Source organism: Mesorhizobium sp. M1217, assembly GCF_040318275.1.
GTDB lineage: Bacteria > Pseudomonadota > Alphaproteobacteria > Rhizobiales > Rhizobiaceae > Mesorhizobium.
This window is the reverse complement of record NZ_JAMYMA010000015.1, coordinates 57672-113077: the sequence shown is the minus strand read 5'-3', so window position 1 is coordinate 113077 and position 55406 is coordinate 57672. Positions and strand designations below refer to the sequence as shown.

Here is a 55406-nt window from a genome sequence, read left to right as displayed (position 1 = left end):
CCGCGATCACCGCGAGGACGAGTCCGTGGAATGCCGCCGTCCAGGCGCCAGCCTGAACATAGCCCATGCCCAATTTGGCGAGGACGAGGAAGCCGGCAACCAGCGACAGTTTGGCAAGCAGAACCAACGCTATCACCCTCTTGCGCGAATGCGGTCCGTTATTGGCGTGATGATCAGATGAATGCATGTCTGGCGACCTTCTGCTTCCTTGCGGCGTGCCCAAACCCGATTTGAGCTCCTGGACTTGGCGTATCATAATGGACACAATGTCTGGAAATGGTGTTGTCAGACACCGGACCGCCGAATGTCCGAAACCGGGCGCTGCAGAGGGCCATGGCCATGAAAATCGAACGTGCGGGCGAGCGGAACACGATCGATCGACGCGTCGCGCGGACGCGCGGCCTGCTGCAGGACGCGCTCATCGCCCTGATCCCGGAGCAGGGATATGCTGCCATCACCGTCGACGACATTTGCCGGAGGGCCAATATCGGCAGGTCGACCTTCTATACCCACTATGCCGACAAGGATGCTCTGCGCAGCGCGACCATCGAGGCGCATCTGCGGTCTATCGGCCGCAGGCGCGAGGCGGCAAGTCAAGAAACAGGTAGCCGCCTGTTCGAGTTCAGCCTGCCCATGTTCGAGCACGCCCATGCATTCCGACCGCTTCACCACGCATTGCTTGCAAGCAGCGGCGATACGATCCACGACGAACTGCGTGAGCGTATCCGGCGAGCCGTCCGGGAAGAACTCGTCGAGAAACGGATCGGCGATCGCGGCATGCCTGCCGAATTCGCCGTTCAGTTCATAGCCGGCGCATTTCTTGCGGTCCTCGCCTGGTGGGTCGCCACCGAAATGAACATTTCACCGGCACAGACAGATGACCTGTTCCAGAGGATGGCGGGAAAAGGCACCGGCGCCTGGGGTATGCCACGCTCCGATTCATGAAAGGTGATGGTCCTAGGGCAGCGAGCATGATCAGCTAGATGCCCGGCGCCAGGTAGATCGTTCGCTGGAATTCGACGAGGGTTCGGAACATGGCGATCAGATCGACTCCGTGTCAGCCACACGTCAATTCAAGACGTGTAGCGAAAATCTTGCCGAGATCGGTCCCCGTCGGGTCACTGAAGAAAGCGTCCGTCAGGCTTTTCTGGTTTTGCGCTATGGCCGTGTCCGGATCGGGACGCACGACCGCACGTGAGCAGCCTTGCGGCAGACCCGCCACCGCAATCTTGTCGTCATCGGTAAAGTCGAGTGCCGTGTAGAAGGTCGGATCGTAGACGCCGATGCTGACTTTTCCAGCAAGGGCCAACGGGTCCTTCGGCTGCGTTTCGAACTGGACGACGAGTTGATCGTTTTCATAGCTGACGCTGAATTTCGGCGGTGGCGCCATCGTCACGTCCTTGCCGTTCAAGGTCACCATTTGAAAGTAGTTATACTCGGCCAGCGATGCATGGACGGTAAGAGCGACTTCATCGAGTTCCTTTGCATCAAGGACAAGATCGGAATTCTTGTCGAATTCCATCAGCACTGTGCTGGAAAAGAGATCGTCGAAACGCCAGAGATGTCGAAGGGACTTGACCGTCTTGTCTGGGCTGACGGTCAGATCCAGCTTCGCTTCGGCAAAGACATGCGGATGGGCGTTCACCATCACGGTGGAAGCTTGCAACAGTGCCGCGCCTGATACCATGCCTGCCAGTCGCATTTTCACTCGCACTTCATCGTTTCCGGGTCAGGCAAGACGTCTGCCATTGCAAGCAGGCCGAAATGGGACGGCCTCTCTGCGTGCCAACCATGCAGCGTGACTTATACCGGAGCAGCTACCCAAAGTCGCCCTTCAGCCAGTGGTTGAGCATGATCACCGCGATGCCGGCAAGGATTGCCAGCGCTATCATCCAGATGATCTTTGCTTATCGCTCAACTTCCTTCTCCGGATCGATGCCGAGGAATGGTTCCTACCGCGAGTTCCTTGCAAACGCAAAAAAGACCGCGTCTCGGTAGTGTCTCAGTTTGAAATATGCGGAAACGCCTATCTTGTTTGCCCCCATAGGCGAAAGCGCCTATATGCTTAGCGGAAAGCATGGGGAGAAGCGCATGGCCAAGTTCTGCATTTTCGGCGAAACCAACGGCACAGAGGTTTATGTAAATCCTGAACAGGTCGTGCTGGTGAGGCCCTTCGATGAAGGCGCACAGATTATCCTTGCCGATGGCACAAGCATTGGTGTCGAGCAAGCCGCCGACCAAGTCATAACGTTGTTGCAGCATGCCAGTCGGACCTAAAGGCCAGAAGCGCCCCGCCGACGTGATCGGCAATGCCGTCCGCGTCATGCGCATTGCGACTGGCGAGGAAGCCGATGACGTCATTGACGATGGCAAAGACCCTGCCGCAAAGGCGCTTGGCGCAAAGGGTGGAAAGAAGCGCGCCGAGAACATGACGCCAGAACGGCGCGCCGAGATCGCCAAGAAGGCCGCCGCGAAGCGGTGGGCGAAGTAGGCCTAGTCGAAGGCGTTTCGCTTCGGCTCGGTTCCCTCTTCGTCTTCTTCCATTATCTCCCCGAACTGCGGCCGCGCGATCTTGGCCCGCCGTTCCATTTTGCGAAGGAACAAGTTCAGATGGTCGCGCAGGTCGGCATAGCTTTCTGCCGTAAGGTTGCTGGGAAACGTGATGACGACTTCCCCCTCGTCTAGCGTGACGACCTCTTTGCGCATCCCGACCGGCGTGCTTTGGTGGCCGCCCTCATAGGGGACTAGCCAATCTGATGAGCTATTCCGGCTCGCGCGGGTGTGTTCTGCTTGTGGCTGCATTACCGTCAACTCCTGCGAAATAGGAGCTGAATCATAGGACGATTGCATGTCGCCGACAAACGAAATTGTCGCGAGATATGTATGCGTCGCTTTTCCTGCCGCCTCTGGCGTAAATCCCAATTTGATCAGCGCGTACCGCAAAGACCCTTCACTGGGTATCGTTTCGTACTGTGAATGAAGTTGGCGGAAAAGGGTGGGGCGCAAGGCGCAGCGCTGCAACGCTTCTTTGCGGTCGGGGGAGTCATCTGGCGCATTCAAAAGGGTAACGGTGTCGTCGCCTACGCGCACCTCGTCACCCGTTCCCTCAAGAAGACCATATGCGCGCAAGGCACCGATAATGCCCAGTGCTCGCCCATTAAGGCCATTGTAACCGAGGTGCGTTGCAAGCACTTCGCGGGGCATCTTGTTGCGCTTTTCCTTCCGGTAGACAGGCTCGACCAGTTCGATGGCGTTTGCCAGGTCGATGGCAGGGTAATTAGGGCTTCGAGTCCGTGACATGGCACACCTCCATTGTGTTGAAGATGTATGCCGCGATTGATCGGCAGCGTCAACAGAAAAAATTTATCAGCAATCCAATCGCTGGGCCTTGTACGAATCGGCCAGCCGTGTTTCTTTAGCGTCGAAGGAGTTTGAACATGACGACGAGAAGAGTAACTGGCCCCGGCGTGAAGCCGACCGATGGTCGGGGCCAGTCCAAATAGAAAAGCCGCTACCCGGCCCAGCAAGGAAAGGTAGCGGCTTTAGGTCGGCAACATCGGCGGGCGGCTTTCGGGCCGTCCGCTTCGCGCTCGTAGCTCAGTCGGATAGAGCAGGTGCACGGTAAGCCCTAGGTCGCAGGTTCGAGTCCTGTCGAACGCTCCACCAAATCACTACGGCTGCCGCTATTTAACATAGTGGCAGCCGAAAGTGAATCAATGATTGACGTGAAAAATCATGCTTGATACTAAGCATAAAAGTTCACATATTAGGGGCATGAACAAGCTGCCCCTCAAAACCCGTGTCCAGATCCTTACGATGCTTTGCGAGGGGTCGAGCATGCGTTCGATCTCTCGCGTTGCCGACGTGTCGATCAACACCGTTTCGAAGCTGCTTGTCGATGCCGGTAAGTTCTGCGCCGATCTGCACGACCGCGAAGTCCGCAACGTGAAGGCCAAGCGCGTTCAATGTGATGAAATCTGGAGTTTCACCGGCGCGAAGCAAAAGAACGTCGCGGCTATGAAGAACCACGTTGACGGAGCTGGCGACACTTGGACCTGGACCGCTCTCGACAGCGACAGCAAGATTATCATTTCCTGGCTGGTCGGCGGTCGCGACGGCGAATATGCGCTGGCCTTTATGGATGACGTGAAGGAACGCCTCGCCAATCGCGTCCAGCTTACCACGGACGGCCACAAGGCCTATCTGAACGCCGTCGAGGAAGCCTTTGGCGCTGACATCGACTACGCCATGCTGGTCAAGATGTATGGCGAGCCGGAAGGCAAAGCGGTGCCACAGGAACGCCGCTACAGCCCCGCCGTGTGCACTGGCGCAAAGAAGACACGCATTGAAGGCTCTCCCGATCTGGCGCATGTCAGCACGTCGCACGTTGAACGGCAGAACCTAACCATGCGCATGCAGATGCGCCGCTTCACGCGCCTCACCAATGCTTTCTCAAAGAAGTTCGAAAACCACGTCCACATGGTTGCGCTGTACACGGTCTGGTACAACTTCATCCGCATTCACAAGACGCTGAAAATGTCACCCGCAATGGCCGCCGGCCTTTCGCAGACGCTTTGGTCAATGGATGATTTTTGTCAGATGATGGACGCGGTTTCGCCTAAGCCTGGGCCGCGTGGCCCGTATAAGAAGGCCCGCGTTCCTTCGACGGATTGACTTCAACGGCAGCGGCTACCTTTTGCGCAGCCGCCCGCAATGTGTCCGCGTCGACAGTTTGATTGAAGTTCTTGGCCAAAACGTTCGACACGAACGCTTCGAACTTATCCAGCGGCTTGTTCGTCTTCTTCATCTAATCGCTCCCATGTCCGGTCGATGATTAAATCGACGAAAAATCGAATCCAGAATTTGCCGCGAAGCTTATCGGCACTCAGTTGGTCTCTCAGAAGTTCATTGACCTCGACCAGAGGGTAAAGTGCCTTCGCGACATCATCACGTCTAATCAGCGACCCCGGCGGGAAGTTCCCCGCAACGAACGCCTTTGTTTGCTTCGCAGTACCGAGCCAAGCTGGCTCGTTAGCTTCAAAAAACTCGATTAGGCCGGCGTCGGCTAACCGCTGCTCGGCTTCCAATGTGAGCGCCATCTACTTTATCTCTCTTACGTCGGAGAGAGCGACGAACAGCACCCAAATCAGTGCAACGAACAATAGCACGAGCGACGCGATTGCAGCACATTCAATTGTGAGCCATTTTGCCACGAGAGCCATAAACGCAGATGCCAAAGCCAAGGTGAAGCCGACAAAGGCGAACCACACTCGGCGCTGATAGCGGGTCAGAACACTCGCCCGCTCCGGCTTTGCATACGAATCAAAGCTGGTCGAAATGGCACCTAGAAAAACAAGGATAAGACCGGCAAGGGCCGTGGCAGAGCCGGCAACCTCGCCCATTACAGGTAGCGCGCTCGGCATTTCCCCCTCCCAAGCTGGGACCAGAGAGTCCAACATTGGAGAGACAATGGCAACGGCTAAATTTCAAACTGAGACACTACCCGCGTCTCTTGCGAGAGACGGGCCATCGAGGATTGAGGACTAGAATTCACACACCCTTGCTGCATATCGTCCGCATGGTCGAACGACGCGGAATACTGGCATTTGTGGTTGGCGCTGTCGTCGGTTCGCTTGGCGGACTAATTGGCCTTGGCGGGGCAGAGTTCCGCCTTCCCTTCCTCATCGGGCTGTTCCGGTTTGCCGCTCTTGAAGCGGTAATTCTGAACAAGGCCACCAGTTTGGTGGTGGTTGCGTCTGCCCTTCCCTTCCGGGCCGCTACAGTGCCTCTAAGCGCCGTCGCGGCTCATTGGCCGGTCATTCTCAATCTGCTGGCGGGTAGCCTAGCCGGTGCCTGGTTCGGTGCGGGATGGGCAACAGGGCTCAAATCCGAAACGCTCTATAAGGTAATTGCCGCGCTACTGTTGCTTATCGCCCTCGTGTTGGTCTTTGGCCACGATCAGAGCTTAACAAGCCTGCCGCCTTTCAGCGGGCCGGCCTTGATCATTGCCGGGATCATCATCGGGTTCGCCATCGGCGTCGTGGCGTCGTTGCTTGGTGTAGCCGGTGGGGAACTGCTTGTCCCCACGCTCGTCCTGCTTTTCGGGATCGACATCAAGCTTGCCGGGAGCATGTCGCTTGCGGTGAGCCTTCCGACGATGATGGTCGGTTTCACCCGCTATTCGCAGGACCAAAGCTTTGGCGTAATTGCGAGGAACAAATGGTTCGTGGTCCTGATTGCTGCGGGGTCGATTGTCGGGACATGGATCGGCGGCATGTTGTTGGGCATCGTGCCAGAGAAAGTGCTGCTGCCTCTGTTGGCTGCTATCCTCGTCATCTCGGCCTACAAGGTGTGGCGCCACGAGTAGCACCGTTGGAATCACTACCCTTGGTCGCCATCGGCCGCCTGTTCACCCCGATTAATCATCGGCTATCGAGCTTGCAATGATCATGCTCGACTTGATCCGGGACCTTGGCGACGTCAAATGGACAAGCTGCTTGCGATTGCCGGCAATCAATATGTAGAGTTTGGAGACTTGCGTTCCCTTTCTATCTTCGCCGATTTTTTCCGCATCAGTCCGGGCGAAGAAACGCTCCTCGAAAGCCGCACGGTCGACATCGAACAGCCTGATTGAGCAGGTTTGCACGGCCTTGCCGTTCAAGGTGGCTTTTGTCACCGCGATCATGGTTCTGGCAGGCAGGTCGTCGCCAGTCGCCTCCCAGCCCTGGAAAGCATCTACGTCATCGACCGGAGCAAGCGCTGCGTCGCCGGACAGCGGTGTCCATCCGCGTCTCCCGGCTACAGCGGCGGTTCCCTCGAAGTCAGGCCCGTGGGCAAGACAAATCCCGTGAAAAGCTTCCAACGCCAGATCGACATTATCGGCATGCGCCAGCGGCGATGTCAGCCACATAGCTGCAAATGCCAGGACAAAACATGCCTTCGACATTCAGCGCGCCTCAGTCAGGAGAACGGGACAATCCACACGATCAAGATGGACCCTCTGGCAGCGTGGTCAAGAGGGGCTGCAACGACCATCCTTCAGATCACCGGGCGGTGGGCGCTATCTGCGAGGTGACAGGCGGCAACGCCGCCGTGGGGCACCATCCGCAAAATTGGTTCCTCGACCCGACAGATATCGATCGCCACGGGACAACGCGTGTTGAACCGGCACCCGGGAGGCGGCGCGCTTGGGCTCGGTGGATCGCCGGCGAGGATGATCCGGCGGCGCCCGGCTTCGATGCGGGGATCGGGAGAAGGAACAGCCGACAGCAGCGCCTGGCTGTAGGGGTGGGCCGGCTCGCGAAACAGCGGCCGGGTCACGCCGGCTTCCGAGATACGGCCGAGATACATCACCGTCACGTCGGAGCAGACCTCGCGCACGATCGCCAGGTCATGCGCGACAATGACGATGGTCAGACCAAGCTGCTTTTGCAACGACGTAAACAGGTTGACGATCTGCGCCCTGATCGAAACATCGAGCGCGCTGAGCGGTTCGTCGCAGACCAATATGGATGGTTTGAGGGCGAGTGCGCGCGCAATCGAAACGCGCTGGCGCTGGCCGCCGGAAAGCGACCTTGGCAAACGGTCGAGCACGGTCCCAGGCAGCGCAACCAGATCCAGAAGCTCGGCGATACGGCGGTGGCGCTCTGCCGACGAGCCGAGGCGATGGATCTGCAGCGGCTCCTCCAGCGTCTGATAGACGCTCTGGCGGCGGCTCATCGACCCCAACGGGTCCTGGAAGACGAACTGGACTTCACGGCTGAACGACTTCCTGTCCGATTTCAGCCATTCGGCGCGATCTCTCCCCCCAATCAGGACGGTGCCCTCGCTCTCCTTCTGCAAACCGACGATGGTGCGCGCCAGCGTGGTCTTGCCGCAACCGGACTCGCCGACGATGCCGTGGAACGCTCCGCGCGCGACCGACAGGTCTATGCCATCGACCGCCCGCACCGCGCCCGCGCCCGAGCGGTTGGCGAAATGGACTTTCAGCCCCTTGACTTCGATCGCTGCGAAATCAGACATGAACGGCAATCCCTTCTCGCCGAAGCACGACCGGGCAGGCCACGCGATGCGGATTTGCCGAGATCGATATCGTCTGAAGCGGAGGTCGGTGTTTTCGGCAACCGGCTTCGACCAATTCGCAGCGGTCGGCGAAACGGCAACCCGGCTCCAGCCTGATCTGGCTTGGCGGCAGGCCCGGTATCTCGCGCGTAGCCACATTGTCGTCAGCACGAAAATCCGGCACCGATGCGAGCAGCCCACGCGTATAGGGATGGACCGGCTGGGTCAGCACATCCATCGCCGTCCCCTCCTCCGCCACCTGTCCGGCGTAAAGCACGATGACGCGGTCCGCGACGGAAGCAACCACGCCGATGTCGTGCGTGATCAGCACGACCGCGATGCCGTCCTCGCGCTGGATCTGGCGGATGAGCTCCAGGATTTGCGCCTGGACGGTGGCGTCCAGCGCCGTTGTCGGCTCGTCGGCAATCAGTACGCGCGGCCGGGCCGCGAGCGCCAGCGCGATCATCGCGCGTTGCAGCATGCCGCCCGACATTTCGTGCGGATAGCGATTGTAGCGATCCTCGGGGTCCGGAATGCCGGAGCGTGCCAGAAGCGAAACCGCTTCCCTGCGCGCGGCCTCATGCGACAGGCCGGCGAAGCGACGCGCCTGGCGTGCCAGCTGCGGCCCGATCTTAAGCATCGGGTTGAGCGCGCTCATCGGATCCTGGAAGATCACGCCGAAATAGCGCCCGCGCAGGTCCGACAATTGCCGGGAACCGATGCTGAGCAGTTCGCTTCCGTCGGCTCGCGCTGACCCTTTCATGTCCACGGTCACGCCCTCGGGCAGCAGGCCGAGCGGACCGAGCGTCATGACGGTCTTTCCCGAACCGCTTTCGCCGACGACCGCGACCGTTTCTCCAGGGCGGACGTTGAACGACACCCCGTCCACCGCCCGCACCGAAACGGTGGTGGCGTAAAGATCGATGACCAAATTTTCGATCGCATAGAGCGGCTGATTGTCACTCATGCTGAAGTCGTCCCGGTTTCGACGGCGTTGCGTTCCGTCTCTTCACGGGCGCGCGCCAGTTTTCTTTTACGCAGCGTTCTGCCGCGAACCGGCCGTGGCACCTTTTGCAGCGCGAAGGCTTCGCCAAGCAGATTGAAGCTGACGACGACAAGTGTCAGTGCGAGCCCTGGCAGCACGACAAGGCGTGGAACCTCCTCGATGTAGCTCATGCCGTCGACGAGCATCTGGCCCCATTCCGGCGTTGGCGGCGCGACGCCAAGTCCAAGAAAGCTGAGTGTGGCGATGGCCAGCACAAGCGCGCCGGCGTCGGCGCTTGCATAGACGACGACCAGGGCAAGCACATGCGGCAGGATATGGCGGACAAAGATCCAGAGATGGCCGGCGCCCATGACGCGGGCCGCCTCGATATAGGGCTGCTGCAGCTCGGCGGTGACGACGGCGCGGCTCATGCGGGCATAGTTCGCCCACCACGCCAAGGTGAGCGCCGTGATCATCGACCAATAGCCCGTGCCCAAAATGCCGATCAGCGCCAGCGCGATCACCAGGCTCGGAAGCGCCAGTGCAATATCGATGAGGCTGATCAGGACAAGCTCGACACGGCCGCCGACATAGCCAGCAAAGGAGCCGATCGTCACGCCGATCGCCAGGGCGGCGACGAGCACGATGACCATGGCCACCAGGGAAATGCGGGCGCCACCGACGATGCGGCTCAAGACGTCACGGCCGAGATAGTCGGTGCCCAGCCAATGGCTCCAGCTCACGCCCTCCAGTGTCGCCGAATAGTCCTGCGCGCTTGGATCGTAAGGCATGATTACCGGAGCGAAGATGCCGACCAGCACAAAGCCGATGACGGGGAGCAGCACCAGCCACGGCCAGTCCTTGACGTCCCTGATTGCGGAAATGTTCATCGTCTCATGCTCCCCTCGCCCGGCGCATTCGCGGATCCGCCACGATGCAGATCATGTCGACGATGAAATTGACCATGACGAAGAAGACGACGAAGAGCAGCAGCACCGACTGCATGCCGATGAAGTCGCGGAAGCGTATCGCCTCGATGAAGAAAGCGCCGACGCCACGCAACGCAAACACCGTCTCGACGACGATCGATCCGATGATCATCAGCGTGAATTGTGCTCCGAACGTCGTCAGGAACGGTATGGCGATGTTGGGGAGCGCCTCGCGCAGCAGCACCTGCGTTCTGGTGTAGCCCTTGGCGAAGCCCGTTGTCGCAAACGGCCGCGACATCGCTTCCTGGAGGTTGACTCGAACGACGCGGCTGAGCACCGACGCCGGGAACAGCGCGATCGTCACCCATGGCAGAAGCCATGAGGTGAAGCCGCTCGTGCCGAAGGTGGGTACCCAGCCAAGCATCACCGAAAACACGATGACCAGCAGCGCCGCCACGAAGAAGTTGGGGGTCGACGCGCCGATCAACGAAAATGCGTGCAGGAATCTGTCCATCACGCCGCCATTGCTGACGGCGCCGGCGATGCCAAGCGTGATCGACAGGATGAAGGCGAGAACGCCGCCGCCGGCAAGCAGAGCCGCCGTCATCGGAATGCGGGCGGCAAACTCCCGAGAAATCGGCTTTCCCGTTCGCAGCGATATGCCGAAATCGCCAGCCAGCGCGCTGGCCAGCCAGCGTCCATAGCGGATCGGCAGCGGGTCGTGAAGGCCAAGCTCGTTGCCGATCTTGGCGATCATTTCGGCGTCCGCGCCGGGGCCCGCCGCACGCTCGGCAATCAGCGCCGCAACATTGCCCGGCGCCGCCGCAACCAGGGCGAATGTCAGCGCGGATGCCGCCAGGATCAAAAGGCAGGCAAGCAGCATCCGTCGCAGGATCGTGCGTTTCATCGTCAGGCCTCGCTTGGGCTCGAAGTCTTCAGGCCTTCAGCGTGATCGCCTTGAACGGCAGATCATAGTCGGTCGCCGGGAGCGAGAAATTCTCCGCGCGCGGATTGTGGGCCCACAGTCTCTGGCTGACGACGAGAGGACAGATGGCGGTGTTGTCGTGGAGCCAGTCGTAGAGGGCCTGCATCTTCAGGTCGCGTTCGGCGCCGCTCGCCTCGAGCGCAGCCTTGACGACGCCGTCGAGCGCGTCGGAGACGTAGATCTTGCCGTCAGGGCCGCTGTCGGCGGTCGAGACGAAGGCGTTGCCCAGCGTGCCGTGCGGATCGTAGGGCGCTCCGTAGGTGGTGAAGAAAGCCAGGTCATAGTTGAAGGCCGGACGCCGTTCATGCATGGTGGCATTGTCCACCGAGGACACCTGGACCTGGAAACCGACCTCGGACAACTGACCCTGGATCATTTCGGCGATGCGCCGCGATCCCGGCAGGGACTCTTCGGAAACGAGAAAATCGATGGTCAGTGGAGAGCCGGCCTTGGTCCAGGCCCCGCCGCTGTCGACCCAGCCGCCATCGGCAAGGATCTTCTTGGCCGCCGCCACGTCGCGCACCGGCACGTCATGCCGCTTGCCCGAGGAAGGCACGTTCGCCGGGAACAGATCGGCGGCCGGGTCGGCAAAGCCCTCGAACAGCACCTTGGCGATCGCCGCCCGGTCGACCGATGCATAGACGGCGTCACGGACGGCCTTGTCCGCGATGATCTTCGACTTCGGCGAATAGCCGAGCAGCATCGTCGCCGTGCCCGGTTCGGCCACGACCTTCATGCCGTCGCTTTCCAGTGCGCGAGCGCGGCGCGGCGACAGCGTCGCCACCCAGTCGCCACCGATGATATCGAGGTCGCCTGAGCGCAGACCATTGGCGCGAGCGAGTTCGTCCGGAACCACCTTCAATTCCATGCGGCTGAAGAGCGGCTTCTCGCCCCAGTATTTGTCGTTGCGAATGAGGGTGGTGCCGCTCGAATCGTATTTTTCGACGATCCACGGTCCGGTGCCGATCGGCGCCGTCTGCTTGCCATCCTTGTCGACCGCCTTGGGCGACAGGAAACGGACGGGCCGCACGATGGTGAGTTCAAGCAGTGCCGCCGGCACTGGCCGCTTCAGCTTGACCGTCAACTTGTTCGGTCCATCGGTGACGATGCTATCGAAAGCGTCGGAGATGCCGATCCATGAAAAGTCGCTCACCCCCAACCAGCGCTTCAGGTTCCATTCGGCCGCAGCCGAGTCAAACGGTGTGCCGTCGCTGAAAGTCACGCCTTCACGCAGATCGAAAGCGATTGACAACTGATCGTCCGCGACAGTCCATTTGGTGGCAAGTCCCGGCTCAAGCGCGCCGTTCTGGCCGTAGTGGATCAGCGCATCGAAGACGATGGTGTAGGTGCTCAGCGTCGACACGTTCTGCAGCAAATCGAGATCGCCGGTCTCCGCGGCGATGGCAATCTTCAGCGTGTCGTTGGTTTCGGAGAAGGCGCTGCGTGGCAGCGCGGCGGCGAAGGCAAGTCCGGCAGTGGAAACAAGGAAATTGCGGCGGTCGAGAGTGATCATGTCAGTTCCCCATTTTTTGATTGATTTTGAATCATGCTAACTCGGATATGCGATATGTCTATACTTATTCGGTCTGCGTCGGCTCAAGAGAAAGGTCGGAAGCGATGGTCGCGAATGTGTTGCCATGAGCCGCTACATCCAGCTCAGTGTCACCGCCGCGAGCGCTAGGTAGCGGCCAACCTTCGCGATCGTGACGATCACGAGGAAGCTCCAGAACGGCTCCCGCAGGACGCCCGCCACGATCGTCAGCGGATCGCCGACGAGGGGCAGCCAGCTCAACAGCAGCGACCATCGTCCATAGCGCTGGTACCATCGCGTCGCGCGCGTCAGTGCGGAGGGCTTCACCGGGAACCATTTGCGGTCGCGAAAGTGATCGACGCCCCGGCCAAGCCACCAATTGACGATCGAGCCGAGCACATTGCCTGCGCTTGCGGAGACGATGAGCAGAGCCGGAGCATAGCTTTCCGTCAGAAGCAGTCCCGCAAGGGCTGCTTCTGATTGCATCGGCAGGATTGTAGCCGCCACGAACGCGGTCAGAAAAAGACCGCCATAGACGGCGAGATCGCCAGGCATGCCGGGCGCTCAACTTGCTTTTGGCCATTGCGGGTGCCGATCATCGACAACGTAACCATGCGAATGCTCATAGCCTGCTTCCGACCATACCGCGTCGCCGATGTGCCGGTCGTCTTTGGGCAGATCGACATGCGTGTGCACAAGCACGTCCGGATCGTGTTTCGGCCACAGCCAGATCGCGGCAATCAGGGCGGCGGCGCCCATGACGCCAAGCAGAATGAATGTGAAGGGCAATCCCATTGCCGCCCCGACGCGGCCGGCAATCGGATAGGTGATCAGCCAGCAGGCATGAGACAGTGCGAATTGAGCGGCAAACAGAGCGGGCCGATCGACGGCATCGGCGGAACGCCTGATCAATCTGCCCGTTGGCGTCTGCGCCAGTGAATAGCCGAGCCCGAGCACGAACCAGAGCGGCAGCAGCAGATAGTAGCTGCTGGCGAGAGGCCCTATCAGCACCCCGGCGACCAGTATCGCGGCGCCCGAGAGCATCGCAACCCGGTCCGGTACGTTCTCAAGCAACCGCGGCAGGGCAAGAGCTGCAATCATCGATCCACCGCCAAAGGCTGCGAGCGCCAGCGCCGTGTCGGTTTGGGAGAGGCCAAATTGCGCCTGGACCAGGACGACCGTGTTGACGATCACCATGGCGCTGGCCGCCGCGACGGCAAGATTAAGGGCCAGCAGGCCGCGCAAACGCGGCGTCGCCAGATAGATGCGGATCCCGCGCGTCGTGCGTTCATAGATGCCGCGCGGCTCCGAGGGCTGCGGGCTGGGCAGAACCACAGAGACGACCAGAGCCGCTGACGCCAGGAACCCGACAACCGTGCCGGCGAACAGGCTATGGAAGCTTATGACTGAAAGCAGCGCCGCCGCGAGGATGGGGCTGACGACGCTTTCCAGGTCGTAGGCCAGTCGCGAGAGCGACAAGGCCCGTGTGTAGTCCTTCTCTTTGGGCAGCACGTCAGGGATCGAAGCCTGGAACGTCGGGGTGAAGCCTGCTGACGCCGACTGCAGGATGAAGATGAGAAGATATATCTGCCAGACTTCGGTGACGAAGGGCAGGAACACGGCGACCCCTGCCCTGATGAGGTCGAGCGAAACCAGCATGGTACGGCGTGGCAGGCGCTCGGCGAACGCGGCAGCAACGGGTGCCACGCCGACATAGGCGATCATCTTGATGGCGAGCGCCGTGCCGAGCACCGCGCCGGCATCGGCGCCGGCAAGGTCATAGGCCAGCAGCCCGAGCGCCACGGTGGCAAGGCCAGTGCCAATCAGGGCGATGACCTGGGCCAGGAAGAGATGACGGTAGGTGCGATTGGCCAAGACCTGAAGCATATTTTTGTCTTCTTGCAGTTCGAGACGGCTCGTCGAGCCAGAGACGGAGTACGAGCCGGCACACGGATCTCAGTGATGGTGGCCTTCGGGTTCGACCATCTTGAACGGCAGCACCTGTTCGCGATCCTTGGCCTTCAGGACCAGTCTTGCCTCGAATTCATGCGGCTCGGCAGGGGCCAACGTGCTCTCAAGGCGATGATGATTGTCGGCGACAGGATCGAGGTGCAACGTCTCCGGCCCCTCTGGCCGGTCGATGATCACCGTCGCCGTCAAATCGTCGGCGTGCCGGTCGATCGTCAGACGCATCCGCTCGCCGGCAGGCGTGTCGACGATCTCCAGTGTCCCCGCAGCCAGATCGCAGTCGACCTTGAACGGCTCCGGCGCATGATGACCATGAGCGTGAGAGGGTTCCGTGCCCTTTTCGGCAGATCCGGCCGGGCTTTCCAGACGCACATTCGCTTCCGCCAACGCCGGCAAATGGGCGAACAGTTCCTCCTTGAGGGCTTCGGTGACGCCCAGCACATCCTTGGCCGTCGCCGCGTCGGCGACACTGATGGCGACGTCGGCATGCAGGCGGTGGCCGATCCAGCGCGCCTGCACGCTTTGGACACGTTCGATACCGGGCACGTGCTCGGCGGCATGATGGATTTCATCGACGATGCCGGGCTCGACACCGTCGAGCATGCGCGTGAGGACTGCCTTCGAAGACTGCCAGACGATCGCGAAGATGGCCACCGTGATCAAGAGCCCGATGATCGGATCGGCCAGCGGAAACCCCAGCCATACGCCGATAGCACCCAGCACAACCGCCAGACTGGTAAAGCCGTCGGTGCGCGCATGGTAGCCATCCGCGATCAGCGCCGCGCTGTTGATCTCGCGGCCGACCCGGATACGGAACACAGCGACGGCTTCGTTGCCTAAGAAACCGATGATGCCGGCTATGGCGACCCAACCAAGAAATGCGATGGGACGCGGATTGATCAGCCTGTCGATCGCCTCATAGCCGGCGACGATGGCGCTGAACAGGATGATGAGAACGATGACGATCCCGGCCAGGTCCTCGACCCGGCCCAGCCCGTAGGTGAACGTCTTGCTCGGTTTGCGGCGGGCCAGCACGAACGCGATCCACAGCGGAATGGCAGTGGCCGCGTCGCCGACATTGTGGATCGTGTCGGCCAGCAGCGCCACGCTGCCGGAGAGGAACACGACCACGAGCTGGAGCGCTGCCGTGATGGCCAGAACGACGAATGACCATTTGATCGCCCAGATGCCGCGCGTCGTCGTGGCGATCGTCGGATCGATGACGCCATGGGTGTGGCCATGGCCGCCATCACCGTGATCATGTCCGTGGCCGCCAAAGCCTTGCGTCATCGGGCCAAACCCAAACCAGTCGCGAACTTTGTCCATAATGGCGCTTCTCACAGGTACTTGGTGATATCCTTGAACTCGTCGATCGAACGGCGCTGCTCGCGCGCCAGCGGCCCGACGACATCTTCAAGGCAATGGTTGAGATGATCCTGGATCAGGGTCTTCTTGGCTTGCGAAATGGCCTTCTCGACAGCATGAAGCTGCTGGGCGAGGTCGAGGCAGGGCCGGCCCGCTTCGATCATTTCGATGACGCCCTTGAGATGTCCGCCAGCCCGTTTCAGGCGCTTGACGATATCGGGATGGGTTTCGTGGGCGTGGGGTTCTTCGCTCATTCTTTGTAACTATCCTCCTGGAGGGGATATGACAAGCCTCAAAGAGGGCCCCGATTCCGGTGCAGGCAACCATTCGTAAAGATTTTAGAGACTAATCGCCAGTCATGCCGAATCGGATCAGCAGCCCAGTCCTTTGTCTCGTCATCGCCTTGGCGATGATGTTCGGCGTGCTGCGTCCTTTCGGCTATTCAGCCTCGCATGATCCGATCGCGCTTGCCGCCGCCGCGGCCGAGCGTCACGCCGGAGCCGCCGCGCAGATCGAAGAAAATGGCCACGCACATGATGACGGCGTCGCCGACGAGCAGAGCCCTGGCCATTTTCACGGGCACAATGCGGCCGACCACTCGCACGAAACGGCGAGTACGCCCGCCGACTTCGCGCCGACCGTTCCACAGATCGAGCGGGGCTGGCTAAAGTATCAGCCGACTTTCGTCGATCCGGACACGACATTCCGGCTTGATCGACCGCCGAGACCATTCCTCGCAGAATGATCGCGGCCGCTCACGCGGCCACCCTCAACGACGAAGATTGGAAATCTCATGCAAGGACCCTTCGATCGGGGCCGATCACGCGCGCGTCGCACGTGTTGGCGACCCGCCCTGCCCCTGCTTATCGCTCTGCTGACCCTGCCGCTGCTGGCAGGAGCAGCCTTTGCCCATGCCGTTGCCGCCGGCGACAAGGGCTATATCCAGGAAATCTCGGGCATCAACGTGCTGCCCTTCATCTATCTCGGCGCCAAGCACATGGTGACCGGATACGACCACATCCTGTTCTTGTTCGGCGTGATCTTCTTCCTCTACCGGATGAAGCATATCGGCATTTACGTCAGCCTGTTTGCGCTCGGTCACTCCACGACCATGCTGCTTGGCGTCTACTTCAACGTCGGCATCAACAGCTACATCATCGACGCCATCATCGGCCTGTCCGTGGTCTACAAGGCGCTCGACAATATGGGCGCTTTCCAGCGATGGCTCGGCTTCCAGCCGAACACCAAGGTCGCGACGCTGGTCTTCGGCTTCTTCCACGGCTTTGGCCTGTCGACGAAGATCATCGAATACAACATCTCGCCGGACGGCCTGGTGCCCAATCTGCTCGCCTTCAATGTCGGTGTCGAGATCGGCCAGCTCATGGCTCTTGGAGCCATCCTGATCGTGATGGGCTATTGGCGCCGCACACGAAGCTTCTGGCGTCACGCCTATACCGCAAACGTCATCATGATGACGGCCGGGTTCCTGCTGATCGGATATCAGCTCACCGGCCTGTTCGTCGCAGCATAGGAACCGCAACAATGTACAATACTGACTTGCCCACTCGCGCCGAATTGCCCACTTCGGCACAGCTCAAGCGCTCCACCTTCATTGCCGCGCTGACGGCGCTCGCCTTGCTTGTCACGGTCGTTATGCCGTCCGAGTATGCAATCGACCCGACGGGGGCGGGCAGATTGCTCGGCCTCACCAGAATGGGCGAAATCAAAACACAGTTGGCAGCCGAGGCGGCAGCGGACGAAATGGCCAGCGCGAAGGCTTCGGCCGAGCGGATGACGCAAATGGTCCCTCCAGCCGAGTTGATGGCTCGCATGGACCGAATTGAAAACCTCCTCGTTGCCCTTACCGCCGAACAGCCCGCGTCGCAGCCATCCCCAACTGGGGAGGCCATTGCCCAAGACAATGTGACAGTTGGAGAGATTGCTCCTGCCGAAGCCCTGCCAGTCAATCCGAGTGCGGCGCCGCAGGTCGCAGAAATCCCCGCGGAAGCGCCGGCCCCGACCCCCGGGAGGCGAGATGAAATGTCCTTCACACTGACACCGGGTCAGGGCATTGAGGTCAAACTTGTGATGCGGCAAGGCGCCAAGGCGAACTTCGCCTGGACCGTGGACGGTGGCGTCGTCAACTTCGATGCCCATGGCGACGGAGGCGGACAATCTGTCAGCTACGAAAAGGGCCGCAACGTCCCTTCCGGCGAAGGTGTGCTGGAAGCTGCCTTCGACGGGAACCACGGCTGGTTCTGGCGCAACCGCGGTGACAGCGACGTGACGCTGACGATCCAGACCGAAGGCGATTACATCGACATCAAGCGGATGATCTAGAGCAGTACCAGGTACGCCCGGCACTTGTGGTGCCGGGCGTGACTTGTTTGCCTGTTCCACCGTGGAGCGCGAAATTGTATCGAAAGCTTTCATGCACTCGCTGGTGCTGTGCTTCTCGATCGGCCTTACGATCACTGTCGTCACGGTCGGGGCTGCCGCTGCCCCGAGCGTCCTGCACTCGACCAGGCTTTGGTCCTGGTTCTCGACCGTCGCGCGCTGGGCTCCCATTTCCCAGCATTCTCATCATCGCCGTAGGCCTCTATGTCGGATACCATGGCTGGACAGGACCAGCCGCCGCGGGGGCCTGATGCGCTCACGCTTCACGCCAAGACCGCAATCCGAGATAGCGAGCCAATCATGAAATCCGCGATAGCAAGCACCGAAAGCGTTGCACCGGCGCCTAAAGCGGCTCCATCGGGTTGGCGATCGCTGATGACGCGCGAACGTTGGTTCGAAGTCGCGCGCATCCTGTTTACCGGCTTGATGGCGTTGCTGTATTGGCAGCAGCTCATACCACCTGGCGGCTGCCTATGACGCCACTGTCCAGATGATCGACACGTTCATTGTTCGCGTGCATCAGCATGGAGCTTGCATCAAGAGGAATCAGCGTCAATTTATGGGAAGGTCACGTAGCGGGTTGACAACGAAAATTCATGCGGTGGTCGATAGTAATGGTCTGCCGGTGCGGCTGGCGTTGAGTCCCGGCGAGGCCCACTACGTTCGGCTTGCAGGAAAACTGCTGTCTCGAAATCAGGATCAATGCTGCTTGCCGACCGTCGCTATGACGCCGACTGGATCAGGAAGCTTGCCATGAAGAAGGGTGCGTGGGCCTATATCCCGCCGAAGAGCAATCGCAGCGCTCCAATCTGCTTCAGCCCGTATCTCTACCGCGCACGCAACCGCGTAGAGCGGTTCTTCAACAGGATTAAGCAATGTCGTCGGGAGGGCAACGCGCTGCGATAGGCTTGCCGCCTTGCCTTCGTTCAACTCGCGTCAATCAGGCTATGGCTGCGCCTTAATGAGTCCGCGTCCTAGTCTAGTTAGTCTTCACTTAGTCCAGCAGCTTTGTATGGCGCCAGTTTTTCTTCGCTCTTCAGGAATTTAACCCGGCCGACCAAGCCTGGCTTGATCCATTCGGCCTTGTCTTTCTTTAGGCCCTTCGGCACGGGACCGCCGATCTTGCCCTGCACGCGGTCCCACAAGCGCTTGTCGATATCTAGAGATTGACGTTACCGGTGCCGAGATAGCGGCCGTTGTCGGCCATAAGAACCCTTGCCGCCTGCCCGATCGCGCTGAACGCCAATGATGTCCATCTCCTTTTCATCGTAGCACTTGATCTTTCGCCAGCTCATCGTCGGGCCGCTGCGATAGAGACTATCCCGGCGCTTCGAGACGATACCTTCTTGTCCAGTCTGGTCCGCGACGTAGTAAACGGCGTCACCGTGCCGGGCATCGCCTCGCTGAAGTCAACTGATAAGGCCCAATCGCCTGCTATCTCAAGAATGCGGCTGTTTTCGAAGACGGAAATGGTGCTCTCGCTCATCAGACGGGCTAACCCGCAAAGATAAAGACACGGATCGAACTGGTACTGGCCGAGAGCTGATGCGCCGGAATGCAATACACTGATCCCTGGGTTCTGCGGGCTGCGTGGCGCCTCGTCGTGTCATGAGGACCAAGCGCATCTGACGAAAAGCGGCCCGACCGAGCTGTCGTTCGGGCACAGCGTCCTCACCCGCTGAAATCTATCCAATCTAAAGGAATAGACGCGCAACAGGTTCAGCACCTTTGGCGAACTGGACTGGACCAATGGAGATGCCGGGACGTCACCCTTACGGAGTGTCGCCGACCATGCCGGAGAACAGGACTGAGCCGCGCTGCTCGAGAAGCGACAGCGAGGTGTAATCCAGGATCGATAGACCCCCGTCGGCGACCAAGGTTTGTCCCGTGATAAACGAAGCCTCATCGCTCGCCAAGAACGCGACGGCCGCAGCAATTTCTGCCGGCGTGCCCATCCGGCCGAACGCGCTTGGCGGCACCGCCCAGTCGCTGGCACCAGACGCTGGCGCCGCGGCATCGGTTTCAGTGGCAATCCAGCCCGGGCTGACGCAGTTCGCCCTGATCCGATGTGGAGCCCCCTCGATTGCCAGCGATCGCGTGAGCGCTTCGACGGCCGCCTTGGCGACGCAGTACAGACCCCAATTGCCGTGCAACGTGGCCGTGGACGATATGTTCACAATCGCACCGCCGCCGAAATCCCGCAGCAGCGGCAAGGCGTAGGAGGACACAAAGTAGGTGGAGTCCAGGTTGGCGCCGCGCATCTTGTCCCATCTCGCTCCAGGGTGATCGCCCGGTTCGATCCCGCTGCGGCGCGAACCGGCGCCTGCGTTGTTGACCACAACCCGCAGCCGCCCCCAATGGCCGGTCTGGCCGATCAGGTCCTCGACTTGACGTTCCTCCGACAGATCGCACTGGAAAAAGCGGGCTTCGCCATTTATCGCCTTTGCTTCCGCCTCAACGGCGCGGCCCTTTTCGAGATCGCGACCTGCGGACGCCACCCGGGCTCCCTCTTTCAGGAAATAGTGGACGATCCCGCGGCCTATCCCTGAATTCCCGCCGGTCACGAGAACGTCTTTGCCTTTAAACCGCATGGTACCTCCTGCAGACGGTGCAGACGCGCGCAGATTGCGACATCTCTGATCCATTCCGCTGAGGAACGGTGGACCGAAACAGGGATATGCCTCGTTATTCAATTCAGCGTCAGTGCCACAGCAGGCCGAGGATTGGACATCGAGCGGGAGCGAGTTCTTCCCTGGCACAGGAATGAGCCATATCCGGCAGTTTGTGCGATCGGGTTGATGCTGAGTGTATAGGCCCTGCTTCGCCGATGGCTTCCGGAACAAGGGCTATCGCGGGATCGTGGGCAACCAGTTCATGGAGCTTTTCAAGGTTGCTGACCTCGAAGACCGTGCGAGGCGCGATGCCAATCTCCAGAAAGGCGCGGTCGACGAGTTTCCGCGTCCCCCAATCCGACAGCGGGTGGCGGCGTTATTTTTGTGTGGCATGGTGGATCAATCGTGAGGATTTCGATGTCGTCTGCTCAATGCCACATCGGTGAGTTTTTATCTCTGCACCAACGCCCAGGCCGTGGCGATCTCGATGATGGGAGTTGTTATGTCGCTCAGTCGCGCTGAAGTGTACGATCTTTCGATATTCCTGCTCATCGTACAGTATCGCAGTTTTAGAAAGGCGGCGGACAATCTCGGCGTAACCGCATCAGCACTCAGCCACCGGGTGAAAGCGCTTGAAGAGCGACTTGGAGTAAGGCTGCTAAACCGGACAAGCCGAAGTGTTGCTCCAACGGTGGCAGGAAGCGCGCTTGCCGAAAAAGTGAGTGCTGGCCTCGATCTTATCAATTCTGGCCTGGAAGAACTGCACGGGCACCACGAAGGGACCGCCGGTAGTGTGCGGTTGAATGTACTGCGCGATGCGTCGACTTTACTTCTGCGCCCGGCATTGCCGACCTTCTTGCAGCGCTTTCCCAACATCGAATTGGAGATTGCGGTCGACGATCACTTCGTCGACGTGACTGCGGAAGGCTTCGACGCCGGTCTCAGATATGGTGGCACGATACCGGAGGACATGATCGCCATTCCATTGACGCCACCACTCAAGTGGGTGGTCGTCGGTGCACCGGCCTACTTCGAGCGCCGCGGTCGGCCGGAATTGCCTGACGATCTTCGTTCCCATCAATGTATCCGCATCCGCACGGGGCGGGGGCAGATTTACAAATGGGAATTCGAGCAGGGCGATGACCGGCGCGAGATCGACGTTCCTGGCTCACTCATCTCAAGTGAATCTGCCTTCGCCATCAATGCTGCGGTCGACGGTATTGGTCTGTTTTATTGCCTGGAGAAGCTCGCTGGTCCTCACCTTGCAGCAGGGCGGCTGGAAGTGGCCCTGCCGCAATGGTCTTCAATCGGCCCGCCTTTGTCCATGTACTACTCAAGTCGCCGGCAACTGCCGTTCGGGATAAGTGCCCTCATACAGGTGATACGCGATATCAATCCGCTGAAATGAACTTTGCGGGGTCAAACCGTGGGTGACCATCAGATGGCTATCGATGAGCTTAGCTCATTGATCTGGTTACCTCTCGCCCATTGATTCATTAATCGACGATGCTATTCAATCCATCGAATGCTGCGCGGTCGATGGACCGAAATGGCGCACGCAATGCAAATACGAGGCTAGAATGTACGTTGCGGATGCGAAGAGATACGACGCGATTGGGTACCGCCGCTGTGGTCGGTCGGGGCTGAAGCTGCCGCCGATTTCGTTGGGCCTGTGGCAGAACTTCGGTGGTCAAGATGTCTTCGAGACCGGCCGCTCGGTGATCCGGCGTGCCTTCGACAAGGGTGTCACTCATTTCGACCTGGCGAACAATTATGGTCCGCCTTACGGGTCCGCGGAAGAGAATTTCGGACTGGTCCTCAAAAGGGACTTTTCGAGCCACCGCGACGAAATGATCATCTCCTCGAAAGCCGGTTGGGATATGTGGCCGGGTCCTTATGGGGCGGGTGGATCCCGCAAGCATCTGCTTGCATCGCTCGACCAGAGCCTGAAGCGAATGGGTGTCGAATATGTCGACATTTTCTATTCCCACCGCCCGACATTGGATGTTCCGCTCGAAGAAACTATCGCCGCGATGGTGCAGATGGTGCGGCAAGGCAAGGCGCTCTACGTCGGCATTTCATCGTATGGGCCAGATCGCACTCGGGAAGCCGAGCGCGCCCTGCGCGCGGAAGGAATTCCCCTGCTTATCCACCAACCGTCCTACTCCATGCTGAACCGCTGGATTGAGGATGCCTTACTCGACACGCTGGAAGAGCTTGGTGCCGGCTGTATCGCATTTTCACCGTTGGCACAGGGGTTGTTGATATCAAAGTATCTGAATGGCGTCCCGGACGGCGCGCGTGCAGCGCGTGGCGGCTCGTTCGACACAAAGTTGCTGAGTGATGCAAACATAGAGCGTGTCCGCGGACTGAACGCGATCGCAGGCGACCGCGGGCAGACACTTGCCCAGATGGCGATCGCATGGACCTTGCGAGATCCACGCGTAACCAGCGCGCTGGTAGGCGCGCGCAACGTAACCCAACTCGATGATTCCCTAGGCGCTTTGGAGAATCTCGAATTCAATGCTGAAGAACTTCGCAAAATCGACGGGTACGCAACCGAGGGCGGCGTCGACCTCTGGCGAGTTCAATCAAAGGCAGCCTGAGAAGACGATGGCATCGGCCCACGGCGCGACAGGCCCGATTAGATCCCTGAAGGAGCAAGACCATGGAGTATCGCAAGCTTGGCAACAGTGGCGCCGTCGTCTCGGCCTATTGCCTGGGCACCATGACTTTTGGGCACGAGTCCGACGAAGCTACGTCGTTCGCGCTTATGGATGATTATTTCGAGGCCGGCGGCAATTTCATCGATACCGCCGAAGTCTACAGTGCCGGCGTGTCAGAGGAAATCATCGGCCGTTGGCTCAAGAGCAAGGCAGGAACCGCCAAGAATCTGATGATCGCCACCAAGGGTCGCTTTCCCATGGGCGCGGGACCGAACGATCTCGGCCTGTCGCGCAAGCATCTTGGGGCAGCGCTCGATGCCTCGCTCAAGCGTCTGGGCGTCGAGCAGGTTGATCTTTACCAGATGCACGCTTGGGACGCGCTGACGCCCTTGGAGGAGACGCTGCGCTTTCTCGACGACTCAATCCGTAACGGCAAGATCGCCTATTACGGGTTCTCGAACTTCCTGGGTTGGCATCTGACCAAGGCGGTGTGGCTGGCCAAAGCCAATGGCTACACGCCGCCCGTGACGCTGCAACCACAGTACAGCCTGCTGGTCCGCGACATCGAACATGAGCTTGTGCCGGCGTCGCTCGACGCCGGTATCGGCCTGCTGCCGTGGTCGCCGCTGGGCGGCGGATGGCTCTCAGGCAAATACAAGCGCGACCAGATGCCGGCAGGCGCTACGCGCCTTGGCGAAAATCCCAAACGCGGTATGGAATCGTTCGTCGCCCGCAATGCCAAGCCGATCACCTGGAACGTGATTGGGGCGGTGGAAGATACCGCGAAGGCGCTTGGGGCGAGCATGGCGCAGGTCGCGCTGGCATGGGTCGCCGCACAGCCAGCGGTCACGTCGGTTATTCTCGGCGCCCGGACACGAGAGCAACTGGCCGACAATCTCGGTGCGGCCAGGCTGACCCTGACGGACGAAACGATTGCCGAACTCACCGCGGCGAGCAAACCGGAAATGTCGGAATATCCCTATGAACGGGCGGCATAAGCCAGCGCCACCGCAAGATCGAGGGTGGCCGCTGACTTTGGCGGCACGCGAACCGCATCGATATTCATCATCGATAACCATCAAAGGAATCTCGGCATGTCCGCATCCGATACCCCAGGCAAGCGCATCATCTTTACCGGCGGCACCGGCAAGGCCGGCCGGCACGCTATTCCCTACTTGCTGGAGCGCGGCCACGAGGTGCTCAACCTCGATCTGGTACCGTTCGCCCATCCCGGTGTCAGGACGTTGATCACCGATCTCACCGACAGCGGGCAGACCTTCAACGCGTTGTCGATGCATTTCGACAGCAGCGGGCTCACCACCGGCAAGGGGCCTGCACCGGTGGATGCTGTCGTGCATTTTGCCGCCATCCCCGCCTTGTTGCTGCGCCCCGACAACGTCACCTTCCAGGCCAATGTCGCTTCGACCTACAATGTCATCGAGGCGGCGACAAAGCTCGGCATCCGCAAGATCATCATCGCGTCCAGTGAGACGACCTATGGCGTCTGCTTCGCCGAAGGCGACAAGGACTTCCACCAGTTTCCCCTGGAGGAGGATTACGATGTCGACCCGATGGACAGCTACGGCCTGTCCAAGGTGGTGAACGAGAAAACGGCGCGCGCCTTCGCCATGCGCTTCGGTACAGACATCTATGCGCTTCGCATCGGCAACGTGATCGAGCCGCATGAATACGACCGGTTCCCGAGTTTCGTCGCCGATCCGTTGTCGCGCAAGCGCAATGCCTGGAGCTATATCGACGCACGCGACTTGGGTCAGATCGTCGATCTTTGCGTTCGTAAAGACGGTCTCGGCTTTCAGGTATTCAATGCCGTTAACGACACGATCACCGCCAATGAGCCGACCGAGGCCTTCTTGAGGCGCTGGTGCCCTGCCGTGCCGGTCACCCGCCCGATGGGCGAATTCGAAGCGCCGCTGTCCAACCGCAAGGCGCGCGAGGTACTCGGATTCCGCGAGGAGCATGACTGGCGGAAATATGTCTGACGATGGCGCTGGCGCCGTGCGGGAGTACCGGCCGGTCGTTCCGCTTGCCCGGAGCAAAACGGCACCCGAGAACTCAAAGCACAGCCGTCGCGACAAAAAAATCGAGTAAGATCGTCAGCGCCTGCGGGATGATCCCTGCCATCGGACCAGAGTCCGAGGCAGCATCGATCGCACCCCGCAGCCGCTTCAGAACGCTTTTCCAAGACGGAGCGAACTGGATCTGGCGGTCACCGACAAAGGAGAGACCCTTATGAATGTTGGTTTCATTGGACTCGGGCGCATGGGTGCTGGCATGGCAGCCAACCTTTTGAAAGCCGGGCATGACGTTACCGTCTACAACCGGACACCCGGCAAGGACGAGGAACTCGTCCAGATGGGCGCCCGGGCTGCCGCCGAGGTTGCGGAAGCCTGCGATGGCGAGATCGTCGTGACGATGCTGGCAGACGACCACGCGGTCGAAAGCGTGGTGTATGGCGATCAACGCGTGCTAGCGAGCCTGGCCAAAGGCGCGATCCATGTCTCCTGCAGTACGATTAGTGTTGCCTTGGCGGAGCGGCTCACAGCTGATCACGCCGCAGCCGGTCAACGCTTCGTCGCTGCTCCCGTGTTCGGTCGGCCTGAGGCTGCGGCGGATGGAAAGCTCTTTGTCCTTGCCGCCGGCGAGCCGGAGGCGGTCACGACCGCAACTCCGTTCTTCGACGCCGTTGGGCAGAGGACTTTCGTTGTCTCCGAGACGCCCAAGGCCGCCAATCTCGTAAAACTCAGCGGCAATTTCCTGATCGCTTCGGTTATCGAATCCCTCGGCGAGGCGATTGCGCTGGTGAGCAAGGGGGGCGTCGATCGACACCAGTATCTCGATATGCTCACCTCGACGTTGTTTGGCGCTCCTGTCTACAAGACCTATGGCGGGCTGATCGTCGATCGAAAATTCGAGCCAGCAGGGTTCGCGGCACCACTTGGCCAGAAGGACATCCGGCTGGTGCTCGCGGCGGCTGAAGAGTTGCGCGTACCGCTTCCCATCGCCAGCCTTCTGCGTGACCGTTTCCTGAGCTTGCTCGCCCATGGCGGCGACAATCTCGACTGGTCGGCGCTCGGTTCGCTTGCGGCAAGAGATGCTGGTGAGTCAGCAAACTAAGGGCCTGCGATCCCAACAAAGGCCGACCAGGAGGTGGCCCAATGTCCATACCGCACATTTCATTCAAAGGATCGCATCTCGGGGGGGCGCTCTTGGACGGCCACAGGTTTCTTGGACACTGCCCCGCGCGCCGCTGAACGCTCTCGACGTGACCAATCGACGATCACTGAGCACGCTCTTCCTCGTTCGGGCCGCCCCGTCGGCTCAGCCGCATCGTAAACCTCGTTGTGCTTGATGAACAATTGCTGCACCGGCACATTAACGCCAGGTTCGGAGAAAATAGTCTCCGATACACTTTCGGAGCCCTTTCGTGTCGCTATCTGGTACAAGAATTCGCTACGGCAGCCTCGCCCAGGCATTTCACTGGCTTACCGCGCTGCTCGTACTCGTCGCCTTCTTGGTCTCGCAAGGGGGTCCTCTAACGCGCGTCTATGCGCAAGCCAACGCTGCCACCCTGCAGCTTCATGAATCGCTCGGTTTCACCGTTTTCGTGTTGCTGGTCATACGCCTGGCGTGGCGTTTTTTCGACCGTATTCCAGAGTCACCGCCCATGCCTCTCTGGATGGATGTCGCGGGGAAGATAACGCATTGGGCGCTGTACGCGCTGCTGTTCGTGGTCCCTGCGTCGGCGATGCTCGGCGCATGGTTTGGCGGCCATCCGGTCACGGTATACGGCCTCGGCGCCCTTCGCCCATTCTTTGGCGCCTGGGGCCCCGGCGCATCCCTTGCCGAGATCCATGGCACGCTCGGCGATGTCCTCATGTGGCTCGCGGGCCTGCACGCCGCCGCGGCTATCTTTCACCATGTCTTCCTACACGATCGCGTGCTGAGGCAGATGCTGCCTGGCTTGCCCAACTCGTAATCGGATCGTCGCTAAGCTGAGCGAAGGGATGCTTCGAACCTGGCAACCGGGGAGACATTGCAGGTGAGAAGTTCTATCCTCCACGCGACCAGCAGGAGCGCTTGACGCACAGTTGATCCTTACGGCAGTTGCGTGCCACCGCATTCAGGCCTTCGGCCTTTACCTCTGGAGGTAACGGCGGAGCAGCCTTATGTTGCGATTGTTCGCCTTAAAATAGACGTCGAAGATCGACCCGAGAATAGGAACGCTTCCTACCGCCGTATCAAGCAGCACGTTGCCTAACATGCGGCCGACTAAGCCATTTCCAGCCCCGCAGTTTCGGGCTCGCAAGACGATATAGGCCGAGACCAAGCCCGTCGCCACGTCCCCGAGTATGCGCACCAGACCCACCAGGGCATCCAGTCCATAACGAACTGACGTTCCGGGAATGCGCCAGCGGGAATCAAGTAAAGCGGCCAATAGATCGAGCTCGGCGATTGCTTTTTCTGCCTCGGGGTCCATATGGCCCTGCCCGCGCATCCCAGCTGCCCGGCGAGTGCGATTTGCCAGACCTCCCCGGTCTAGATCTGTCACTCTAGACGTCGCTTTCGCCAGCTGAATTCTTGGCTTGCGGCCTACGTGGCGGCACGTCGTCGAGCAGCGTCGTCTCATTCGAGCCTTGCGTTGGCTCAGCTGGCAATTCACCATTTGGCGTCATCTGGTTGACCGCCTCGGGCAGATCTTGCGTGATCCTGTGGATGAGGTCATCGCGCGAAAGACCCGTTTGCATCGAAAGCGAGGTGAGTGTGTCTTCGTCTATAGCTGCTTCCACGTCGCTTGGCTGGATCGGTTGGTTCGGCCCGGTGCCAACCCAAGAGTCGACCTTCGATCCTGCCCCTGCCCCTCTGAATCGTTCGAGGATGTCGCCAAGGGCCGTACCGGACACCCCTTTCGATATCTGATCCAGAATCCCGCCTTGGGGGTCGTTGGGATTACGATTTCCCGCTTCACGGATCATGTCGCCGATCTTGTCGCGATTTTGGTATGCCAGGACGCCAAGCATCGCGATCGCCAATTTCCCAGATTTGCCATTTTGGTCTCCTCCACGGTTCGCAAGAGGAAGGGCTCACCTTCACAAAAGTTCCGCCAGATCCAATGTTGGTGTGTCGTTGCGGCGCTGTTCGGAGGGCTCGACCGGTCTATCCGATTGGGATGTGAGGACCCTGACCAGATCAAGCTTGTGCTAAAGCGTTGAATCACAATGCCTTGGGCCGAGATAACGGAACCAAATAGGCCGTGTCGCGTCATAGAGGCAGGTTCCCATCCGGAGTGAAATCAATGATCAGGCTCCTTGTTGTCGCCGCAGCGTTCCTCCTCGCTTGTGGCGGGGCGGAAGCGGCTAAGCTGGACCTGGCTGCCGTCAACCAGGCGAAATTCGCATCCTACACCCCAAAGGGTTTCAACCCGGCCGTTCTGAAGGCACAAATTCTTTTGGACCGCGCGCGCTTCTCGCCGGGCCTGATCGACGGCCACCTTGGTGAGAGCTTCACCAAGGCGGTCAGCGCCTTCCAGACGGCGAACGGATTCCAGTCCGATGGCCAGCTCACCCGGGAGACCTGGGACAAGCTGTTGGCTACCTCTGCGAGCCCGGTCCTGATCGCCTATGAGCTGACGCGCAAGGATGTGCGCGGACCTTTTACCAAGCGAATTCCGGCTCGCCTGGAGCGGATGGCCCGCCTGTCGAGGCTCGACTATCACAATGCGGCCGAGAAGCTGGCGGAGCGCTTCCATATCAGCGAGCCCCTGTTGCAAAGGCTCAATCCTGGCATCGGCTTGAGAAAGGCCGGCACGAAGTTGTGGGTCCCTGATATTGGTCGGGGCGATCCTCCCGCCATTGCCGAGGTTGAGGTCGACAAGGAGGCTCGCGTGCTACGCGCGCTTGATCCTTCCGGTAACGTACTTGCAGTCTACCCCGCCTCGATCGGCAGCGATGAAAAGCCGGCGCCGAGTGGCCAGGCAGAGGTCAAACGCGTGGTGCACAATCCGACCTATCACTACGATCCCCACTTCGCTTTCAAGGGCGTCAAAACCAAGCAACCCTTCACCATCGCTGCGGGCCCGAACAATCCGGTGGGGTCGATATGGATCGATCTCTCTATCGAAAGCTACGGCATTCACGGCACGCCCGAACCCGGCAAGATCGGGAAGACCTTCTCGCATGGCTGCATCAGGCTGACGAACTGGGATGCCGAAGACCTCGCCTCGATGGTGCAAAAGGGCACGAAAGTTACCTTCAAGGACGAAATTGCCGACGCTGGCGTCAAACCTATATAGGCATGCCGCACCAATCGGGTCATTTTGACCTGATTCAGAACGCCTCTCCGAGGCCTACTCTCGCGTGTCGGAGTGCACCGATGCCGCGAACCGTGCAATCCGCCATTGGACCGCTTCCGAATTGCGCGCGCAAGCCAGAAAGTTCGAAAAGCTTCCAAGAACGCCAAGCAAACTGGGCGCTGTAAGCGGACAATAAGGTTCACGGATATCCCGGCGAACATCCGCATTGGAGCGGTCGATATCGTCGGCACAAGAGCATCCGAAAAGGGCTGTCGGCGGCTCCGTCGTGGGAACGAAAAAAGAAGGGAAGCAGAACTTTCTTGTGCGATTTTTGCACACAACATATCGTAACTATCTGATTATGTTCAGGAATCTTCCCCATCCATCACTGGTCTGGCCAACATCCTCTTCCGCGTCGCTGGAGAAGGCCGGCATGATGTCGCCCGCCAGCAGCTTTTCTTTCGAGAGCAGACCTGCGTCCTCGAGCGCTTCGATGTCGGGAAGATCGCGCAGTGTGTCGAACCCGAACTGCAGCAGGAACGCCTTGGTGGTGACATAGGTGTAGGGCGCACCTGGCGTCGGGCTGCGCGGCCCGGAGGCGATCACGCCGGCACCGCGCAGGTAGCCGATCAGGTCGCGGCTGATTTCCTTGCCAAGGAAGGAGGACAGCTCCGCCCGCGTGATCGGCTGGAAGTAAGCGATCGTCATCAGGACGAGCACCTCCGACTGCGAGAGGTCTATCGTGCGCTCGCTGGCGCCGACAGCGGTGCGGATGGCGTCGGCATAGGCCGGCCGCGTCAGATGCCGAAAACCGCCGGCGACCGCGACCAGGTCATAGGGTCGGCCGCGCAGTTCTCCGCGGATGTCGTCGATGGCGTTGGCGCTAACCGCTGGCCGGCAGCGCACATCAGTGACGTGGCCCGCCTCTATCGCCTGGCATTGGAGAAACACGAAGCTGGCGCGCGCTATCACGCGGTTGCCGAGGAAGGTGTGCCGATGCGTGAAATTGCCGAAGTTATCGGCGCAGGACTCGGTGGGCCGGTCGTGTCGCTGCCGCAGGAGGCGGCGACGGACCACTTCGGCTGGCTGGCGATGTTCGCCGGGCTCGATATGCCGGCGTCCAGCACATGGACATGTGAGCATCTCGGCTGGCAGCCGACCGGTCCGAGTCTTCTCGCCGACCTCAGAGAATGCGACTACCGTCCCGTATCCGCCAAATAAGAACGCGCGACATTGCGCCGCGCGACGCCGTTCGGTCCATCCCTATACGACGAAGTCGAAGCGCCCGATACGGAGGCCGCGATCGCTCCCCATATGCAGGACGAGCCGGGGATCGAACAGGCGATCGCTCCTGTTACGCGGATGATCGGGGAAATAGAGCTGAGTGGTCAGCATACCGCCATTCGGCCACCGAGATGGTCAGCGGCTCGGCCAGGCAAGTGCAGGAAGCGATCCAGCTCGTTCGGGAGGTGCAGACCCGGCCGTCTGGCCTACTGAAGATGCGGTGCCGACGATCGCAGAACGGTTCATATCAGGCCCGCTGCTGGCGAGCTTCATGGAAGCCTATCCCGATCTGCATCTCGACATCACGATGACGGACGCAGAGTTCGATATCGTCGAGGCCCGCTTCGATGCCGGGGTCCGGCTTGGAGAAGTCCTGGAAAAGGACATGCTGGCGGTGCCCGTGTCGTCCGCCCAGCGGCATTGCGCGGTCGCTTCGCCAAAATATCTGGCCACGCGAGCCGCTCCCCTGCATTCACAGGACTTAACAGGCCATGTCTGCATTGGTTGGCGGCCGAGGCCGGATGCCGCTCCTTACCGCGGGGAATTCACCGAGAACGGCCGCGACTTCGATGTCGCGGTCGACCCCGCATTGTCGACCAACGATCTGGGTTTGATGATCCGGACGGCCTGCGCGGGAGCGGGCATCACCTTCGGCATGGTCGAGCGTTCCAGCCATACCTGACAAATGGCAAGCTCGTGCCGTTGCTGGAAGACTTCTGCCCACCGTTCGATGGCTTTTACCTGTACTATCCGAAGCGGGACCGCCAACCTCTGAAGCTCAGAGTGTTGATTGATCATGTTCGTACCCATCGCTGATCCTCTCCAATCAACCGAGGTCGCAGAATGCAATCGTTCACCATCGACATCCCTGATGCGCAGATCGAGGACCTGACGCAGCGACTTCGAAACACCCGTTTGCCCGAAGGGATATTTCAACCCGATGATGAAGACGGGACGAGCTTGCCGCTGGTCCAAGAGCTCGCACGGATTTGGCGCAACGATTTCGATTGGCGGGCGGTGGAGGCGCTGCTGAATGAACTGCCTCACTTCACGACGAACATCGGTGGCCTCGACATTCATTTCATTCACAAGAAGGGTGTCGGTTCCAATTCCAGGCCACTCCTGTTGACCCATGGTTGGCCTGGCTCGTTCCTCGAGTTCGTATCAATCATCCCGCTTCTGACCGATCCAGGCGCTCATGGCGGCAATCCGGATGACGCGTTCGATGTCGTCATTCCTTCGTTGCCCGGCTACGGATTCTCGTCGGCTCCGCAGGAACAGGGGTTTGGTGCGCGACGTACCGCAGATATCTGGAATACGCTCATGCACCGACTGGGCTATCCCAGATACCTCGCCCAAGGCGGCGATATCGGCGCAGGCGTATCTTCATGGCTGGGTGCCAAATATCCCGAGTCCGTCGTCGGCATGCACCTCAACTATATTCCCGGCAGCTTCCGGCCTCCCCTTGGAAACGACTACGCGGCCGTCAGCCTCGAGGAGCAAGCTTTCCTCGACAGAGCGGCGAAGTTCGCGGCCGAAGAAGGGGCTTACTCTCTTCTCCAGTCCACGAAGCCTCAAACCCTGGCCTATGCACTGTCAGACAGCCCGATCGGTCTGTTGGCATGGATGACCGAGAAATTCGCGAGCTGGTCGGACTCCGGCGGCGATCTTACAAAGGTAATATCGGCGGAAACCCTGCTGACCAACGTGTCGATTTATTGGTTCGGAAACACGATTGCGTCGTCGCTACGAATGTACAAGGAGAACAGGCTCCAGCCTTTTGCATATCCTGAAGTCACGTCGATATCCGTACCGATGTGCTTCGCGCAATTCCCGAAGGAGTTGCCGACACCGCCCCGGTCCTGGGTCGAGCGCAGTTTCAACGTTCGCCGTTGGACTGAAATGCCGAAGGGTGGGCATTTCGCAGCCTTGGAGCAGCCCGAGCTTTTGGCCGCTGACATAAGGGCATCGTTTCGGGGCTTGGGAAGTGAGATATTCTCCCGCCCGCAAGGTTGAGTACGGCACCGCGATTAAGCCTGCGTCGCAACATAATTCGTAACATTTGTTGTATCGAGAAATCAAGATCGCTATATTGCACCGCGGGACGGGCCGCCACTGGCCCGATTGGCAGGTGACTTTATGGAACCAACTATTGACGCCGTCGTCGTTGGTGCGGGAGCCGCAGGTCTCAGTGCCGCTCTGTTCCTGGGGCGGGCGGGACGATCGACCGCTGTCTTCGACGGCGGCAAATCTCGCATCCACGCGGTGGAAGAAATTCGAGAGCATCTGGGATTCGACGGTCGGTCGACGGATGAATACCTGAAGCGAGCGCGCAATGAGGTCCTGCAGTACGGCGTCGAAATCAGGCAGGCATCAGTGTGTTCTGTCGTTCCGAGGTCCGACGGCGTGTTTGACATTGAATACGGGGACGGGGCAATTACCGCCAGAACGGTCGTGCTGGCCACGGGACTGAAAGATGTCCTTCGGCCATTATCGGGACTTCCGGAAGCATGGGGCCGCGATGTTCGCGTTTGCCCCTGTTTCGATGGGCACGAAGTGCGGGGGAAGCGCTTTGTGGTATTCGGGTTGCCCGAACGGCTCGCGCAAATGGCCTCCTGGGTTTGGATGTGGTCCCAAGATGTGACAGTGGTCACGGATCACGTGTTCAACGAAACTGACAGCGAACGGCTCCGGCTTCTGGACATCAAGGTCGTACCCGGAACGGTGACCGGGCTGCTCCATCGCGCGGTCAGGCTAGTGGCCATTGAAACGGCGGGCGGAGCAGAAGTCGAATGCGATGCGGCATGGATCGCCGCACCTATGACGGCGGCATCTGACTTGGCAGCATCACTTTGCGAGGTCGACGAGATCGGGCTTGCCAAAACCGACAAACACGGCAGGACCAGTCGGCCGGGCGTATTCGCCATCGGCAACGCCAGTGATCCGTTGGCACATCTCGCCCACGCGTCGGCTGCGGGTACGAATGTCGGTCCGGTCGTGACGCTATACTTGCTCGAGCAGCATATAGCTGCTCGGCGGGCCGCATAGTCATGCGAAACGACAGCCGTCTTTCACGAATGCTGCATGTAGTGCTTCACATGGCCCGGCAGGCCAAGCCGTTCACGTCCGAGCAGATCGGCGAGATGCTCAAGACAAACCCTGTCGTGGTCCGCCGGACCATGGCGGGCCTCCGCGATGCCGGATATGTTACGTCGGTCACGGGGCCAGGCGGCGGCTGGACCATCGCCTGTGATCTCGAAAAGACCACTCTTCTCGACATCCAAAAAGCGGTCGGCGGTCCGAACCTATTTGTGATCGGGATCGACAATCCGAATCCGGTCTGCGCAGTAGAGCGGGCCGTCAATGCGGCACTCTCGGAGGCGATGGAACGCGCGGAAAGAATGCTGCTTGATAGGTTAGGAGAAGTATCTCTTGCTAGCCTGGCCATCCATTTCGGTGGCTTATGCGAAGGGAATCATGGTTCGGCGAAATAGTCCGCTTTGCGCCTGATGTCGGTCGTTGAGCAGGCCATAGCCGCATCCCGAAAGCAGACATCCGAGTGAACAGGCGAGTAGGCTCGTTTGTGCCAGAGAATGGCAGAACGCCCGGCTCCCATTGAAGCGATTTCGAGATCGGTCGATGGCTGTGATGCTTTGGGCCGACGGTTGGAGGGGCGGAGGGGCCGTATCGTGCGAAAGAGCCCAGCGTGCGTCCAACGCTAGCTTGGCCGACCGATCAACCGCACGATTTCATAGGCCGGCATCGGGCGGCGAAAACCTTTCAGCGTCAGATCGCCAACGAGAACGGATTCGACCAGCGCCTCGACAGCGCCGACGACCCGTTGGCTGACGAGAATCTGGCGAGATTTGGCCTCCTCGCACAATCGGGCGGCATGATTCGACACAGTGCCGATGACGGCATAGTCCGAGCGCTGATCAAAACCGATGCGCCCGATGGTTGCGTGGCCCCTGGCAATGCCGATCCCGAAGCCGAGCAAGTGGTCGCGCTTGCGCCATCGCTCTGAATGCTCGTCAATCGCGTCGCGCATCGCAGCAGCCATTGAGACGGCTCTCTCGCTGTGGTCGGCGCATGGCAGCGGATCGTTGAAAACCACGACGATGCCGTCGCCCACGAACCGCTCAAGAGTTCCCTCGTAGCGGACGATTTGCTCACCAAGACAGGAATGATACTCGGCAAGAACTGTCATGACTTCTTCGGGTTCGGCGGTCTCTGCGAAAGCTGTAAAGCCGCGCAAATCGCAAAAGACAACGGTTACCTCGCGACGATGACTCTGCAAGAGCGCATCTCCATCGCCCGCCGCAACGATGAGGTCGGCGACCTGTTCGGGCAGGAACCGCCTGAGCCGCGCCATTCGCTCGAGCTCCGTCACCTGCTCAGCCACGGTTTGCTCGAGCGAGCGGTTCCAGTCGGAAAGCTGCGCGGCCTGATCCTGTAGTAGCTGGGCCTGGCTCGCGACGGTGTCGTGAAGCGCCTTCTGGCGCAGCATCGAGCGCACCCGCGCCAGCAGCGCTTGGTGCTCGAAGGGCTTTGTCAGATAGTCGTCGCCGCCGGCATCCAATCCCTCGACCACGTCGCGCGTGTCGGCTTTCGCTGTAACAAGAATGACGGGGATCGATCGCAGCGAGTCGTCTTGCTTGAGCAAGCGCACCACGGCGATGCCGTCGAGCTTCGGCATCATGATGTCGAGCAGGATCAGATCCGGCGTGAGTTCGCGGGCCTTCGCAATCCCCTCTTCACCATCGGCAGCGGTTGCCACTTCGTAGCCGTTCGCCTCGAGACGCATGCGCAGAATCTCAAGATTCTCCGGGGTATCGTCGACCGCGAGAATGCGAGGCGGATCGTGCAAGGCACTGTCTCCCCTCAGGAAAGGAATTGACGAACCTCGGCGAGCAGCTGGCGCGGACTGAATGGCTTGGCAATGTAGCCATCGCACCCTGCAGCAAGGGTCTTCGCCTCGTCGCCCGACAACGCATAGGACGTGACAGCGATAATCGGGATGTGCCGCAGCGCCGGATCGGCCTTTATACGGCGGGCCGCTTCATACCCGTCGATTACCGGCAGCTGAATGTCCATGAGGATCAGGTCTGGCTTCTCGGCGGCGGCAGCGGCGACGCCGGCGGCACCGTCCGCCGCCTCGATCAATTCGTATTCGGTGGTGGCGATGAGATCGCGGATGATCTGGCGGTTGTCCTCGGTGTCTTCCACCATCAGGATTCGTTTGCTCATGCGGCCCTCACGTCCTCATTCACCCGGATTGGTACCTTAAGACGGAATGTCGACCCTGACCCGATCATGGACTCGACGTTGATGGTTCCGCCATGCATTTCGACGATGCGCTTCGAGATCGCCAGGCCCAGCCCCGTGCCACCCTTCTGCCTGGTGCTGCTGCTGTCGACCTGCTGGAATTCTTCGAAGATGAGAGCCTGGTCCTTGGACGCGATGCCGGGACCAGTGTCTCGGACGGTGATCTCGAAATGCCCGTCGACTGCATTGGCAAGAATGTCGACCGCGCCCGTCTCGGTGAACTTGACCGCATTGCCTGCGAGATTGAGAAGGACCTGCATCAAACGGCGTTCGTCCCCGCGGCCGATTGGAAGGTTCTCGGCAACAGTTGTTGAAAGCTCAAGACCCTTCGCTCGTGCCAGCGGCTCGACAGCCGTAACGGTCAATCGAACAATCTGCGCGACGGAGTAGTCCTCGATCGCCAGCGTGAGCTGGCCGGCTTCGATCTTGGAAAGGTCGAGTACGTCGTTGATGAGCCCGAGGAGGTGACGGCCGTTTGCCTGCACGCGCGCGACGGTCGTCTTCGCCTTGTCCGGGAGTTCGCCGTAGATGCCGTCGACCAGCAGTTCTGTGAAGCCCAAGACTGAATTGAGCGGTGTCCTGAGCTCGTGGCTCATATTCGCGAGGAACTGCGACTTGTGGCGGCTAGCTGCCTCCAGCTCCCGGCCTTTCTCCTCGATTTCGCGGAACAGCTTGGCATTCTGGATCGCGAGCACCGATTGGGCTGCGAAGGTCTCCAGCAGGTGGACAACTTGCTCATGGAAGATACCTGGCTTTTGGCGCCTGACGACCAGGGCACCGACGATCTTGTTGGGCCTCAGCAACGGAACGATCAGGATACTGCGATATCCGGCTTGGACGACGGTCTTTCTTACAAGCAAGGATGAGGTCTCCTCGCTGAGGTCGGGAAACTGCACCGGCATGCAGCGGCCGGGTGCGTCGCCGATCCCCATATCGGCCAGCCCGATCGTCTGGTGTGAGACTGCGGCTATAAGCTCATCGCTCATACCGAAGTTTGCGCGCGGACGGAATTGCTGCCGCGTGCTGTTGAACACGTAGATGGTGCCAGCGTCCGTCTCCGACAACTGGACCGCTTTGGCGACGATCGTTTTCAGCACCCTGTCGAGATCCAGCGTCGAATTGACCGCCTTGCTCACCTGACCAAGCGCCTCGAGCTCACCAACAGACGCGGCAAGCTCGCGTGTCCGTGACTGCACCGCTTCGAAGAGCCGCGCATTCTCGATGGCGATCACCGCCTGGTCGGCGAATGTCTCGACGAGCGCGATCTCCTTGGGATTGAAAGATTGCGGCTCAACCCTCGTCATGACGAATACGCCAACGAGATCACCTTCCCGCAACAGCGGGGCAGCGAGGACGGTGCGGAATCCGCCTGCCTCAGCGATCAGGGCAACGCGGTAGTCCGGATCAGCGGTCACGTCTTCGATTTGCACGATGCGCCGTTCTTCGATTACGCGCCCTACGGCGGAGCCCCGGCCTGCGGCAAGCGCTGGGAGTGGATTGGCGTCGACATAAGCGCGGAAGCGTGGCGGGTAGCCATGCGTCGAGACATAGCGGAATACGCCATCCAGCAACTGCACGATACCGCCCTTGTCGGCACGGCAGAGCCTGACAGCCGATTCCACCAACGTATCGAGCACGACCTGCAGATCGAAGGTAGAGCGGCTGATGACCTTCAGAACGTCTGCAGTGGCTGTCTGCTGCTGAAGGGCCTCGTCGAGCTGCTGCGTGCGCGTCTCAATCTCCTGATACAGGCGCCCCAGCTGGTCGGAGGTCTGGTTGACGTTAGCGGCGAGCACTCCAAGTTCGTCGCGATTTGCAACGGCAACCTGTTGGGCGAAGTCGCCGGCCGCTATCTGACTGAGACGCGTCTCGATCTTCTTGACCGGTTCGATCAACGACCAGGAGATGATGTAGCCAAGCGCAAGAGCGAGCAGGATGCTGCCCACAGCGAAAGCGACCACGATCAGTCGAGAAGTGCCGTACGCCCCCTCGCTCGTTTCGATGGCCGCCACCATGTCGGCTTCGGCCATGTTGACCAGCTGGTTCGTCAGCCGCTCGAGGCGGTCGGCCGACGGCATGATCTCATCCAGCTGAACCTTGCGCGCCTCATCCGTGCGACCGGCGCGGAAGAGCTCCGCGACATGCGTCACGCCGGCCGCAAGCCGTTCGTACTCCTGTCGGACCTGGCCCAGCACCTCCGCCTCAGTTTCAGCGACGAACTCCATGCGGTCGAGGTCGTAGCCAAACTGGTTGAGCTGGCGCAGCGCCCCATCCAGCATCCGGTCGTCCTGAAGCAACAGGGCTGTGGAGATGCCGTAGAGCTGGGTGGTCGTATCGTGCTGCACCTGGCGATAGGCCGCGATCCTGCGCTGCAGCTTGATCAGCTCGTTTGTTTGATCATTGACCCCACTCAGCACCTGCAACCCGACGGCCCCGAGCACGATCAACAGGCCGACGATCGACAGGAACGCGATCAAGAGCTTGGTCTGGACGCGCGCCGGCAGCCGGGCAACCCAGCCGACTAGCGAGTTCGTTATGTTACTTGGATTCGTCCAAGAGGCTGAGAAGGTCACCCCGGAACTCCTCCAAGTCGAACCGGACGCCAAGATACTGTACGCGCAACATGCCCTTGGGGTCTATGAGCGACGTCAGCAAGGTATGGTCGACGTCACCATCCGCCGTTTTCTTCGCGATGACGCCGTATTTCCATCCGACCTCACGAACAATCGCCGGATCACCGGTAAGAAACGACCAGCCTCTCAGATCGGCGCCAAAATTCTGCGCATATTCCTTCAACACGTCGGGCGTATCCCGCTCCGGGTCGACCGTGATCGAAATGAAGTTGATCTTCGACCCGAACGTAGAGCCCAGCTTCTCCTGCACGCTGGCCATATTAGCGGTCAACATCGGGCAGACGTCGGCACAGTACGTATAGATAAATGCAATGGCGACAACCTTGCCGCGAAGATCGCGAAGCGACACAGGTCGGCCATCCTGCGATGTCAGCGTAAAGTCCGGCGCCGCTCCGATCGTCGGCAGGCGCAGGTCGTGTGGCGCGTCATGCGCAGATGCCGGCCAAGGAGCAAGAAGTGCCAGTGCCAACGCGCATGCCAGCCGGCCAGTCATGTCTTCAGCTCGCGCTTAAGTTCGTCGAGGAAGCGCCAGTCCGTACCTTCCGCGATAATCCTCTCGGGTGTGGAGCCGATCAAACCGATTTCCTTCAGCCGCAGCGCATAGAAGCGGACGCTGTCAGTGGAATCGTAGTCCCGCCATTCCCGGTAAGGCAACCCGCCGATCGCTGCGAACGCATCATCGTAGTGGCTGGCGAACCCACCCGCGACCAAGCGCTCGGCAACCAAGGCTGGCGCGGCGGTGCATAGGTCCGCAGCCTTGAGGATGGCGCGCAGCACCCGCTTGGTAGCAACCGGATGCGCGGCCACGAAATCGCTGTTGCCGGACAGAATGCAGCAAAAATATTGCGACCAAGGTCGGTCCACTGTGCTGTTGACGATCACGTGCCCGACCTTGCTGCGCCGCAATTCCTGCGGGTCCGGCGGAAAGCCCAGGAACGCATCGATGTCGCCCCGCGCGAACAGCTCCTTGGGCTTGACCGCCGGGTCCACCACCCAGTTGATGTCGCGCGCCGGATCGAGCCCGACATAGGCCGCGATGCTGGCGAGGAACAGATGCGGCCCCGAACCGAGCCCCTGGACGCCGACGTTTCGGCCTTTCAGATCGACGACGCTGTCGATCCCGCGCTTGGCAAACAACTCGAAGCAACCGGGATGGACGCCGCCGAGCAGAGTGAGCCGCGCACCGGAGTCCAAGGCGACGATCGAATTTGTCACGAAGTTGAGGCTAAAGTCGATCTCGCCATTCGCCACCGCGGAGGCCGTGGCCGCACCGGGGCCTGTGACCACATAGTCAACCTCGGTGAAGCCTTCCGCACGCAGAAGTTCCTCCGCAACATACTGTGGCGCCACGCAGATGCTAGGGATCTTCGCCAAGCGAATGCGCGTGATCTCCGGCGGTGGCTCGGCATGAGCTCGAGTGGGAGCGCCGACGAGGCTGGCGGCGCCCGCAGCCGTCAGGCCAGCCAGGAAACGGCGGCGGTTCTGCATAGGAATCTCCTCCGGTTGAAGGCAAATCAAGCCCTCAGTTCTCTTTGAGAGGCGCCAGCCCTTCTTGGTCCAGGCGGCAGCGGCATCCGGAATGGATGCCACCGCCAGCCTTAGTCCTACCTCTTGTCTTGAGCGGCGATGCACGGTCGCTCACGTCTTAAGCTCGCGCTTCAACTCTTCAAGGAAGCGCCAGTCCGTTCCGTCGGCGATGACCTTCTGGGGACTCGACTTGATCATGCCCAGTTCCTGCATGCGCAGGGCATAGAAACGCAGGGAGTCTTCAGGATCGAATTCCCGCCAGCGGTCGTACCGGATCTCCTGCAGCGTTTGCAGCGCGTAGTCATACGACGGGACGAAATCGCGATCGACCATCTGCTGCGCCGCCATTTCCGGAGCCGACACGCAGAGGTCGGCGGCCTTGAGGATGGATCGCAAGACCCGCTTGGTCGCCACCGGATACCTGTTCACGTAGTCCGTCGTCGCGGAGATCATGCAGCAGAAATACTGTGACCATGGGCGGTCGACGGTGTTGTTGAGGATCGTGTGGCCGATCTTCTTGGCACGCAGCTCCTGCGGCTGGGGCGGCGTCCCGAGGAATGCGTCGATCTTTCCTTGGACGAAGAGCTCCGTCGGGGTGGCGTCTTCAGTCAGAACCCATTGGATATCGTTCACGGGATCGAGCCCGACATAAGCGGACATGAGGGACAGCCACACGTGTCGCGAGTTGTTGAGACCATCAACGCCCACCCTCTTGCCCCGCAGATCCGTGACGCTGCGGATGCTCTCGTTGGCGATCAGTTCGAGGCATCCCGAGTGCAACCCGGTTAGCACCTTGATCGGCACGCCGGCATCGATCGACGCGATTTGTTTCGGCGAAAAGTTGACCGAGAAATCCGTCTCGCCGCGTGCGATCCACTCCGATTGGTCGACGCTCTTATCGCCTCGTACGTAGCGAACGTCTGTGAAGCCATCCGCACGCATCAGTTCCCCGGCGATGTACGCACCTGCCCAGCAGTAGGAACCGCCAACCCAATGCGGCAGACGAACAGTGGTCGTTTCGAGCGGCGGTTCCGCATGGAGTGGCTGCGGAAAGCCGACGATACCGGCAGCCCCTGCCATTGCAGCGCCGGCCAGGAATCGGCGGCGAGTTTGCATGATCTGCATCGGAACGCTCCCTCTCCGAACTGCAAGGCAATTTCGGCCCCGAACCGAACGAAAGAGGTTTCGGCAGAGGCAGATGGTCTCGTGGGCGCGACGAGTAGTCGTGGATTCTAGCGCGCCCAGTCCGCTGCGGGAGTCTTGCGCTCTCAGTCGCCGGGTCATGAATTAGCAACCGACGATATGCCAACGTACGCCCAATTTGCGTAGGTTGCGAGCGCAAAACTTACTACGCCAAACGTCCCACCAGCACGTCGCTGTCAGGGAGACTGTTTGCGCGGTTGTGAATAGCCACTTCGAGTTTACCGCGCGGCCGGACCGACTGATCGACGCAAAAGTCTGTATCGGGGTCAGTTCCAGAGCTTGGTCCACCGGCTGAACGTCCGCTTGTCGTTCTTCGGACTACGGAAGCTGTCAGTCCGCTGTCGTGAAGAGTTTCGGGCGCCGGCAGGCGTACGAAAGTCCCCGAGGAAGGAACCCGCGGGCCACAGGCGATGGCTATGGGGATTTCGGATTTCGGCAGATGTCGGCGATGGCGCGACCGCCGTCGGGAAGCTCTGGGGTGACTGCGGACAGACCGCTTCGTTGCGCCTCCGCGCGGTGTTGTCGGGACGGTGGGCGGCTGGGCGCGGCCCTGTCGGTGTCGATGATCACCATAGACGTGCGTCGATCCGTTGCCGGAGGCTGAGTGCCTGCAGCTGAAGGCTGAACCATTCCATGCCGGGTCATGGCGTGCTGCTCCCGGTCGACGGGGAACCGTGTGGCGGTCCGCGCGGCTGGCTCCATCGCTCGAACACCTCGATCACGATCATGCGGCCGCCACAGCAGGGGCATGGCGGGCGGAAGTTGTCCGGTTCGTCCGTGGTGTCATCGTCGGACGGTGCGGCGACGTTCAGAAGTTCACGCGCAAGCGCGAGGCTGGCCTTGCGAGCAGAGCCGGCAAGCAGGCCGCAATGCCGGATGCGGTGGAATCCCTTTGGCAACACGTGGAGCAGGAAGCGGCGGATGAACTCGTCGGGGCCAAGCGTCATGAGCTGCTGCCGGTCGGCGCCTTCGCGACGATAGTCCTTGTAACGGAAGGTGACGCCGCTCTCGTCGAGGCGGATGAGGCGGCTGTTCGAGATCGCGACCCGGTGGGTGTAGCGCGACAGGTAGGCGAGCACCGCTTCCGGGCCGGCGAAGGGCGCCTTGGCGTAGACCACCCAGCGCTTCTTCCGGACCGGCGACAGGTGGCGCAGGAATGCCCGCTGTTCCGCGAAATGAGCAATTGCGCCGAAGAAGGCGAGCTGGCCAGCGTCGTGCAGCGTGACCAACCGGGAGAGGAACAGGCGGCGGAACAGCTTGCCGAGCACGCGCACCGGCAGTAGGAAGGCCGGACGCGACGATATCCACCGGCTTCGGTCCGGCGCGATGCCACCGCCCGGCACGATCATGTGCACGTGCGGATGGTGTGTCATCGCCGAGCCCCATGTGTGGAGCACGGCGGTGATGCCGATGCGCGCGCCGAGATGCTTCGGATCCGCCGCGATCGTCAGCATCGTCTCCGAGGCCGCACGGAACAGCAGGTCGTAGACCACCGCCTTGTTCTGGAACGCGATGTCGGCGACCTCGGCGGGCAGCGTGAAGACAACGTGGAAGTATCCGACCGGCAGCAGGTCGGCCTCGCGCTCGGCAAGCCATGTCCGCGCCGTGGCGCCCTGGCACTTCGGACAGTGCCGGTTGCGGCAGGAGTTGTAGGCGATGCGCAACTCGCCGCAGTCCTCGCAGGCCTCCACGTGACCGCCAAGGGCTGCGGTGCGGCAGTGCTCGATCGCCGACATGACCTTGAGTTGCTGCAGTGTCAGATGCCCTGCATGGGCGGCCCGGTAGGCCGGCCCGGCAGTGCGGAAGATGTCGGCAACCTCGATCGAGGCGCGCACGCTCAGCCGTCGGGTGAGATCTCTTCCGGCTTGAAGAGGCCAAGCTTGTCGAGCGGGCTCGTGACGGCGCGCACCGTGCGGGTTGCAACCTTGGTGTAGAAGGCGGTGCTATTTAGCTTGGCGTGCCCGAGCAGGACCTGGATGATCCGGATGTCGGTGCCGTCCTCCAGCAGGTGGGTGGCGAAGCTGTGGCGCAGCGTGTGCGGCCCGACCCGCTTGGCGATGTCGGCCGCCTGCGCTGCCTCGACGACCACGCGATAGAGCTGGCGGGTGCTGATGGGCTTCATCGCATGCTGCCCCGGAAACAACCAGCCGTCGCGGTGCATCACCCCCTGCTGGCGTCCGACCTTCCACCACTGGCGCAGCAACAAGAGCAGATCTTGCGACAGCATGGCGTTCCGGTACCGCCCGCCCTTGCCGCGCTCGACACGTAGCAGCATGCGTTCGCTATCGACGTCGGCGACCTTCAGCGTCGACACCTCCGCCACGCGCAGGCCCGCGCCATAAGCGACCGACAGCGCGGCCTGGTGCTTGAGGCAGGTGGTGGCATTGAGCAACCGGGCGACCTCGTCGCGGCTGAGCACCACCGGCAGCTTGCGCGGATGCGCCAGACGAACGAGCTTGCGCGCCAGATCGGGACGATCGACCGTATGCGTGAAGAAGAAGCGCAGCGCCGACACGATGCTGTTCATCGTCGGCACGGGAACACCGTCGTCCTGCTGCTCGATCGGGAACCGGCGCAGGTCGTCGGTGGTCGCTGTATCTGGTGAACGCCCGAGGAACGTCGCCAGGCGTCCGATGTCGCGGAGATAGTTGCGCTGCGTCTCGCGGGAGAAACGCCGCATGTTCATGTCGTCGATCAGCCGCTGACGAAGTGGACTGATCGGTGCATCAAGAACAGGATAGGGCATGGTCAGGCTCCTTGTTGAAGAAGCCCGTGATGCTCTGCCGCTGCCGAACCACCCTCAATCCGAGTGCGACGTCCGGTTCGTGATCTCTACCTCATCCCCACGCGCCCATCCCGCGCAGCGGGGTTCGTTCGTCGGCCTCACACCGGTCGTTCACACCAACCCCACCCTGAAATCCTGCAGAACCTGAGCCAGCCCTCGCGCGCCGAGAAGGTTCGTAACACGCTTCGCCTGAAGCTTCGGCACCGCGCGATCGTAAATGGCAAGATTGGTCGCCTCATTGAGGCGCGAGGGATAAATGATCCCGTCGGGCTCGGATGGGTGCTGGTGAAACGCCAGTGACCACCGGCGTGCCAGGTTCTGGCGCTGTGCCCGGACGACATCGGTCGGCACACCCATCCGAACGGCATTGTCGCCTCCGAGACCGACCAGGCGTAGGTCTGTCGTGGTCGCGATCTCCGCATAGCGCCGTCGGGTCAGCTCCACCTCCTCTATTGGAAGATCGTCAAGGATTCCTTCGCGGCGGTCGCGGAGCACGGTCTCTAGGAAGCACACCTTCAGGGAGTCACCGAGGTAAAGAACGCCAAACCGGTTGGCGTCAAGACGGCGTCGAGGATCGCTGAACCGGCTCGGCGACTTCCCGCAACCCAATGGATCAGGATAGGTGCTCCAGTAGATCCGACCGAACGTCCGACCCCGCGGTATGGTCTCGATTTCGAGCTTTGCGCGCGCGAAATCGGGTGGAGGTGGAACGCCGGGCATTCAGTCGAAATCGCCCCTGGCCATGCCTTCTGCCGCGGCTAAAACCGAGGCGTCATCGCCTTGTTGAAGGGCTCGAAGGCCCGTCCGCCCATCGAGGGCGCCATGGCGCGACACCAGAAACCGATAGACGGCCCAGGCACTGTTGCCAAACATGGCATGCAGCGCCGGCAATGCGCCGAAGGGACGACCGTCCTCGTCGAGTTGCCAGACAGGAAAGCGGAAACCGCGTTTGGCGCCATCGATCCCGAGCACTTGACCGCTTTGCCGCCTGGCGTTGACCGTCACCCGCGACGTGCCGAGCAGCTTGGCAAAGGCATCCGCGCTCAGCATGTCCTCGCCGGCGACAATTTCGGCGACACGCTTGCGGCCACGCGCGCGCGCTCCGGCAAGAGCCGCCTCGAGATCGGCGTCGGGCATGCCCGTGTCCTCGACGGGAAAGATGTCGTCTGAAGCGATCGGTTGCTCTTCGACCGGCGTGATCGTCTGCGCATCAGCCGCCGCATCGACCTCTACCCGAAACGATACGCGGTGGCCGATCTTGCGGCTGCGTGCGATCGCTTCCTGATAGCGTTCGAGCACTACCTTCTTGAAGGCCGCCTGTGCCGGCAGCTTTGTCGTGAAACTCAGGGCGGCGACTCCCGCATGCGATGCGGTCCCGCTATGATTGCTGCGTTTTGGCGCGGCCATGATGAGAACCTCCTGCTGTCAATATGGTTACAGCGCGCAAGTTCGTCAAGTTAGATAATTTCGTAAAGTTAGTAGCGAATGGCTGCGGACTAAACGATTCCCCATGCCCGAAACCTTCCCCTCCCCGTCATCTCACGCAGCCCTAGCTCGCCGACCAGATTGAGCCCCTGTTTTGTCACTTTTAGCCGCTCCATCATGCCGGTTGAGACGAGTGGCCGCGACAGCACGAGTCCAACCACGTCGGACAGTTTGGAACTGGCGCGGCGGTCGCGGAGTTTTCGCTCCATCTGGCTTTTGGCCAGCACCAGCCGGTCGCGTTCCTTCAGCCCGGCCAGCGCGGCGTCATGGAGGGCATCTAGGCAGGCCAGCAACCGGTCGGACCGATTGCGCGCCCGCCGCCGCTCCCGTGGAATGTTTTTGGCACCGAGATGCAGGCAGGCGAGATGGTTGGCGGCAAGACCTTCCTGCCGCAGCAGCGCGGCAACCAGCAGTGGCCCGAGCCAGGCGACATGCTGCAGCACCTCGATGTCCGACCAGGCTTCGAGCAGGACCGCGCCGCGCAGGACGACCGGCAGATCGCGCGTCCTGGCGATCACGTCCTGCCATTCGGCCAGCCGTTCTTCCTCATTCCAGTCGAGATCGTAGATCAGGCCGTTTTGCGGCTCCGGCCGGTCACGTCGTGACGTTTCCTCCTTTCGACCAGGCACGTCGGCGTCGCTCAGAATCTTCGACGAGCGCGCTAGGACAGCATCGATCTCGGCGAATTCCTCGGCTAGAAGATCATCCTCTCCATCATCCTGACCGTCGGCTTTAACGGGGCCGGCGACCTCCCCTTCCCGGCTTCTTGGCCCCGATGCCGGCGTCGCGCCGCCGCGGCCGGCCAGCGCCAAAAAACCGTCGCGGCTGAGCGCCCAGTCCGGCTTCTGCGCAAAAATGCGCCGGCGTGTCCGCAGCACCGCATGTGCGCGGGTGAGCTCGTGGGTCGGTGGCGGATGTCCATATGGGCGTCGTGCAGGACCAAGTCCTCGAGATGGACGAGCTCGCCCTCCAGCCAAAGGGCAGAGGCCGCGTCGGCAAAATGCTGGCGCTCGACAAAGCCGTCGCGGACCGGTGAGCGGGCCAGCCGCTCGTCGAGCCGCGCCAAAGCCGCGGTAGTGCGTGCAACGGGCTCCAACAGGGTCTCCAGGGGCAAGTCTCGAATCGCATAAGCCATTGTTTTCGGACTAGCTGATTCGAGCTAGTCAAGCTAACCGGCATTTAAGTTGACTTGTAGGGGATTTTCTCCAACGTGCTTTTCACTATCGATAATGACCTCTTATCGATACTTAATCGTTACACTCAGGCAGCCCAGTTCCAAGTTCGTTTGCTTTCTCCCTCCGAGCCCACGATGCGGCGATCCCTTCGCAGGTCAGAAGCAGCAACTGGTATACTGCTCGTTGCGAAAGCTCCGGCAAACTCGCAACCCGGGCGCCCCGCGGCGCGGTCGTTGCGCAGTTAAGATCATAGACGACCGCGCGACTTCCCCCTCGCGTGCTAGGCACCTGCGGCTTCCTTCATGCGCGCCAGATGCTCCACGGCAGATCTGTTCAGCGCACTTGTGCAGTGCCGTCCGTTCTCCCAGCCAGACGAGCGCTTCCTCACTGATCAAGTAATGTTTGGAATAGCGGGCCTTAACACAGTGAAGACGGTTGACGAGGAAAGCGAAACCGACGGGTGCGCGTAGGCCGTCTTCCGTGATCGCGGAATTATCTGAATCACCAAGTTCGGTACTATCCACCGCGGCGGACCCCAACCCGCCCGGCCGGCGCCTATTCAGGCAAACTACCCCAACGCCCCCCAAGCGGCGCCGGCCACCTTCCCCGCTAGGCGAGCGCTTCAGTTCCTCGGCAGCTTGTGGATCTCCAACCTGACCGGGCCGCCTCTGTCACAGCTCGTACAGAACAGGGCCCTTTCGACCGTGCTGAACAGCGCATCTTTGCCATAGCGCCGGACCAGGCCAGCGGCCTTCACCTCGGCATGATGTGAAAAGTTTTTGCACCAGGCGCGCAGCGTGTGCCATTCGCGCAGATCGCCGAGCGATACGTCGAGGCCAGCGTGCACGCTGCCCGCAACGATGGTATGCGGCGGTACCGTGGGCTCGCCCGGTGTAACGATCTTCTCCATCACATGCCGGCTTTTGTAGTGGATCAGCAGCATCCCCGGCCGGCGCCTGATAGCTGCCTGCCAGGCGGCCTGGCTGACGCTCGAATCCGGCGATCGACTTATCGTCTCAACGAGCGCCTTCTCCTCGCGGTCTCAAACCTCGATCCGGAAATTGTCCTCCGCTGTTTTTGCCATAGCCTCGCCGACCAGCGCTTTTGGCACTTCGCGACCATTCCTTCCCGCTTCAGATTGAAACAGAAATAAGGAACAAATTCCTCTCCGGTCAAGGCGCTCTTGACCTTTTTTGTTCTTATTTCGTTCGGGGTCGCAGGGTCTTGGCGGCTTCCTGGGGGCGGGCGCGATCGAGGGTCCGCTCGCCACTGTGCGAGCAGTGGGAGGGGACCCTATCAGCGCATGAAGGGACTAGGATACGCATGACGACGTTATCAACTTCAACCCGCCGTGCAAGTTCCAGGCGCTATTGTGCGCAGGACCATTACCCAACGCGGTCAGACTTAGGTCCTGTGGTTTCGGGCAGCTCGAACATCCAGTCGAAATGGCGCCGTCTTGACGATCGCCAGCCCAGCGCCAGTATCCTGCCGATGGATGAGAACTACAAATATGGGGAAAGAACTGGCCTGCAGCTCGTTCGCATGGCGATTGAGCTGACCTGCCCCGCCGGCGTTCTGCCTAGCGAGGAGGCGGTCAACCTGCTCTATGGCCCGTTGCCGATGCATGAGGGCGAGGCACTTGCAAAGGCGATCATTGAGACAGTCGAACGGCTTACGCGCGATTAGCGGGTTCCACGCAGAAAGCGGGCTTCACGTAGAAGCGATGACCAATTGTTTCCTATCAGGTTTACAAGGTCTTTGGCTTGTGGTTCGGAAATGCCGGTTTGTTGCATTAGGTGCTTCACGACCGCACCGACCGCCGTAGCCTTATCATGCTCATTTTCGTCAACCATAGGGACACCGCCCCCTTTGGTGACGGTAACTACTGGTATACTAAGCTCCCCGAAAAGACAACTGACGAGATGCTCAGATTGTATGTTTTTGACACTCCTTCCGGTGTCATTGACTCCCGTTACGAGCGGTAGTTGAATTTGTTTCTAACTCGCGGCTCCTTTGGGAGGGAGTGAGTCAGATGCTGGGGCGCCCTTCGGGCCATGGTTTCTATCCGAACGATCTCGCAATTTGTCAGCGGGTCTTCGATCAGGTTTGCAGCGAGCGAAAGCTCGATCCATCATCCCCGGAAGTAGATGGGCTGGCAGCGACGCTCATTTCGCTCTTCGGCAACGGCTGCACCGACGAGGCGACACTTCTTGAGTTGTTCAGGAAAGCCACATAATGGCGAAAGCGAGATCCGCGCTTGGAGACGATCCTTATAGCGCCGCAGAGTTCGCCGAAAGGCACGGCTTAACTGTGAGGACGGCTGAGATCATTCTCAAGTGCAATGGTCCTTCGAAGGCGGCATGCGACGGAGCGGCGCGCGCGTTCAAAGAAGCGTTGGCGATGCGCAAAAGGCATTGGTTCGGAGACCCGCACTAACCCTCGTCCCAGAAATCCTGCAGCGAGGCATGCCGCAGGTCTTCCTCACCTCTCAGGTACTTGATGCGCGCCTTAATCCCTGGCTTGACCCATTGCGTCGCCGGCCGTTTGGGCATGTCCTTCGGCGGCGGGCCGGCATGCTCCTGCACCTGCTTCCATAGCCGTTCCCGCATCTCGCGATTGACGCTGACTAAAGCGCTGCCGGCATATTTCCGCATGCCGGGCTCCGCCATCAAGGCGAAAGTCGGCTTGCCTTGCTCCCACTCGACACCGAGCAACTCGAATTCGCCCACCGTGTAGCATTTGGTTTTCAGCCAGTTTGTGGTCGGGCCGCTGACATATCTGCTGCCGATGCGCTTCGATACCATGCCTTCCAGGCCGGCCTGATCGACGAGGTGATAGATGGCGTTCGCCTCGCCCGGCAGCGCCTGGCTAAACTGGATGCGGATGTCTAACGGGATGATGCCCTTCAGGATCTCGCGGCGCTGCTCCATCGCCATGTCGCGCAGATCGTGGCCGTTGAGGTGCAGCAGATCGAAGGCGACGAAATAGAGATCGTGCTGGCGTCGCGTGATCGCTTTTCGCAGCTCGGCAAAGTCGGACAGGCCCTTGTCGTTGAGAACGATAATTTCGCCGTCGATGATGGCGTTCTCAACGTCCAGCGTTTTAGCTGTTGCGGCGAGGTCGCGGTATTTCGACGTCCAGTCGAGCCCGCGACGGGTGAAGACACGCACCCGGCCGGCGTCGATGATGATCTGGGAGCGGTAGCCGTCGAACTTGACCTCGTGAGTCCATCCGTCGCCCTGGGGTGGCTTGGCGACCAGGGTAGGCATCATGGGAGGTATGAACTCTAGACCCCCTGCGCCGGCAGTCGACCCCTTGCTCACGACACAGGTCTAGGTTTTGTTACGCCAGAACGCATCCCTCGAACGGTGGATGCGCTATCCTTTCCTCCAAGGGTCGTCACCGGTCGTCGGTAGGAACAAGCCGGTAACGGAAATGATTGCGAATGTGATCGTTAAAGTAGCGGCCCTTGGCGAAGGCGGCTCGGAATTCGGCGTAAATGTCCGGCGGCACGTTCTCAAATTCGTACCGTTTGCCGCTGGCGACAAACCACACCGAAAGGGTTTTGCTGTCGGGATCATATTCCGTTTTGCGGATCGAAGTAGATGGCATAAGCACCACAGCAACGCGCCAAGGCCCGCGCCCATGCGGGGGCGCGGGCCGATCGGGATACCGATCTGCAGCAACACCCGGAGGGGAGGATTCGCTGCGTGCACCGAACTTTCGCGGCGGTCCCGTGTTCCCAACCGAGACACACAAAAAAGTTAGCCGCAAAAACGAGTCGAAGCCTCGTTCGAAACTGCATGCATCCGCGTCTAGCCCAGTTTCACCTGATTGAGCAAACAGGCCGACTTCCCGGTCGCTATTGTCAAGCCGCCTGGGTTTTCATGTCTTCGCCGCTCACCATTTTGGTCACAGCGGAGAAATCGAGCTTGCCTGAGCCCAGGACAGGCACTTTCGCAACGACGTGCACTTCGGCCGGCACCATCAGGTCCATGGCGCCGTTGGCCTTGGCGAAGGCCAGGAATTCGGCACGCGTGGCGTTGACGGCCTCGGTGATGAGGATCAGCTTTTCGCCCTTGCGTGCATCTGGCACGGCGGCGATCGCCGAGAGCGAGCCTTTCCACAATTCGCCCGCCAGCGCCTCGACGGCGGCCAGTGAGATCATCTCGCCACCGATCTTGGCAAAGCGCTTGGCGCGGCCGCGAATGGTGATGAAGCCGACGTCGTCCACGGCGACCACGTCGCCGGTGTCATGCCAGCCGTCTTCGAGCGGTTCGAGCACGCCCGGCTTCTCGGCGCGCAGATAGCCTGCCATGACGTTGGGCCCGCGCACGAACAGCCGTCCGCCATCCTCGACGCCAGGCACCGGGTCCAGGCGATACTCCATACCCGGCATGATTTTGCCGACACTGCCGGAGCGGTTGTACATCGGCGTGTTGATGGAGATCACCGGCGCGGTTTCGGTCACGCCATAGCCTTCGAGGATGCGAAGGCCGAACTTTTCCATATAGGTCGCGCGCGTCGAAGGCTTGACCGGTTCCGCGCCGGCAAAGCAATAGCGCACTGAGCGGAAGTCGTAAGGGTGTGCGGTGCGGGCATAGCCGGCAAGAAACGTATCGGTGCCGAAGATGATCGTTGCGTTTGAGGCGTAAACCAACTCCGGCACGATCCGGTAGTGCAACGGCGAGGGATAAAAATAGACCGGCACGCCCGAGATGAGCGGCAGCACCGTGCCCGCCGTCATGCCGAAGGAATGGAAGATCGGCAGCACATTGAAGACCTTGTCGCCCGAATGGAAGTCGATCCGCGAAGCGGCCTGCGCGGCGTTGGCCAGGATGTTGCGGTGGGTGAGCACCACGCCCTTGGGCGTGCCTTCGGAACCTGAAGTGAACAGGATCACCGCTGGATCTTCAGACTTGCGGGCGACCCGGGGTGCGCTCTTGCGCAAAAGGCCGAGCAGCTTGTCCTTGAGGCCAATGGTGGCCCGCAGATCATCGAGCCAGACGATGTCGACCGATCGGCCGAGTTCCTCGATCACGGCGCCGAGTTTCGCTTGTTCGACAAAGGCGCGCGAGGTCAGCACGGTGCGCACCTCGGCGGCCTTGCAAGCGGAGAGGATGTTGGCCGCACCGGCAGTGAAGTTCATCATCGCCAGAACCTTGCCGGCGGACATCACGCCGAGCAGCGTCGCACAGGCGGCGTTGGCGTTGGGCAGCATGATGCCGAGCGTCTGCTGGCCGGCATAGAGGTGTTCGAATTTCTCGCCAAGCACCGCAGCCGCCGTCAGCAGCTTGCCGTAACTCAGCGACCCGCTAACGGGGTCCTGCACGGCCAGCTGCTTCATGCCGCGTTCGTTCGCCGTCTGGACGATCTTCTCCAGCACGGTCTTCTCGATGTCCTGGGTGCGGAAGAGGAGGTCGGACATGACCTGGTAGAGGGCAGCGCCCGCCGCTGCGCGGCGCTTCCGGCCCTTCAGATCCGGCGCTACTTGAAGTTTGACGGGCTCCAGGATGGTCACCTTGACCTTCGGGAACAGCCGGCGACGAACATGCTGCGAGGTCAGCCGCGAAAAATAGCTCTTCTCCAGGCCGTCGATGCGCACTGGCACGATCATCGAGCCGGTCTTGTCGGCCACCATGGCGGCACCGTCATAGACCTTCATCAGGCCGCCGGTCACGGTGATCCGGCCTTCGGGGAAGATGACAAGCGGATCGCCGCCTTGCACGACCTTGATAAGCGTGCGGGTCGACATCGGCTTGGCCGGATTGAGCGGCAGGGCGCGCGCAAGTTTCATGAACGGCTTCATCCACCAGGCCTGGGCGATGGTGTAGTCGATGGCAAACACCGGCTCCTCATCGGTCAGAGTCAAAGCCAGCGGGCCGTCGAGGAAACTGACATGGTTGAGCGCCAGGATGGGTGCCGGGCCGGCCGCCTTGAGGTTTTCCAGCCCCTCCACCTCCAGACGATGGAAGGCTCGGAACAGAATGGAAACGAAGTCGCGGAAGGCGTTGGTTGGCAGATATCTCAGCATTAGCCAGGCGGCGACCACGTTGAGTGCGGCGAGGCCGAACAGGATACCTCCAGTGGAGACGCCCGCTGCTTGAATCGCGGCGACAAGTATGCCGCCCACCGTCATGAAGCCTGCATTGACGATGCTCACCGCGGCGACGACGCGAGCGCGGCTGGCTTCGGGCGCCCAGGCCTGTACGGCGGCGAAGGTCGGTACGACAAGAAATGCGCTGGCAATAGCCATGCCGGCAAGGTCGATCGCAACATGGACCGTGTTTGGCCCGGCGAAGAATATTGCGAGCGTTTCGGCCCTGACCGAAGGCTGCATACTCCAGATGGTCCAGGCCAGGTCCATGCCGAATAGCGCCATCAACGCCGTGCCAACCGGGGCTGGCAAGAGCACGATGCGGCCCTGCGACATCCATGCGGCTATGGCAGAGCCTATGGCGATCGAGACGGCGAACACCGCCAGATAGGCGGTGACAGCGATTTCTCCGCCACCGAGCGAATCCTTGACCAACGTAGGCAGGATCGAAAGGACAATGGCCCCGATCAGCCAGAACCACGAGGTCATCAGTCCGGCGCGCCAGATCCGCTTGTCGGCACGCAAGCCGTTGACCTGTCGCCACGTTGAGCGAAAGATGTTTTTGTCGATGACTAGGTCGGGGGCCGCAGAACCGGTGGACGGGATGTAGCGGCTGACAAACCAGCAACCGATGGCGAGGATCATCATCATCGGCCCGAAGAGCGAGACGCCTATGCCATCGGCCGAGACGACGCCTCCGGCGATAGTGCCGCCGAGGATGGCGGCGAAGGTTGCCGATTCGATCCAGGCATTGGCGCGGGGCAATTCCTTGCGCTCGAGATGATCCGGCAGGATGCCGTACTTGATCGGTCCGAACAGTGCCGAGATGATGCCGAACATGAGCAACGCCATCATCAGCACCGGGATCGACGACAGCGCGATCCCAACGACTGCGACAGCAGCTGCCGCGATTTCGGTGAATTTCAGCCGACGGGCGATGAGCGCCTTGTCGAACCGGTCGGCGATCTCGCCACCAAGGGCAGACAGGAGCAGGAAAGGAGCCATGAAGACGGCACCCGCCAGGGTGACCAGTGATGCTGCCTTGTCCGCCGCCAGGGTAAACAGAATAAGGAACACCAGCGTGTTCTTGAGGAAATTGTCGTTGAAGGCGGACAGGAACTGCGTCCAGAAGAGAGGCGCAAAACGCCGTGAAGTCATCAGATGGCTAGTCGTAGGGTTGTTCGTGACGATTTCCATTGGGGCGGCTTCCATTGGGCAAGACCGTTGAACATCGCGGTCGTATCGGTCAGCGGTCTTGCGCGGTTTGAGCTTCTTGTAGTGCGAACCCGGTTACACTTCGTTACTGCGGCTCAAATCGATCGGCGGCTTTTGGGTTTGGGGACTTCTAGCCTCTTCATGAAGCGGCTTGCCTCTTCCGCGTCTCGCAGGGTCTTGGTGATGGTGATCGAGGTATGCACGAGCTTGGTCGCAAGCGGCGATGGCGAAATTGGCATGGTGAAATGTTTGCAGGCGCTTGAACCCTTGGGAGCATAGCTGTTGGACGTCATCGATATTGTCTTTTGGTTTCAGGGTGAGCTTGCGCCGGCGTTGGTCTGTCTCCAGGCCGGATACAATCAAGCGGTCTTGCGACGGTCCGGACGAGCGCAGCGTCAGCGCTGCTCCGCAGCAGCACGCTGCAGACGGCGGTCGCCAGCTTGAGGCGCAGTTGCCGCAACCACTCGCGGATCGTCTCCGAACGGATCGCAGGACGGCCACGCGAATCTGAGCACTGCCAAATCGGCCTAATTTTCCACTGCCGAATGGACGATGAAACGCGTAAGCGAGTTTCCCGACCGGAAGGTATGCGTTGGGTTGCCCAAACGATCCAGAGGCGCTGCTGTGTTGGCGCGACACGCTCGACCGCAGGTGGGGACGGCATAAGAATTTTGGAGAGGCCCGTGGTGACTGGGGATTGCGCCGGTTTTGGCGACGCGCGAAGACAGGGTCGATATCTGGGCGAAGGCAGCCCCTGCGACGCAACTTCATACCGGAGAATGGAGGCCGCGCTGGGAGGTTGTTGCTTCGGCTACCAACTCAAAGTGATTGTCCGGGAGAGTTCGGCGATGTCGCCATAGATCATCGA

The 55406-nt window shown here is 60.7% G+C and carries 57 protein-coding genes and 6 pseudogenes (2 of these 63 cut by a window edge); 25 read left to right on the top strand and 38 right to left on the bottom strand.

Annotated features, from left to right (window positions below; genetic code table 11):
* Nucleotides 1–187 carry the start of a class I SAM-dependent methyltransferase gene (locus NKH37_RS23945; protein WP_353004327.1) on the bottom strand. It extends 704 nt beyond the left edge of the window, so only the first 187 of its 891 coding nucleotides appear in the window; it begins with the start codon at nt 185–187; the stop codon falls past the left edge of the window.
* Between the two features lie 146 nt (nt 188–333).
* Here NKH37_RS23945 and NKH37_RS23940 point away from each other — a divergent pair, with 146 nt between their 5' ends.
* The gene (locus NKH37_RS23940; protein ID WP_353041636.1) at nt 334–945 is read left to right on the top strand and encodes a TetR/AcrR family transcriptional regulator; all 612 of its coding nucleotides are present in this window, start codon (nt 334–336) and stop codon (nt 943–945) included.
* Nucleotides 946–1057: 112 nt separating this feature from the next.
* Here the strand turns inward: NKH37_RS23940 and NKH37_RS23935 are convergent, their stop codons facing one another.
* Nucleotides 1058–1687, bottom strand: a complete 630-nt coding sequence (locus tag NKH37_RS23935; RefSeq protein ID WP_352643295.1) for a DUF1007 family protein — start codon at nt 1685–1687, stop codon at nt 1058–1060.
* A 404-nt stretch (nt 1688–2091) separates the two neighbouring features.
* Here NKH37_RS23935 and NKH37_RS23930 point away from each other — a divergent pair, with 404 nt between their 5' ends.
* Together NKH37_RS23930 and NKH37_RS23925 are read left to right on the top strand one after the other, a co-directional pair.
* Nucleotides 2092–2277 (top strand): hypothetical protein, encoded by a 186-nt coding sequence (locus NKH37_RS23930; RefSeq protein ID WP_353041634.1) that lies wholly within the window; start codon nt 2092–2094, stop codon nt 2275–2277.
* Nucleotides 2261–2491, top strand: coding sequence for an RNA-binding protein (locus tag NKH37_RS23925; RefSeq protein ID WP_353041632.1), 231 nt, complete (start codon nt 2261–2263; stop codon nt 2489–2491). Before NKH37_RS23930 ends, NKH37_RS23925 begins: the two co-directional genes overlap by 17 nt.
* A 2-nt stretch (nt 2492–2493) precedes the next feature.
* On the opposite strand, the gene NKH37_RS23920 is transcribed toward NKH37_RS23925, so the two are convergent.
* Nucleotides 2494–3300, bottom strand: a complete 807-nt coding sequence (locus NKH37_RS23920) for a hypothetical protein (protein WP_353041630.1) — start codon at nt 3298–3300, stop codon at nt 2494–2496.
* Nucleotides 3301–3774: 474 nt separating this feature from the next.
* Between NKH37_RS23920 and NKH37_RS23915 the strand changes: the two genes are divergently transcribed.
* Entirely contained in the window at nt 3775–4674 is a 900-nt protein-coding gene (locus NKH37_RS23915; protein WP_353041628.1) for an IS1 family transposase, read from the top strand.
* A 104-nt stretch (nt 4675–4778) separates the two neighbouring features.
* Here NKH37_RS23915 and NKH37_RS23910 read toward each other — a convergent pair whose 3' ends face one another.
* Both NKH37_RS23910 and NKH37_RS23905 read right to left on the bottom strand, forming a co-directional pair.
* Nucleotides 4779–5099, bottom strand: coding sequence for a hypothetical protein (locus NKH37_RS23910; protein ID WP_353041626.1), 321 nt, complete (start codon nt 5097–5099; stop codon nt 4779–4781).
* Nucleotides 5100–5423, bottom strand: a complete 324-nt coding sequence (locus tag NKH37_RS23905) for a hypothetical protein (RefSeq protein ID WP_353041625.1) — start codon at nt 5421–5423, stop codon at nt 5100–5102.
* A 155-nt stretch (nt 5424–5578) separates the two neighbouring features.
* Here NKH37_RS23905 and NKH37_RS23900 point away from each other — a divergent pair, with 155 nt between their 5' ends.
* Both NKH37_RS23900 and NKH37_RS23895 read left to right on the top strand, forming a co-directional pair.
* The gene (locus tag NKH37_RS23900; RefSeq protein ID WP_352552274.1) at nt 5579–6367 is read left to right on the top strand and encodes a sulfite exporter TauE/SafE family protein; all 789 of its coding nucleotides are present in this window, start codon (nt 5579–5581) and stop codon (nt 6365–6367) included.
* A gap of 117 nt (nt 6368–6484) precedes the next feature.
* The gene (locus NKH37_RS23895; protein ID WP_353041623.1) at nt 6485–6634 is read left to right on the top strand and encodes a hypothetical protein; all 150 of its coding nucleotides are present in this window, start codon (nt 6485–6487) and stop codon (nt 6632–6634) included.
* A gap of 404 nt (nt 6635–7038) precedes the next feature.
* On the opposite strand, the gene NKH37_RS23890 is transcribed toward NKH37_RS23895, so the two are convergent.
* The 9 genes from NKH37_RS23890 to NKH37_RS23850 form a co-directional block, all read right to left on the bottom strand.
* Nucleotides 7039–8022 (bottom strand): oligopeptide/dipeptide ABC transporter ATP-binding protein, encoded by a 984-nt coding sequence (locus NKH37_RS23890; RefSeq protein WP_353041621.1) that lies wholly within the window; start codon nt 8020–8022, stop codon nt 7039–7041.
* Nucleotides 8015–9028, bottom strand: a complete 1014-nt coding sequence (locus tag NKH37_RS23885; RefSeq protein ID WP_352643265.1) for an ABC transporter ATP-binding protein — start codon at nt 9026–9028, stop codon at nt 8015–8017. Before NKH37_RS23885 ends, NKH37_RS23890 begins: the two co-directional genes overlap by 8 nt.
* Nucleotides 9025–9936, bottom strand: coding sequence for an ABC transporter permease (locus tag NKH37_RS23880; protein WP_352643263.1), 912 nt, complete (start codon nt 9934–9936; stop codon nt 9025–9027). The genes NKH37_RS23885 and NKH37_RS23880 overlap by 4 nt, the downstream gene beginning before the upstream one ends.
* Nucleotides 9937–9940: 4 nt before the next feature.
* Nucleotides 9941–10882 carry an ABC transporter permease gene (locus NKH37_RS23875; RefSeq protein WP_353041619.1) on the bottom strand — a complete coding sequence of 314 codons (942 nt, stop codon included), beginning with the start codon at nt 10880–10882 and terminating at the stop codon, nt 9941–9943.
* Between the two features lie 28 nt (nt 10883–10910).
* The gene (locus NKH37_RS23870; protein WP_353041617.1) at nt 10911–12473 is read right to left on the bottom strand and encodes an ABC transporter substrate-binding protein; all 1563 of its coding nucleotides are present in this window, start codon (nt 12471–12473) and stop codon (nt 10911–10913) included.
* Between the two features lie 132 nt (nt 12474–12605).
* Nucleotides 12606–13046: a YqaA family protein gene (locus NKH37_RS23865; protein WP_023722123.1), complete on the bottom strand. Its 441-nt coding sequence runs from the start codon at nt 13044–13046 to the stop codon at nt 12606–12608.
* A 9-nt stretch (nt 13047–13055) separates the two neighbouring features.
* Nucleotides 13056–14378 carry an MFS transporter gene (locus NKH37_RS23860; protein ID WP_023708305.1) on the bottom strand — a complete coding sequence of 441 codons (1323 nt, stop codon included), beginning with the start codon at nt 14376–14378 and terminating at the stop codon, nt 13056–13058.
* A 69-nt stretch (nt 14379–14447) separates the two neighbouring features.
* Complete coding sequence (locus tag NKH37_RS23855) at nt 14448–15788, bottom strand: cation diffusion facilitator family transporter (protein ID WP_353004646.1); 1341 nt, start codon at nt 15786–15788, stop codon at nt 14448–14450.
* An 8-nt stretch (nt 15789–15796) separates the two neighbouring features.
* On the bottom strand, nt 15797–16078 hold the full coding sequence (locus tag NKH37_RS23850) for a metal-sensing transcriptional repressor (protein ID WP_353041615.1): 282 nt from the start codon (nt 16076–16078) through the stop codon (nt 15797–15799).
* A gap of 104 nt (nt 16079–16182) precedes the next feature.
* Between NKH37_RS23850 and NKH37_RS23845 the strand changes: the two genes are divergently transcribed.
* From NKH37_RS23845 to NKH37_RS23830, 4 genes and pseudogenes are all read left to right on the top strand, one after another.
* Complete coding sequence (locus NKH37_RS23845) at nt 16183–16569, top strand: hypothetical protein (RefSeq protein ID WP_353041614.1); 387 nt, start codon at nt 16183–16185, stop codon at nt 16567–16569.
* 48 nt (nt 16570–16617) lie between these two features.
* Nucleotides 16618–17355, top strand: coding sequence for a HupE/UreJ family protein (locus tag NKH37_RS23840; RefSeq protein ID WP_352643253.1), 738 nt, complete (start codon nt 16618–16620; stop codon nt 17353–17355).
* A gap of 11 nt (nt 17356–17366) precedes the next feature.
* Nucleotides 17367–18164: a hypothetical protein gene (locus tag NKH37_RS23835; protein ID WP_353041612.1), complete on the top strand. Its 798-nt coding sequence runs from the start codon at nt 17367–17369 to the stop codon at nt 18162–18164.
* Nucleotides 18165–18681: 517 nt separating this feature from the next.
* A pseudogene (locus tag NKH37_RS23830) lies at nt 18682–19199 on the top strand (IS5 family transposase); the annotation flags it as partial.
* 5 nt (nt 19200–19204) lie between these two features.
* Here the strand turns inward: NKH37_RS23830 and NKH37_RS23825 are convergent.
* A complete protein-coding gene (locus NKH37_RS23825) occupies nt 19205–19354 on the bottom strand; it encodes a hypothetical protein (RefSeq protein ID WP_353041610.1) in 150 nt (49 codons plus the stop codon).
* A gap of 63 nt (nt 19355–19417) precedes the next feature.
* On the opposite strand from NKH37_RS23825, the gene NKH37_RS23820 reads away from it, so the two are divergent.
* Nucleotides 19418–19732 carry a hypothetical protein gene (locus NKH37_RS23820; RefSeq protein ID WP_353041608.1) on the top strand — a complete coding sequence of 105 codons (315 nt, stop codon included), beginning with the start codon at nt 19418–19420 and terminating at the stop codon, nt 19730–19732.
* Nucleotides 19733–19993: 261 nt separating this feature from the next.
* Here the strand turns inward: NKH37_RS23820 and NKH37_RS23815 are convergent, their stop codons facing one another.
* Complete coding sequence (locus tag NKH37_RS23815) at nt 19994–20812, bottom strand: SDR family NAD(P)-dependent oxidoreductase (RefSeq protein ID WP_353041607.1); 819 nt, start codon at nt 20810–20812, stop codon at nt 19994–19996.
* Nucleotides 20813–21275: 463 nt separating this feature from the next.
* On the opposite strand from NKH37_RS23815, the gene NKH37_RS23810 reads away from it, so the two are divergent.
* From NKH37_RS23810 to NKH37_RS23795, 4 genes and pseudogenes are all read left to right on the top strand, one after another.
* Nucleotides 21276–22241, top strand: a complete 966-nt coding sequence (locus NKH37_RS23810) for a LysR family transcriptional regulator (RefSeq protein WP_502906000.1) — start codon at nt 21276–21278, stop codon at nt 22239–22241.
* Between the two features lie 172 nt (nt 22242–22413).
* Nucleotides 22414–23439 carry an L-glyceraldehyde 3-phosphate reductase gene (gene mgrA, locus NKH37_RS23805; protein ID WP_353041605.1) on the top strand — a complete coding sequence of 342 codons (1026 nt, stop codon included), beginning with the start codon at nt 22414–22416 and terminating at the stop codon, nt 23437–23439.
* Nucleotides 23440–23501: 62 nt separating this feature from the next.
* A pseudogene (locus tag NKH37_RS23800) lies at nt 23502–24532 on the top strand (aldo/keto reductase).
* Nucleotides 24533–24593: 61 nt separating this feature from the next.
* The gene (locus tag NKH37_RS23795; RefSeq protein WP_353041603.1) at nt 24594–25499 is read left to right on the top strand and encodes an NAD-dependent epimerase/dehydratase family protein; all 906 of its coding nucleotides are present in this window, start codon (nt 24594–24596) and stop codon (nt 25497–25499) included.
* A gap of 73 nt (nt 25500–25572) precedes the next feature.
* Here NKH37_RS23795 and NKH37_RS23790 read toward each other — a convergent pair whose 3' ends face one another.
* Entirely contained in the window at nt 25573–25821 is a 249-nt protein-coding gene (locus NKH37_RS23790; protein WP_353041660.1) for a hypothetical protein, read from the bottom strand.
* Between NKH37_RS23790 and NKH37_RS23785 the strand changes: the two genes are divergently transcribed.
* The gene (locus NKH37_RS23785; protein ID WP_353041601.1) at nt 25750–26634 is read left to right on the top strand and encodes an NAD(P)-dependent oxidoreductase; all 885 of its coding nucleotides are present in this window, start codon (nt 25750–25752) and stop codon (nt 26632–26634) included. The genes NKH37_RS23790 and NKH37_RS23785 overlap by 72 nt on opposite strands.
* Before the next feature lie 310 nt (nt 26635–26944).
* Entirely contained in the window at nt 26945–27496 is a 552-nt protein-coding gene (locus tag NKH37_RS23780; RefSeq protein WP_353041599.1) for a cytochrome b, read from the top strand.
* Between the two features lie 159 nt (nt 27497–27655).
* Here the strand turns inward: NKH37_RS23780 and NKH37_RS23775 are convergent, their stop codons facing one another.
* Nucleotides 27656–27997, bottom strand: coding sequence for a DUF4112 domain-containing protein (locus tag NKH37_RS23775; protein ID WP_353041598.1), 342 nt, complete (start codon nt 27995–27997; stop codon nt 27656–27658).
* A gap of 73 nt (nt 27998–28070) precedes the next feature.
* Entirely contained in the window at nt 28071–28550 is a 480-nt protein-coding gene (locus NKH37_RS23770) for a YidB family protein (RefSeq protein ID WP_353041596.1), read from the bottom strand.
* A gap of 263 nt (nt 28551–28813) precedes the next feature.
* On the opposite strand from NKH37_RS23770, the gene NKH37_RS23765 reads away from it, so the two are divergent.
* Nucleotides 28814–29809: a L,D-transpeptidase family protein gene (locus tag NKH37_RS23765; protein ID WP_353041594.1), complete on the top strand. Its 996-nt coding sequence runs from the start codon at nt 28814–28816 to the stop codon at nt 29807–29809.
* A 351-nt stretch (nt 29810–30160) separates the two neighbouring features.
* On the opposite strand, the gene scpB is transcribed toward NKH37_RS23765, so the two are convergent.
* Nucleotides 30161–30739 carry an SMC-Scp complex subunit ScpB gene (gene scpB, locus NKH37_RS23760; RefSeq protein WP_353041652.1) on the bottom strand — a complete coding sequence of 193 codons (579 nt, stop codon included), beginning with the start codon at nt 30737–30739 and terminating at the stop codon, nt 30161–30163.
* Here scpB and NKH37_RS23755 point away from each other — a divergent pair.
* The 5 genes and pseudogenes from NKH37_RS23755 to NKH37_RS23735 form a co-directional block, all read left to right on the top strand.
* Nucleotides 30683–31030 (top strand): annotated as a pseudogene (locus NKH37_RS23755) (Rossmann-fold NAD(P)-binding domain-containing protein); the annotation flags it as partial. The gene scpB and the pseudogene NKH37_RS23755 overlap by 57 nt on opposite strands.
* A 203-nt stretch (nt 31031–31233) precedes the next feature.
* Nucleotides 31234–31909: pseudogene (locus NKH37_RS23750) on the top strand (LysR substrate-binding domain-containing protein); the annotation flags it as partial.
* A gap of 27 nt (nt 31910–31936) precedes the next feature.
* Nucleotides 31937–33109: an epoxide hydrolase family protein gene (locus NKH37_RS23745; RefSeq protein WP_353041592.1), complete on the top strand. Its 1173-nt coding sequence runs from the start codon at nt 31937–31939 to the stop codon at nt 33107–33109.
* Nucleotides 33110–33232: 123 nt separating this feature from the next.
* Nucleotides 33233–34141, top strand: coding sequence for an NAD(P)/FAD-dependent oxidoreductase (locus tag NKH37_RS23740; RefSeq protein WP_353041590.1), 909 nt, complete (start codon nt 33233–33235; stop codon nt 34139–34141).
* A gap of 2 nt (nt 34142–34143) precedes the next feature.
* On the top strand, nt 34144–34587 hold the full coding sequence (locus NKH37_RS23735; RefSeq protein WP_353041588.1) for an Rrf2 family transcriptional regulator: 444 nt from the start codon (nt 34144–34146) through the stop codon (nt 34585–34587).
* A 224-nt stretch (nt 34588–34811) separates the two neighbouring features.
* Here NKH37_RS23735 and NKH37_RS23730 read toward each other — a convergent pair whose 3' ends face one another.
* From NKH37_RS23730 to NKH37_RS23670, 13 genes and pseudogenes are all read right to left on the bottom strand, one after another.
* Nucleotides 34812–35960 (bottom strand): response regulator, encoded by a 1149-nt coding sequence (locus tag NKH37_RS23730; RefSeq protein WP_353041586.1) that lies wholly within the window; start codon nt 35958–35960, stop codon nt 34812–34814.
* A 14-nt stretch (nt 35961–35974) separates the two neighbouring features.
* Nucleotides 35975–36340 (bottom strand): response regulator, encoded by a 366-nt coding sequence (locus tag NKH37_RS23725; RefSeq protein ID WP_353041584.1) that lies wholly within the window; start codon nt 36338–36340, stop codon nt 35975–35977.
* Nucleotides 36337–38895: a GAF domain-containing protein gene (locus tag NKH37_RS23720; protein ID WP_353041582.1), complete on the bottom strand. Its 2559-nt coding sequence runs from the start codon at nt 38893–38895 to the stop codon at nt 36337–36339. The genes NKH37_RS23725 and NKH37_RS23720 overlap by 4 nt, the downstream gene beginning before the upstream one ends.
* A 61-nt stretch (nt 38896–38956) precedes the next feature.
* Nucleotides 38957–39544, bottom strand: a complete 588-nt coding sequence (locus NKH37_RS23715; protein ID WP_353041581.1) for an SCO family protein — start codon at nt 39542–39544, stop codon at nt 38957–38959.
* On the bottom strand, nt 39541–40539 hold the full coding sequence (locus tag NKH37_RS23710; protein WP_353041579.1) for an ABC transporter substrate-binding protein: 999 nt from the start codon (nt 40537–40539) through the stop codon (nt 39541–39543). The genes NKH37_RS23715 and NKH37_RS23710 overlap by 4 nt, the downstream gene beginning before the upstream one ends.
* 150 nt (nt 40540–40689) lie before the next feature.
* Nucleotides 40690–41703 carry an ABC transporter substrate-binding protein gene (locus tag NKH37_RS23705; protein ID WP_353041577.1) on the bottom strand — a complete coding sequence of 338 codons (1014 nt, stop codon included), beginning with the start codon at nt 41701–41703 and terminating at the stop codon, nt 40690–40692.
* A gap of 719 nt (nt 41704–42422) precedes the next feature.
* Nucleotides 42423–43616: an IS91 family transposase gene (locus tag NKH37_RS23700; protein ID WP_353041575.1), complete on the bottom strand. Its 1194-nt coding sequence runs from the start codon at nt 43614–43616 to the stop codon at nt 42423–42425.
* A gap of 2 nt (nt 43617–43618) precedes the next feature.
* On the bottom strand, nt 43619–44527 hold the full coding sequence (locus NKH37_RS23695; protein ID WP_353041573.1) for a tyrosine-type recombinase/integrase: 909 nt from the start codon (nt 44525–44527) through the stop codon (nt 43619–43621).
* A gap of 150 nt (nt 44528–44677) precedes the next feature.
* A complete protein-coding gene (locus NKH37_RS23690) occupies nt 44678–45286 on the bottom strand; it encodes an RES family NAD+ phosphorylase (RefSeq protein WP_353041571.1) in 609 nt (202 codons plus the stop codon).
* The gene (locus NKH37_RS23685; protein WP_023722807.1) at nt 45287–45973 is read right to left on the bottom strand and encodes a hypothetical protein; all 687 of its coding nucleotides are present in this window, start codon (nt 45971–45973) and stop codon (nt 45287–45289) included.
* Nucleotides 45974–46062: 89 nt separating this feature from the next.
* Nucleotides 46063–47186: pseudogene (locus tag NKH37_RS23680) on the bottom strand (RHE_PE00001 family protein).
* A gap of 320 nt (nt 47187–47506) precedes the next feature.
* Nucleotides 47507–47648, bottom strand: a pseudogene (locus NKH37_RS23675) (nucleotidyltransferase); the annotation flags it as partial.
* 200 nt (nt 47649–47848) lie between these two features.
* Nucleotides 47849–48169: a hypothetical protein gene (locus NKH37_RS23670; RefSeq protein WP_353041570.1), complete on the bottom strand. Its 321-nt coding sequence runs from the start codon at nt 48167–48169 to the stop codon at nt 47849–47851.
* Between the two features lie 599 nt (nt 48170–48768).
* On the opposite strand from NKH37_RS23670, the gene NKH37_RS23665 reads away from it, so the two are divergent.
* On the top strand, nt 48769–48912 hold the full coding sequence (locus NKH37_RS23665) for a hypothetical protein (protein ID WP_353041568.1): 144 nt from the start codon (nt 48769–48771) through the stop codon (nt 48910–48912).
* 346 nt (nt 48913–49258) lie between these two features.
* Nucleotides 49259–49462 (top strand): hypothetical protein, encoded by a 204-nt coding sequence (locus tag NKH37_RS23660; RefSeq protein WP_353041566.1) that lies wholly within the window; start codon nt 49259–49261, stop codon nt 49460–49462.
* 196 nt (nt 49463–49658) lie between these two features.
* On the opposite strand, the gene NKH37_RS23655 is transcribed toward NKH37_RS23660, so the two are convergent.
* The 5 genes from NKH37_RS23655 to NKH37_RS23635 form a co-directional block, all read right to left on the bottom strand.
* Entirely contained in the window at nt 49659–50498 is an 840-nt protein-coding gene (locus tag NKH37_RS23655) for an ATP-dependent DNA ligase (RefSeq protein ID WP_502905999.1), read from the bottom strand.
* 127 nt (nt 50499–50625) lie between these two features.
* The gene (locus tag NKH37_RS23650; RefSeq protein ID WP_023722877.1) at nt 50626–50838 is read right to left on the bottom strand and encodes a KTSC domain-containing protein; all 213 of its coding nucleotides are present in this window, start codon (nt 50836–50838) and stop codon (nt 50626–50628) included.
* A gap of 256 nt (nt 50839–51094) precedes the next feature.
* The gene (locus NKH37_RS23645; protein ID WP_353041565.1) at nt 51095–54520 is read right to left on the bottom strand and encodes an acyl-[ACP]--phospholipid O-acyltransferase; all 3426 of its coding nucleotides are present in this window, start codon (nt 54518–54520) and stop codon (nt 51095–51097) included.
* 113 nt (nt 54521–54633) lie between these two features.
* A complete protein-coding gene (locus NKH37_RS23640; RefSeq protein WP_023722874.1) occupies nt 54634–54831 on the bottom strand; it encodes a hypothetical protein in 198 nt (65 codons plus the stop codon).
* Nucleotides 54832–55349: 518 nt separating this feature from the next.
* Nucleotides 55350–55406 carry the 3' end of a hypothetical protein gene (locus NKH37_RS23635; protein ID WP_352642131.1) on the bottom strand. It continues 234 nt past the right edge of the window, so only the last 57 of its 291 coding nucleotides appear in the window; the start codon falls outside the window, past its right edge; the stop codon is at nt 55350–55352.

What these genes read in the sequence shown, in the direction of transcription:
- NKH37_RS23940 (WP_353041636.1), top strand. Translation starts at nt 334, where the DNA reads ATGGCCATGAAAATCGAACGTGCGGGCGAGCGGAACACGATCGATCGA.
- NKH37_RS23935 (WP_352643295.1), bottom strand. Translation starts at nt 1,687, where the DNA reads ATGGTATCAGGCGCGGCACTGTTGCAAGCTTCCACCGTGATGGTGAAC.
- NKH37_RS23930 (WP_353041634.1), top strand. Translation starts at nt 2,092, where the DNA reads ATGGCCAAGTTCTGCATTTTCGGCGAAACCAACGGCACAGAGGTTTAT.
- NKH37_RS23925 (WP_353041632.1), top strand. Translation starts at nt 2,261, where the DNA reads ATGCCAGTCGGACCTAAAGGCCAGAAGCGCCCCGCCGACGTGATCGGC.
- NKH37_RS23920 (WP_353041630.1), bottom strand. Translation starts at nt 3,300, where the DNA reads ATGTCACGGACTCGAAGCCCTAATTACCCTGCCATCGACCTGGCAAAC.
- NKH37_RS23915 (WP_353041628.1), top strand. Translation starts at nt 3,775, where the DNA reads ATGAACAAGCTGCCCCTCAAAACCCGTGTCCAGATCCTTACGATGCTT.
- NKH37_RS23910 (WP_353041626.1), bottom strand. Translation starts at nt 5,099, where the DNA reads ATGGCGCTCACATTGGAAGCCGAGCAGCGGTTAGCCGACGCCGGCCTA.
- NKH37_RS23905 (WP_353041625.1), bottom strand. Translation starts at nt 5,423, where the DNA reads ATGCCGAGCGCGCTACCTGTAATGGGCGAGGTTGCCGGCTCTGCCACG.
- NKH37_RS23900 (WP_352552274.1), top strand. Translation starts at nt 5,579, where the DNA reads ATGGTCGAACGACGCGGAATACTGGCATTTGTGGTTGGCGCTGTCGTC.
- NKH37_RS23895 (WP_353041623.1), top strand. Translation starts at nt 6,485, where the DNA reads ATGGACAAGCTGCTTGCGATTGCCGGCAATCAATATGTAGAGTTTGGA.
- NKH37_RS23890 (WP_353041621.1), bottom strand. Translation starts at nt 8,022, where the DNA reads ATGTCTGATTTCGCAGCGATCGAAGTCAAGGGGCTGAAAGTCCATTTC.
- NKH37_RS23885 (WP_352643265.1), bottom strand. Translation starts at nt 9,028, where the DNA reads ATGAGTGACAATCAGCCGCTCTATGCGATCGAAAATTTGGTCATCGAT.
- NKH37_RS23880 (WP_352643263.1), bottom strand. Translation starts at nt 9,936, where the DNA reads ATGAACATTTCCGCAATCAGGGACGTCAAGGACTGGCCGTGGCTGGTG.
- NKH37_RS23875 (WP_353041619.1), bottom strand. Translation starts at nt 10,882, where the DNA reads ATGAAACGCACGATCCTGCGACGGATGCTGCTTGCCTGCCTTTTGATC.
- NKH37_RS23870 (WP_353041617.1), bottom strand. Translation starts at nt 12,473, where the DNA reads ATGATCACTCTCGACCGCCGCAATTTCCTTGTTTCCACTGCCGGACTT.
- NKH37_RS23865 (WP_023722123.1), bottom strand. Translation starts at nt 13,046, where the DNA reads ATGCCTGGCGATCTCGCCGTCTATGGCGGTCTTTTTCTGACCGCGTTC.
- NKH37_RS23860 (WP_023708305.1), bottom strand. Translation starts at nt 14,378, where the DNA reads ATGCTTCAGGTCTTGGCCAATCGCACCTACCGTCATCTCTTCCTGGCC.
- NKH37_RS23850 (WP_353041615.1), bottom strand. Translation starts at nt 16,078, where the DNA reads ATGAGCGAAGAACCCCACGCCCACGAAACCCATCCCGATATCGTCAAG.
- NKH37_RS23845 (WP_353041614.1), top strand. Translation starts at nt 16,183, where the DNA reads ATGCCGAATCGGATCAGCAGCCCAGTCCTTTGTCTCGTCATCGCCTTG.
- NKH37_RS23840 (WP_352643253.1), top strand. Translation starts at nt 16,618, where the DNA reads ATGCAAGGACCCTTCGATCGGGGCCGATCACGCGCGCGTCGCACGTGT.
- NKH37_RS23835 (WP_353041612.1), top strand. Translation starts at nt 17,367, where the DNA reads ATGTACAATACTGACTTGCCCACTCGCGCCGAATTGCCCACTTCGGCA.
- NKH37_RS23815 (WP_353041607.1), bottom strand. Translation starts at nt 20,812, where the DNA reads ATGCGGTTTAAAGGCAAAGACGTTCTCGTGACCGGCGGGAATTCAGGG.
- mgrA (WP_353041605.1), top strand. Translation starts at nt 22,414, where the DNA reads ATGTACGTTGCGGATGCGAAGAGATACGACGCGATTGGGTACCGCCGC.
- NKH37_RS23795 (WP_353041603.1), top strand. Translation starts at nt 24,594, where the DNA reads ATGTCCGCATCCGATACCCCAGGCAAGCGCATCATCTTTACCGGCGGC.
- NKH37_RS23785 (WP_353041601.1), top strand. Translation starts at nt 25,750, where the DNA reads ATGAATGTTGGTTTCATTGGACTCGGGCGCATGGGTGCTGGCATGGCA.
- NKH37_RS23790 (WP_353041660.1), bottom strand. Translation starts at nt 25,821, where the DNA reads ATGCCCGGCTTTCAAAAGGTTGGCTGCCATGCCAGCACCCATGCGCCC.
- NKH37_RS23775 (WP_353041598.1), bottom strand. Translation starts at nt 27,997, where the DNA reads ATGGACCCCGAGGCAGAAAAAGCAATCGCCGAGCTCGATCTATTGGCC.
- NKH37_RS23765 (WP_353041594.1), top strand. Translation starts at nt 28,814, where the DNA reads ATGATCAGGCTCCTTGTTGTCGCCGCAGCGTTCCTCCTCGCTTGTGGC.
- NKH37_RS23745 (WP_353041592.1), top strand. Translation starts at nt 31,937, where the DNA reads ATGCAATCGTTCACCATCGACATCCCTGATGCGCAGATCGAGGACCTG.
- NKH37_RS23740 (WP_353041590.1), top strand. Translation starts at nt 33,233, where the DNA reads ATGGAACCAACTATTGACGCCGTCGTCGTTGGTGCGGGAGCCGCAGGT.
- NKH37_RS23735 (WP_353041588.1), top strand. Translation starts at nt 34,144, where the DNA reads ATGCGAAACGACAGCCGTCTTTCACGAATGCTGCATGTAGTGCTTCAC.
- NKH37_RS23725 (WP_353041584.1), bottom strand. Translation starts at nt 36,340, where the DNA reads ATGAGCAAACGAATCCTGATGGTGGAAGACACCGAGGACAACCGCCAG.
- NKH37_RS23715 (WP_353041581.1), bottom strand. Translation starts at nt 39,544, where the DNA reads ATGACTGGCCGGCTGGCATGCGCGTTGGCACTGGCACTTCTTGCTCCT.
- NKH37_RS23710 (WP_353041579.1), bottom strand. Translation starts at nt 40,539, where the DNA reads ATGCAGAACCGCCGCCGTTTCCTGGCTGGCCTGACGGCTGCGGGCGCC.
- NKH37_RS23705 (WP_353041577.1), bottom strand. Translation starts at nt 41,703, where the DNA reads ATGCAGATCATGCAAACTCGCCGCCGATTCCTGGCCGGCGCTGCAATG.
- NKH37_RS23695 (WP_353041573.1), bottom strand. Translation starts at nt 44,527, where the DNA reads ATGCCCTATCCTGTTCTTGATGCACCGATCAGTCCACTTCGTCAGCGG.
- NKH37_RS23690 (WP_353041571.1), bottom strand. Translation starts at nt 45,286, where the DNA reads ATGCCCGGCGTTCCACCTCCACCCGATTTCGCGCGCGCAAAGCTCGAA.
- NKH37_RS23685 (WP_023722807.1), bottom strand. Translation starts at nt 45,973, where the DNA reads ATGGCCGCGCCAAAACGCAGCAATCATAGCGGGACCGCATCGCATGCG.
- NKH37_RS23670 (WP_353041570.1), bottom strand. Translation starts at nt 48,169, where the DNA reads ATGCTGCTGATCCACTACAAAAGCCGGCATGTGATGGAGAAGATCGTT.
- NKH37_RS23665 (WP_353041568.1), top strand. Translation starts at nt 48,769, where the DNA reads ATGGCGATTGAGCTGACCTGCCCCGCCGGCGTTCTGCCTAGCGAGGAG.
- NKH37_RS23660 (WP_353041566.1), top strand. Translation starts at nt 49,259, where the DNA reads ATGCTGGGGCGCCCTTCGGGCCATGGTTTCTATCCGAACGATCTCGCA.
- NKH37_RS23655 (WP_502905999.1), bottom strand. Translation starts at nt 50,498, where the DNA reads ATGATGCCTACCCTGGTCGCCAAGCCACCCCAGGGCGACGGATGGACT.
- NKH37_RS23650 (WP_023722877.1), bottom strand. Translation starts at nt 50,838, where the DNA reads ATGCCATCTACTTCGATCCGCAAAACGGAATATGATCCCGACAGCAAA.
- NKH37_RS23645 (WP_353041565.1), bottom strand. Translation starts at nt 54,520, where the DNA reads ATGGAAATCGTCACGAACAACCCTACGACTAGCCATCTGATGACTTCA.
- NKH37_RS23640 (WP_023722874.1), bottom strand. Translation starts at nt 54,831, where the DNA reads ATGACGTCCAACAGCTATGCTCCCAAGGGTTCAAGCGCCTGCAAACAT.